Annotated in this window: 46 protein-coding genes, 2 tRNA genes and 2 pseudogenes; 20 read left to right on the top strand and 30 right to left on the bottom strand. The window is 70.7% G+C overall.

The features are described from left to right. From AB0M59_RS48060 to AB0M59_RS48040, 5 genes and pseudogenes are all read right to left on the bottom strand, one after another. Nucleotides 1–322 (bottom strand): annotated as a pseudogene (locus tag AB0M59_RS48060) (fasciclin domain-containing protein); the annotation flags it as partial. Nucleotides 323–435: 113 nt separating this feature from the next. Then, nucleotides 436–2019 (bottom strand): molybdopterin-dependent oxidoreductase, encoded by a 1584-nt coding sequence (locus AB0M59_RS48055; protein WP_364629259.1) that lies wholly within the window; start codon nt 2017–2019, stop codon nt 436–438. 506 nt (nt 2020–2525) lie between these two features. Further along, a complete protein-coding gene (locus AB0M59_RS48050) occupies nt 2526–2780 on the bottom strand; it encodes a hypothetical protein (protein WP_364629256.1) in 255 nt (84 codons plus the stop codon). Then, nucleotides 2777–3337, bottom strand: coding sequence for a Clp protease N-terminal domain-containing protein (locus tag AB0M59_RS48045; protein ID WP_364629253.1), 561 nt, complete (start codon nt 3335–3337; stop codon nt 2777–2779). The genes AB0M59_RS48050 and AB0M59_RS48045 overlap by 4 nt, the downstream gene beginning before the upstream one ends. Further along, on the bottom strand, nt 3334–3558 hold the full coding sequence (locus AB0M59_RS48040) for a helix-turn-helix domain-containing protein (RefSeq protein ID WP_364629250.1): 225 nt from the start codon (nt 3556–3558) through the stop codon (nt 3334–3336). Before AB0M59_RS48040 ends, AB0M59_RS48045 begins: the two co-directional genes overlap by 4 nt. Nucleotides 3559–3897: 339 nt before the next feature. Between AB0M59_RS48040 and AB0M59_RS48035 the strand changes: the two genes are divergently transcribed. Beyond that, nucleotides 3898–7032, top strand: coding sequence for a PA14 domain-containing protein (locus AB0M59_RS48035; protein ID WP_364629247.1), 3135 nt, complete (start codon nt 3898–3900; stop codon nt 7030–7032). A 388-nt stretch (nt 7033–7420) separates the two neighbouring features. Here the strand turns inward: AB0M59_RS48035 and AB0M59_RS48030 are convergent, their stop codons facing one another. Together AB0M59_RS48030 and AB0M59_RS48025 are read right to left on the bottom strand one after the other, a co-directional pair. Further along, the gene (locus AB0M59_RS48030) at nt 7421–8344 is read right to left on the bottom strand and encodes an NADP-dependent oxidoreductase (protein ID WP_364629244.1); all 924 of its coding nucleotides are present in this window, start codon (nt 8342–8344) and stop codon (nt 7421–7423) included. Nucleotides 8345–8450: 106 nt separating this feature from the next. Further along, nucleotides 8451–8828, bottom strand: a complete 378-nt coding sequence (locus AB0M59_RS48025) for a MerR family transcriptional regulator (protein WP_364629241.1) — start codon at nt 8826–8828, stop codon at nt 8451–8453. 117 nt (nt 8829–8945) lie between these two features. On the opposite strand from AB0M59_RS48025, the gene AB0M59_RS48020 reads away from it, so the two are divergent. From AB0M59_RS48020 to AB0M59_RS48010, 3 genes are all read left to right on the top strand, one after another. Continuing rightward, the gene (locus AB0M59_RS48020) at nt 8946–9767 is read left to right on the top strand and encodes a helix-turn-helix domain-containing protein (RefSeq protein WP_364629262.1); all 822 of its coding nucleotides are present in this window, start codon (nt 8946–8948) and stop codon (nt 9765–9767) included. A gap of 66 nt (nt 9768–9833) precedes the next feature. Beyond that, a complete protein-coding gene (locus tag AB0M59_RS48015; protein WP_364629238.1) occupies nt 9834–10424 on the top strand; it encodes a dihydrofolate reductase family protein in 591 nt (196 codons plus the stop codon). Between the two features lie 108 nt (nt 10425–10532). Continuing rightward, nucleotides 10533–11987 carry a M1 family metallopeptidase gene (locus AB0M59_RS48010; protein ID WP_364629235.1) on the top strand — a complete coding sequence of 485 codons (1455 nt, stop codon included), beginning with the start codon at nt 10533–10535 and terminating at the stop codon, nt 11985–11987. Nucleotides 11988–12021: 34 nt separating this feature from the next. Here the strand turns inward: AB0M59_RS48010 and AB0M59_RS48005 are convergent, their stop codons facing one another. Both AB0M59_RS48005 and AB0M59_RS48000 read right to left on the bottom strand, forming a co-directional pair. Continuing rightward, complete coding sequence (locus tag AB0M59_RS48005; protein WP_364629232.1) at nt 12022–13059, bottom strand: hypothetical protein; 1038 nt, start codon at nt 13057–13059, stop codon at nt 12022–12024. Between the two features lie 10 nt (nt 13060–13069). Continuing rightward, nucleotides 13070–13450 carry a hypothetical protein gene (locus tag AB0M59_RS48000; RefSeq protein WP_364629229.1) on the bottom strand — a complete coding sequence of 127 codons (381 nt, stop codon included), beginning with the start codon at nt 13448–13450 and terminating at the stop codon, nt 13070–13072. Between the two features lie 447 nt (nt 13451–13897). Here AB0M59_RS48000 and AB0M59_RS47995 point away from each other — a divergent pair, with 447 nt between their 5' ends. Further along, the gene (locus AB0M59_RS47995) at nt 13898–15139 is read left to right on the top strand and encodes a PHB depolymerase family esterase (protein WP_364629226.1); all 1242 of its coding nucleotides are present in this window, start codon (nt 13898–13900) and stop codon (nt 15137–15139) included. A 51-nt stretch (nt 15140–15190) separates the two neighbouring features. On the opposite strand, the gene AB0M59_RS47990 is transcribed toward AB0M59_RS47995, so the two are convergent. Further along, entirely contained in the window at nt 15191–15994 is an 804-nt protein-coding gene (locus tag AB0M59_RS47990; RefSeq protein WP_364629223.1) for an SDR family oxidoreductase, read from the bottom strand. Next, complete coding sequence (locus tag AB0M59_RS47985) at nt 15994–16734, bottom strand: SDR family NAD(P)-dependent oxidoreductase (RefSeq protein ID WP_364629221.1); 741 nt, start codon at nt 16732–16734, stop codon at nt 15994–15996. The genes AB0M59_RS47990 and AB0M59_RS47985 overlap by 1 nt, the downstream gene beginning before the upstream one ends. Before the next feature lie 147 nt (nt 16735–16881). Here AB0M59_RS47985 and AB0M59_RS47980 point away from each other — a divergent pair, with 147 nt between their 5' ends. Beyond that, on the top strand, nt 16882–17877 hold the full coding sequence (locus tag AB0M59_RS47980) for a sigma-70 family RNA polymerase sigma factor (protein ID WP_364629218.1): 996 nt from the start codon (nt 16882–16884) through the stop codon (nt 17875–17877). Here the strand turns inward: AB0M59_RS47980 and AB0M59_RS47975 are convergent. Next, nucleotides 17810–18472: a TetR/AcrR family transcriptional regulator gene (locus tag AB0M59_RS47975; protein WP_364629216.1), complete on the bottom strand. Its 663-nt coding sequence runs from the start codon at nt 18470–18472 to the stop codon at nt 17810–17812. The two genes, AB0M59_RS47980 and AB0M59_RS47975, sit on opposite strands and share 68 nt — an antisense overlap. A 111-nt stretch (nt 18473–18583) precedes the next feature. Here AB0M59_RS47975 and AB0M59_RS47970 point away from each other — a divergent pair, with 111 nt between their 5' ends. Together AB0M59_RS47970 and AB0M59_RS47965 are read left to right on the top strand one after the other, a co-directional pair. Then, complete coding sequence (locus tag AB0M59_RS47970) at nt 18584–19582, top strand: NADPH:quinone oxidoreductase family protein (RefSeq protein WP_364629213.1); 999 nt, start codon at nt 18584–18586, stop codon at nt 19580–19582. A gap of 146 nt (nt 19583–19728) precedes the next feature. Further along, nucleotides 19729–21336 carry a peptide chain release factor 3 gene (locus tag AB0M59_RS47965; protein ID WP_364629210.1) on the top strand — a complete coding sequence of 536 codons (1608 nt, stop codon included), beginning with the start codon at nt 19729–19731 and terminating at the stop codon, nt 21334–21336. A 140-nt stretch (nt 21337–21476) separates the two neighbouring features. On the opposite strand, the gene AB0M59_RS47960 is transcribed toward AB0M59_RS47965, so the two are convergent. Beyond that, nucleotides 21477–22670: an FAD-dependent oxidoreductase gene (locus tag AB0M59_RS47960; protein WP_364629207.1), complete on the bottom strand. Its 1194-nt coding sequence runs from the start codon at nt 22668–22670 to the stop codon at nt 21477–21479. Nucleotides 22671–22872: 202 nt separating this feature from the next. On the opposite strand from AB0M59_RS47960, the pseudogene AB0M59_RS47955 reads away from it, so the two are divergent. Together AB0M59_RS47955 and AB0M59_RS47950 are read left to right on the top strand one after the other, a co-directional pair. After that, nucleotides 22873–23229 (top strand): annotated as a pseudogene (locus AB0M59_RS47955) (DUF4142 domain-containing protein); the annotation flags it as partial. A gap of 77 nt (nt 23230–23306) precedes the next feature. Continuing rightward, nucleotides 23307–23801, top strand: coding sequence for a MarR family transcriptional regulator (locus AB0M59_RS47950; RefSeq protein ID WP_364629204.1), 495 nt, complete (start codon nt 23307–23309; stop codon nt 23799–23801). A 75-nt stretch (nt 23802–23876) separates the two neighbouring features. On the opposite strand, the gene AB0M59_RS47945 is transcribed toward AB0M59_RS47950, so the two are convergent. Beyond that, a complete protein-coding gene (locus AB0M59_RS47945) occupies nt 23877–25628 on the bottom strand; it encodes a chloride channel protein (RefSeq protein ID WP_364629201.1) in 1752 nt (583 codons plus the stop codon). 353 nt (nt 25629–25981) lie between these two features. After that, on the bottom strand, nt 25982–26341 hold the full coding sequence (locus AB0M59_RS47940) for a nuclear transport factor 2 family protein (RefSeq protein WP_364629198.1): 360 nt from the start codon (nt 26339–26341) through the stop codon (nt 25982–25984). Between the two features lie 281 nt (nt 26342–26622). On the opposite strand from AB0M59_RS47940, the gene AB0M59_RS47935 reads away from it, so the two are divergent. Then, nucleotides 26623–29667: a LamG-like jellyroll fold domain-containing protein gene (locus AB0M59_RS47935; RefSeq protein ID WP_364629195.1), complete on the top strand. Its 3045-nt coding sequence runs from the start codon at nt 26623–26625 to the stop codon at nt 29665–29667. Between the two features lie 124 nt (nt 29668–29791). On the opposite strand, the gene AB0M59_RS47930 is transcribed toward AB0M59_RS47935, so the two are convergent. Then, the gene (locus AB0M59_RS47930; RefSeq protein WP_364629193.1) at nt 29792–31657 is read right to left on the bottom strand and encodes a sialidase family protein; all 1866 of its coding nucleotides are present in this window, start codon (nt 31655–31657) and stop codon (nt 29792–29794) included. A gap of 443 nt (nt 31658–32100) precedes the next feature. Here AB0M59_RS47930 and AB0M59_RS47925 point away from each other — a divergent pair, with 443 nt between their 5' ends. Then, nucleotides 32101–33537, top strand: a complete 1437-nt coding sequence (locus AB0M59_RS47925; protein WP_364629190.1) for a sialidase family protein — start codon at nt 32101–32103, stop codon at nt 33535–33537. Nucleotides 33538–33826: 289 nt separating this feature from the next. On the opposite strand, the gene AB0M59_RS47920 is transcribed toward AB0M59_RS47925, so the two are convergent. From AB0M59_RS47920 to AB0M59_RS47890, 7 genes are all read right to left on the bottom strand, one after another. Next, complete coding sequence (locus AB0M59_RS47920) at nt 33827–33958, bottom strand: hypothetical protein (RefSeq protein WP_364629187.1); 132 nt, start codon at nt 33956–33958, stop codon at nt 33827–33829. A 182-nt stretch (nt 33959–34140) separates the two neighbouring features. Then, nucleotides 34141–36399, bottom strand: coding sequence for a protein kinase (locus tag AB0M59_RS47915; RefSeq protein WP_364629184.1), 2259 nt, complete (start codon nt 36397–36399; stop codon nt 34141–34143). 31 nt (nt 36400–36430) lie between these two features. Beyond that, the gene (locus AB0M59_RS47910; protein WP_364629181.1) at nt 36431–36796 is read right to left on the bottom strand and encodes a hypothetical protein; all 366 of its coding nucleotides are present in this window, start codon (nt 36794–36796) and stop codon (nt 36431–36433) included. 1 nt (nt 36797) lies between these two features. Beyond that, the gene (locus AB0M59_RS47905) at nt 36798–37925 is read right to left on the bottom strand and encodes a hypothetical protein (protein WP_364629178.1); all 1128 of its coding nucleotides are present in this window, start codon (nt 37923–37925) and stop codon (nt 36798–36800) included. Between the two features lie 106 nt (nt 37926–38031). After that, nucleotides 38032–38553, bottom strand: coding sequence for a hypothetical protein (locus AB0M59_RS47900; protein ID WP_364629175.1), 522 nt, complete (start codon nt 38551–38553; stop codon nt 38032–38034). 236 nt (nt 38554–38789) lie between these two features. Further along, the gene (locus AB0M59_RS47895) at nt 38790–39779 is read right to left on the bottom strand and encodes an LLM class flavin-dependent oxidoreductase (RefSeq protein WP_364629172.1); all 990 of its coding nucleotides are present in this window, start codon (nt 39777–39779) and stop codon (nt 38790–38792) included. A gap of 31 nt (nt 39780–39810) precedes the next feature. Then, nucleotides 39811–40704: an SMP-30/gluconolactonase/LRE family protein gene (locus tag AB0M59_RS47890; RefSeq protein ID WP_364629169.1), complete on the bottom strand. Its 894-nt coding sequence runs from the start codon at nt 40702–40704 to the stop codon at nt 39811–39813. A gap of 116 nt (nt 40705–40820) precedes the next feature. On the opposite strand from AB0M59_RS47890, the gene AB0M59_RS47885 reads away from it, so the two are divergent. After that, entirely contained in the window at nt 40821–41525 is a 705-nt protein-coding gene (locus AB0M59_RS47885) for a TetR/AcrR family transcriptional regulator (RefSeq protein WP_364629166.1), read from the top strand. Between the two features lie 154 nt (nt 41526–41679). Here the strand turns inward: AB0M59_RS47885 and AB0M59_RS47880 are convergent, their stop codons facing one another. Continuing rightward, the gene (locus AB0M59_RS47880; protein ID WP_364629163.1) at nt 41680–42675 is read right to left on the bottom strand and encodes a WYL domain-containing protein; all 996 of its coding nucleotides are present in this window, start codon (nt 42673–42675) and stop codon (nt 41680–41682) included. 112 nt (nt 42676–42787) lie between these two features. On the opposite strand from AB0M59_RS47880, the gene AB0M59_RS47875 reads away from it, so the two are divergent. Both AB0M59_RS47875 and AB0M59_RS47870 read left to right on the top strand, forming a co-directional pair. Further along, on the top strand, nt 42788–43255 hold the full coding sequence (locus AB0M59_RS47875) for a VOC family protein (protein ID WP_364629160.1): 468 nt from the start codon (nt 42788–42790) through the stop codon (nt 43253–43255). Between the two features lie 58 nt (nt 43256–43313). Further along, nucleotides 43314–44342, top strand: coding sequence for an aldo/keto reductase (locus AB0M59_RS47870; RefSeq protein ID WP_364629158.1), 1029 nt, complete (start codon nt 43314–43316; stop codon nt 44340–44342). 48 nt (nt 44343–44390) lie between these two features. Here AB0M59_RS47870 and AB0M59_RS47865 read toward each other — a convergent pair whose 3' ends face one another. After that, nucleotides 44391–44903 (bottom strand): lytic polysaccharide monooxygenase auxiliary activity family 9 protein, encoded by a 513-nt coding sequence (locus tag AB0M59_RS47865; protein WP_364629155.1) that lies wholly within the window; start codon nt 44901–44903, stop codon nt 44391–44393. Between the two features lie 263 nt (nt 44904–45166). Between AB0M59_RS47865 and lexA the strand changes: the two genes are divergently transcribed. Then, nucleotides 45167–45820 carry a transcriptional repressor LexA gene (lexA, locus tag AB0M59_RS47860; RefSeq protein ID WP_364629152.1) on the top strand — a complete coding sequence of 218 codons (654 nt, stop codon included), beginning with the start codon at nt 45167–45169 and terminating at the stop codon, nt 45818–45820. Nucleotides 45821–45826: 6 nt separating this feature from the next. Here lexA and AB0M59_RS47855 read toward each other — a convergent pair whose 3' ends face one another. Beyond that, the gene (locus AB0M59_RS47855) at nt 45827–47032 is read right to left on the bottom strand and encodes a cytochrome P450 (protein WP_364629149.1); all 1206 of its coding nucleotides are present in this window, start codon (nt 47030–47032) and stop codon (nt 45827–45829) included. Between the two features lie 99 nt (nt 47033–47131). Here AB0M59_RS47855 and AB0M59_RS47850 point away from each other — a divergent pair, with 99 nt between their 5' ends. Then, nucleotides 47132–48586: an MFS transporter gene (locus AB0M59_RS47850; RefSeq protein WP_364629146.1), complete on the top strand. Its 1455-nt coding sequence runs from the start codon at nt 47132–47134 to the stop codon at nt 48584–48586. 113 nt (nt 48587–48699) lie between these two features. Further along, the gene (locus tag AB0M59_RS47845; RefSeq protein ID WP_364629143.1) at nt 48700–49452 is read left to right on the top strand and encodes an SDR family oxidoreductase; all 753 of its coding nucleotides are present in this window, start codon (nt 48700–48702) and stop codon (nt 49450–49452) included. Between the two features lie 18 nt (nt 49453–49470). Here the strand turns inward: AB0M59_RS47845 and AB0M59_RS47840 are convergent, their stop codons facing one another. Both AB0M59_RS47840 and AB0M59_RS47835 read right to left on the bottom strand, forming a co-directional pair. After that, the gene (locus tag AB0M59_RS47840; RefSeq protein ID WP_364629140.1) at nt 49471–49722 is read right to left on the bottom strand and encodes a DUF4287 domain-containing protein; all 252 of its coding nucleotides are present in this window, start codon (nt 49720–49722) and stop codon (nt 49471–49473) included. A 76-nt stretch (nt 49723–49798) separates the two neighbouring features. Beyond that, nucleotides 49799–50581, bottom strand: coding sequence for a class I SAM-dependent methyltransferase (locus AB0M59_RS47835; RefSeq protein WP_364629137.1), 783 nt, complete (start codon nt 50579–50581; stop codon nt 49799–49801). Nucleotides 50582–50658: 77 nt separating this feature from the next. Between AB0M59_RS47835 and AB0M59_RS47830 the strand changes: the two genes are divergently transcribed. Continuing rightward, nucleotides 50659–51261 (top strand): TetR family transcriptional regulator, encoded by a 603-nt coding sequence (locus AB0M59_RS47830; RefSeq protein ID WP_364629134.1) that lies wholly within the window; start codon nt 50659–50661, stop codon nt 51259–51261. Between the two features lie 163 nt (nt 51262–51424). Here the strand turns inward: AB0M59_RS47830 and AB0M59_RS47825 are convergent. Beyond that, a tRNA-Val gene (locus tag AB0M59_RS47825) sits at nt 51425–51496 on the bottom strand. A 40-nt stretch (nt 51497–51536) separates the two neighbouring features. Further along, nucleotides 51537–51611 (bottom strand) — tRNA-Val (locus AB0M59_RS47820). Nucleotides 51612–51802: 191 nt separating this feature from the next. On the opposite strand from AB0M59_RS47820, the gene AB0M59_RS47815 reads away from it, so the two are divergent. Next, complete coding sequence (locus tag AB0M59_RS47815; RefSeq protein WP_364629131.1) at nt 51803–53251, top strand: DHA2 family efflux MFS transporter permease subunit; 1449 nt, start codon at nt 51803–51805, stop codon at nt 53249–53251. Nucleotides 53252–53357 lie beyond the last annotated feature (106 nt).

Genomic DNA, 53357 nt, shown 5'->3' with positions numbered 1-53357 from the left:
TGGCCTTGACGGCCGCCACCAGCTTGGTCAGCAGCGGGTTCGTCGACGCGGCCGACGCGACCGGCTGCGGGCCCATCGAGTCGAGCGAGCCGGGCGCGGACCCCTGCGGCAGCTGCGAACAGGCCGGGCCGAAGACGTCGGCGTTGGTGGTCATGCCGTTCGACGCACCCGAGTCGGCGCTGGACGACGGTGCGGCCATCGACGACGACGGCGCCGGGGCGCTGGAGCTGCCCGACGAAGCGGAGTCGCTGCTGCCGCAGGCGGTCAGGGTGAGCGTGGCGGCCGCGGTGAGACCGATTCCGGCAATACGAAGGTTACGCACGAAAATCACTCCATGAGGTGAATGAAAGCGGCTGATCCCTTGCGGGAAACTCTCTGACTGCTGGTGATTCGAGGCTTGTCCCGGAACGGATTGGTCGTTCGGGGAAAGTTTTCTCAGGCGGCCGTGAAAGTGACGTTGTGCCAGCCGGTCGCGCCATCGGGCACCGTGCCCGCGCGCATGTCGGTCTGGGTGTAGCCGGACTTGTCGGTGGCGCGGCAGAACACCTGGTGGACACCCGACGGGATGTCGATTTCGGTCCACCACATCCGCCAGGTGTCGAGGTTGACCTCTTGGGAAAGCACGGTCTCCTGCCACGGTCCCTGGTCCATGCGCACCTCGACCTTCTCGATCCCCGTGTGCTGCGCCCACGCGACACCGGCGACGCGCACCTTCCCCACGGGCACGTTGGCGAACCCGCGGTGCGAGTCGATCCGCGACTCGGTCTTGATCGGTGCCTCGCGAGCCCAGCTGCGCTTGAGCCAGTAGGCCTGGCGGGCGTCCCACGTCGTGACCTCGATGTCCACGACCCACTTCGTCGCCGACACGTACCCGTACAACCCGGGTGTGACGAGCCGGGCCGGGAACCCGTGCTCCAGCGGCAGCGGCTCGCCGTTCATCCCGATCGCCAGCATCGCGCCGCGGCCGCGGTCCTGCCCCGCGGCGACCGGCGTCCCGGACGTCCAGCCGTCGACGCTCGTGCAGAACAGCTGCTCCGCACCCGGTTTCACGCCGGCCTCGGCGAGCAGGTCGGCCAGGTCGACGCCGATGAAGTTCGACGTCGACACGTAGTCGCCACCGACCTCATTGGACACGCAGGTCATCGTCACCGTCCGCTCGACCAGCGGTCGGTCGCGGATGTCGCGGTAGCTGTGCCGGATTTCGCGGTCGACCATGCCGTGCAGCCGCAGGCTCCAGTCCTCGGTGCGCAACTGCGGCACCGACAACGCCGTGTCGACGCGGTAGAACTTGTCGTTCGGCGTCACGAACGGCGGGGTGCCGAGCTTGGCGAAGTCCGCGTCGGCCGGGATCATCGGGGCCGTCCGCGCCGGAACGAGCTTGCCGACCGCCTCCCGGGACGCCGTGGCGTCCCTCGACGAACCGATCAGCTGACCGCCGAGACCGGCCGCACCGGCGCCGACGACGACCCCGGCGCCGCCGAGCAGGAACGCCCGCCGCGACGTGCCGGTCTTCTCGCCGGAACCGGCTTCCCGCCGGATGCGGGGAGCGATCCGGTGCAGGAGAAGGAAAACGACGATGCCCACGACCAGGCTGGCGACCGGCGCGAGCAGCGCCACCGCGGTCAGGTCGGGGCGTTCGAACACGGCGAAGGCACCGACCAGGCCGAACAGGGCGATGAGCACGGTGCCCGGGACGGGTGACCGTCGCGACAGGACTCCCGCGAGCGCGGCGACGCCCAGCATCACCAGAGCCATGCTGCCCAGCAGCACCAGCTTGTCGTAGGTGCCGAAGGTGCGGACGGCGAAGTCCTTCAGCTCCACCGGCGTCAGGTCGATCGCGCCGTTGCCCACCGCGAGGTAGGGCGAAGCGTTGACGCTGATGAACCCCGCCACCAGGTGTCCGGCCGCCAGCGCGGCGGCCAGCGCCAGGATGCCGGTGAACGCGGCGGCGAAGAATCGCAGCCGGACGCGCGGCGGTGCTGACGGGGCTTCCGGGGGGTCGAGCTCGGTGGCGGTCATGACCGGAGTTCGACGCGACCCGGTCGAAGTATTGGTCCGGGGTGTTTCCTCACCCGTTCGCGGATCCCCGCATCCGACGTCCCGAGTCGGTCCTCGAGTTCGTCGTTCGTCACGGCGCCGCGACTTTGCGATCCACTGTGGACAGCGATGGTCTGCTCCTCCGTGCGGGTGACCGGCTGAGTTTCTCGTCACAGCACCAATCCGCGCGGCCCGGCCGGGACGAACTCCTGGTGATGCGCCGCCGACCGCGGCACGTGACTCGGCGCCCGCCGGGAAGGACAGGTGCCATGACCGCCGCCCGCGCAGTCGCGCTCCGCCCCGGCATCGGTTCGGCAGTCCGCGGTCGACCGGCAGGACCGAGCCGACCGGCTGGACCTGCGCCGTCCCTACGACACCAGGACGAGCCAACACCGACCACTACGCGGTAAGCCGATTGCACAACGAGGCCTCCTCGACAGAGCCCGGTCGGATTGTCCTGGTGCCGGCGGCGGATCACCTCGGCGCAGTCAGCGTCTGGCGGACCTGGCCGACGACCACAGCAACACGAGAGAAACCACAGGTGCCACGACGGCCGCGGCACGCGCCGCGCGCACCGGGCGCCCGGCTCGCGGGACCGGGAAGCCCGGCGGCACCTCGGGCGTGACGAACCTCAGCCGCGCGTCGAGGTGACGCCATCGCGTCACCTCCAGGTACATGATCCGCCAGCTGCCCGCCCAGACCACGAGCGAGACCACCGTCGCCCACCGGGCCACCACGGTCACCCCGCCCGCTCGAGAATCGCGGCACGCAACAGCGGCGCCGAGACCTCCAGCGCCGCGAGGATCGGCGGCACCAGGCCCCCGTCGGTGGTCACCACCACGGCGGCGAGCCGCGACGCGCCGACCTGGCCCACGCCGACACGGCCGGACTCGTGCACGGCCGCCGTCAGGCACGACCGCGCCCGGCCGGTGACCGGCAGGTGCCCGGACAACCGGGCCCTCCGCCGCCGGACCGCGACCGACGACACCGGCGCCGCTCCGAACGACGCTTCGACGGCCTTTCGCACCGCGTCCAAGTCGATCCCGATCGTGGCCAGCGCCTCGGCGTCCAGGGTGTCGAACACGCTGCGCGGCCGGGCCAGCAACCGGACGGTCTCCGCGGAGACCCCCTCGGGGGTCACGCCGTGGTCCCTGGCCACCACGCCTTCCCGCCCCGGAGAGGACGCGACCGCAAACAGCAGATGCTCGGTACCCAGGCCCGGGTGCCGCAGCACCCGGGCGCGGTCCTGCGCCCTGCGCACCAGCGCACGCGCATCCTCGTCGAAATGCGGGTTCCTCATCGCGACCCCCCTACCCGCCGGCCGTGCTTGCGGTGCACCGTCTGCTTGCTGACCCCCAGCCGCGCCGCGATGTCCTGCCAGGACCACCCCAGGCGGCGCGCCCGGTCCACCTGCAACTGCTCGAGTTCTTCGGTCAGCAGCCGCAGCGCCGCCACGGCTCGCAGACCGACATCCGGATCGACACTCGCCGCACTCTCGGCGATTTCCGCTCGCGTCTCCATGCCGTCAGCTTATGCTGACACGGCATGGTCGTCAACATAAGCTGACACCCCGCTTGTCCCGATTGCGCCGGAACAGCCGGCCGAACACGCAGACCAGGTCGGCCCGTCAAGCTCCAGCCGGCGAACAGCCGTGACCGCGACGAGGGCGAGCCCGACACCGGCCCGACCCACCGCGCGACACACCTGCGTGCGCGAGCTCGCAACCACCCACGGTGGCCCGAACCTCGGCAGTCGGCCCTCAAGATACCGACGTTTGGCGGTACTTAGGAGTCCAACTTGTCTGATTGGATCCCCAGCAGAGCGTTTTACAACGTTGTAAAAATGAAGGGGATCTCGCCGATGAGAAGAGCCGCTTCCGTCCTCCTCGCCCTCTTGGTGGCGCTGGGCGTGGCGTCGGGAACGCCGCCCGCCGGTGCCGCCGAGCCCGTGCACGGCTTGAAGGCCGAATACTTCACGATGTCGGCGCCGGGTGCGCACGACTTCGCGAACCTGGCCGGGACCGCGCTCGACGGGGAGGTCGACCACGCGGACCTGACCTCGGTCTTCGGGCTGGTCGCCGGGCGCACCGAGAACACGACCGCTCGGTGGACCGGGCAGCTCGCCGTGCCGCAGACCGGCGACTACACGTTCTACGCCATCGGCGACAACGGGTTCCGGCTGTTCATCGACGGCGCGCCGGTGATCGACCACTGGGTCGGCGACTGGGACAAGGAGCAGACCAGCGCCCCGGTCACGCTGACCGCCGGCCGGCAGTACGACTTCAAGCTGGAGATGTTCCAGGACACCGGCGGCGCGAACATGTTCCTGCGCTGGTCGAGCCCGGCCATCGCGAAGCAGATCGTGCCGCTGTCGGCGTTCACGCCTCCCGCCGACTTCGCGGTCGTGCCGCGCACGGCGGACATCTCCCGGGACGGTCGCACGCTCACGGCCGACTTCGGCGGCCGCGTCTCGGGTACGAACGACTTGAAGGACCACCTGCGGATCGAGGTCGACGCGACGCCGATGCCGATCTCGTCCATCTCGACGAGCCGCACCCGGGCCACGATCCGGCTGGCCGAAGCCGTGCTGAAGGGCCAGCGGGTCACGCTCTACTACGACGGCGCGGGTGCGCTCGCGGTGGACGGCACGAAGGTCGGCAAGTCCGGACGCCTCGTCGCGAACGCGTCGACGGAACGCCTCCGGACGCCGTGGGGCGAGAACGTCGACACGCGCCACCCGTTGCCGGAGTACCCGCGACCGCAGCTCGAGCGCGACAAGTGGGTCAACCTCAACGGCCCGTGGGAGTTCTCGGCCGCGAAGGAGGGCCAGCAGCCGACGTTCGGCAGGAAGCTTCCCGAGAAGGTGGTCGTGCCTTACCCGATCGAGTCGCAGCTCTCCGGGCTCGAGCGGCACGAGGACCACATGTTCTACCGCCGCACGGTCACCGTCCCGCGCGACTGGAAGATCGGCGGCGGGCAGCGCCTCAAGCTCAACTTCGGCGCGGTCGACTACCAGGCCAAGGTCTGGGTGAACGGCAAGCTCGTCGCCGAGCACACCGGCGGCTACACGGCGTTCAGCGCCGACATCACCGACGCGCTCAAGCGCGGCGACGAGCAGGAGATCGTCGTCGCCGTCACCGACACGACCGGCCCGTACCAGCCCAAGGGCAAGCAGTCCCCCAACCCCGGCGGGATCTTCTACACGCCGTCGTCGGGTATCTGGCAGACGGTGTGGCTGGAACCGGTGGCGGACAAGGGCATCGACGAGATCAAGACGACTCCCGACCTGACCACCAGCTCGCTGGCGCTCAACGTCAAGTCCGCCGGCAACGCCACCGTCACGGCGGTCGCCAAGGACTCGCGCGGCCGTCAGGTCGGCACGGTCACCGGACCGGCGAACGCGAACCTGAAGCTGGCGGTGCCGAACCCGCACCTGTGGACGCCGGACGACCCGTACCTGTACCAGCTGGAGATCAAGCTGGGCGGCGACAAGGTCAAGAGCTACTTCGGCATGCGGTCCACCGGCATCACGAACGTCAACGGGACACCCAAGCTGACGCTCAACGGCAAGCCGTTCTTCTCCCTGATGCAGCTGGACCAGGGCTTCTACCCGGACGGCCTGAACACCGCGCCGAGCGACGACGCCCTCGTCTTCGACCTGAAGGCGCAGAAGGACCTCGGCTTCAACGCGGTCCGCAAGCACATCAAGGTCGAGCCGGCCCGCTGGTACTACCACGCGGACCAGCTGGGACTGCTGGTGTGGCAGGACTTCGTGTCTCTCGACGACGGCAACAACGCCGCGGCGCAGCAGGCGTGGCTCAGCCAGGGCCTGGAAGAGATGCACCAGCTGCAGAACTACCCGTCGGTCTACGCCTGGATCGTGTTCAACGAGGGCTGGGGCGAGTGGGACAAGACCGCGACCGGCCGGATCACCGACCAGGTCAAGGCCGCTGACCCGAGCCGGATCGTCAACGCCCACAGCGGGGTGAACTGCTGCGCCTCCAAGGGTGACTCGGGCGCGGGTGACGTCATCGACCACCACGACTACAACAACACCGACCCGGCCCACTCCGACGGCAAGCGCGTCGCGATGGACGGCGAGCACGGCGGCTTCACGCTGCGCACGCCGGGTCACCAGTGGCCGGGTGCGCCGATCGCGATCTACAGCGGCGTGGCGGACAAGGCGGCGCTGACTGCGAAGTACGTCGACAACACCCGCACGTTCTACCTCGGACAGGCTCGGGCCGAGCTGTCGGCGTCGGTCTACACGCAGGTCACCGACCTGGAAGGCGAGCTCAACGGGCTCTGGACCTACGACCGCAAGCGCATCAAGGTCGATCCCGGTCCCGTCCGCGAAATCAACCGGCGCGTGATCGAGGCCGGTGCCAACGCGGGCAAGCCCTACCCGTACGCGGGAAAGGCCGAGTGGAACCTCGACGAGCGCCGGGGAACGACCGCGAAGGACTCGAGCGGCGGCAACAACCCGCTGACGCTCACCCCGACCGGGGCGACGTTCAAGGACGGCGCGCTGCAGTTCACCGGCGGCTCCGCCGACACCTACGGCCCGGTCGTCGACACGACCGGTGACTACACCGTGTCCGCGAAGGTGCGGCTCGACGAGCTGCCCGGCAACTACGCGACCGCGGTGAGCCAGGACGGCCGGGAGCGGGAGAGTCCGTTCTACCTGCAGTACGGGCAGGGCGCGTTCGCGTTCAGCACGCCCGGCGGCAACCGGGCCCGGTACGAGGTCGTGCCGGAGATCGGCCGCTGGTACGAGCTGACGGGTGTCCGGGCCGGCAACGAGATCCGGCTCTACGTGGACGGCGTGAAGGTCGCGACGGCACCGGCCGGACCGGCGCTCGTCAGCACGGGCGCGTTCACGGTCGGGCGAGCCAAGTACGACGGCCGCAACGTCGACTTCTGGAGCGGCGCGGTCGACGAGGTCGGCGTGGTCGGCAAGGCGTTGACGGACGCGGAGGTCGCCCAGCTCTCCTGATGTCCTTCGTGCCGGGGACCGGCACACCTGCGACGCGGGTGCCGTGCTGCACATCGCGGCACCCGCGCCGCACCGGACGTCTTCCCGAGCATCCTCACGCTCCGCGAGCGGCTGCAGCAGACCGCCGGGTTCGTGACGTCGGCGAGATGCGAAGTGCTCACATGAATGACTTCGCGGCCGAAGACGGCAGCTATCACACGCACGTCTCGCTGACCCGGACGGCGATGTGGGCCGTAACGCCGATGAAGCGTTCCCGAGCACTCGAGTCTCGCAAAACGTGAGGCCCGGCAGCAGGGCAGGCTCCGAAACTCAACCCCGCCACAGCTATTGCCCGATTCCACGCGGTCAGGCTTTCGCCCCACGCTCAGCGTCGGCCGGCCGGCCGAGCTCACGTCACCTTGATGATGACCTTGCCCGAAGCGTGGCCGTTCTCGACCGTGGCCAAGGCGGCCGGTGCGTCGGAGAGCGGGTGGACCGCGGTGATCACCGGCGCGAGGATCCCGTCGAGCGCCAGCCGGGCGGAGCGCGCCAGGTTCTCGCGGTCCAGACGGCGCTCGACGAAACGGCCACCCAGCTCGGACACGGACTGATCGCCCACCGCGATGACGGTGCGGGGATCGCGTGCCAGCGGGGCGACCGTCCGCAGCGAGGCGCCGCCGACCAGGTCGACGATCCCGTCGAAGCCCGCCGGAACCAGCTCGCCGGCCGCGGCGACGACGTCCTCGGCGGTGTAGTCGACGAACCGCACTCCGATCGCTTCGGCCTGCTCACGCTTGGCGGCGCTGCCGGTACCGATCACCCGCAGCTCGCGCGCCGCGGCCAGCCGGGCGACCGCGAGGCCGACCCCACCGCCCACCCCGTTGACCAGGATCGTGGCACCGGCCGGAAGGCCGAGCTGGTCCAGCGCGTCCACCGCGGTCGTCCCGGCCACCGGCAGCGTCGACGCCACGGTCGGGGACAACCCCACCGGGGTGCGCGCGGTGTTCGCCGCGGACAGCACCGTCGTCTCGGCGTAGGTGCCGCCACCGGTGAGCGCGAAGCCGAAGACCGCGTCCCCCACCTCGAGCCCGTCGACGTCTTCGCCGAGGGCGAGCACGGTCCCCGCCGCTTCCATGCCCAGCACGCGGGGGAACGGGCGCCCGCCGTCGAGCCCGGGGACCAGCCCCGCGCGCAGGAGGTGGTCAAGGGGGTTCACGCCGGCGACGTGAACCCGGATCAGCACCTCACCGCGACCGGGGACCGGATCGGGACGCTCGAAGAACTCCTGCACCTCGGGTCCGCCGAACCTGCTGAAACCCCACGCCTGCCCCATTTTCCGCCGCCTTCCGGATGACCGGCCCGGTGCTTCCGGGCGTTGCGGCCATCCTCACCGCTCACACCGGTGTCAGGGGCAACCGGCTGAGGCGCGGGTCACAGCGTCAGGCCGCCCGGGTCGTCAGATCCGCCTGGTGTCGCCGATTGGCTTCGAGCACCACGTCGAGCGCGTCACGGGCCTCGACCAGGCGCGCGATCTCAGCGTCGATCCGGTCGCGCTCGCTGGTCATCGTCACGAACGCCTGCTCGACGACGCCCGCGTCGCCGGGGGTCTCGACGCACGGCAGCACCGACGCGATCACCCGGCTGGACAAGCCCGCGTCGAACAACTGCCGGATGAGCGACACGCGCTCGACCACAGCGTCGGAATAGTGCCGCTGCCCGGCGTCGGAGCGTGAACTGGTCAGCAAACCCTGCTCTTCGTAGTACCGCAGTGAGCGCGAACTCACGCCCGTGCGCTTGGACAGTTCGCCGATCCGCATACCCGAAAGCCTACGCCGCACGCTGTGCCCGCTATCGCGTTTCCGATCCACTTGCGACTCGGCCGGGCGCCCGTCCGGGACGTCGGCGATGCTGTGCACGTGGAGTACGTGTCCAGAGTGCCGCGACCGCCGCTGGACGGGTTGATCGACGACATCTACTACCTGGCGGGTGCGCCGCCGTACGCCCGGCTGACGCTGCCGCCGATGCCGGCGGCGTTCCTCATCGTCAACCTCGGGGCGCCGTTCCGCATCCGCGCCGGCACCGACCTCGAGACGGCCGAGTACGCCGACGGCTGCGTGGTCACCACGCCCACCCACGCGTTGGAGTTCGGCTACCCACTCCCGACCCGGTCCGTCGGCGTGCACTTCAAGCCGTGGGGGCCGGCGCCGTTCCTGCCGATGCCCGCGGCCGAGCTGTGTGACCGGCCGGTGACGGTCGAGCAGGTCTGGGGCCGGCCCGCCGTTGCCGAGCTGCGAGACCGGCTGGCCACAGCGGACGGACCGCACGAGATGCTGACGCTGCTCGAAGAGGAGCTGATGCGACGGCTGTGCGAGACCGCCGGCCTCGGGCTGGTCCGCCATACGAGCAGCGTCATCGCGGCGACCGGCGGGGCGGTGGCGATCGGCGACCTCAGCGCGGCAGCCGGTGTCAGCAGCACTCATCTGGCACAGCGGTTCAAGGAGCTCATCGGCGTCACGCCGAAGCGGCTGGCCCGCACCCACCGCTTCGCCGCCACCGTGTTCGCGATCGACCCCGCCGGACCGATCGACTGGGGCGGCCTCGCCGGTGGCGCGGGCTACTTCGACCAGGCCCACTTCGGTCACGAGTTCCGGGCGTTCACCGGGCTCACGCCGACCCGGTACATCGAAGTCCGGCGGCGGTTCCTGCGGGAACATCCCGGCCACGCGATGGACGGCTGGCCGCTGCCGGCCGATTGATTTCTTACAAGAGCCACAGCTCACGACACGCTAATTTCGGGGCACCCCGAAGCAGAGGAGAGCCCCGTGGGCAAGGTGGTCATGTACAGCTCGGTGTCGGTGGACGGCTTCGTCGCGGACGAGAACGACCAGCCCGGACCGCTGTTCGACTGGCTGGCCGGCGGTGACGTCCCGTTGGACGAGAGCGGCGAGCTGAAGGTGTCGCAGACCTCCTACGACTACACCCGGCCGTACTGGGACCGGATCGGGGCGACAGTGGTCGGCCGTCACGTCTTCGACATGACGGACGGCTGGGACGGGAAGCCTCCGGGCGGGATCGACCACGTGGTCGTCGTGACGCACCGGCCGGAGCCCGAGGGCTGGGACCCCGAGGCGCCGTTCCACTTCGTCGACGGCGTCGAGGCAGCCGTGGCCAAGGCGCAGGAGCTCGCGGGTGACCGCCTGGTCGAGGTCGCCGCCGGCGACGTCGGTGGCCAGGTGCTGGCCGCGGGCCTGGTCGACGAGGTGCGCATGGACGTCGTACCCGTCGTGTTCGGGTCCGGCAAGCGCTACTTCGGGTCGGTCCACGCGCAGCACCTGTTGGAGGATCCTGACGTGGCGATTCAGGGCAACCGGGTGCTTCACCTGCGCTATCGGGTGCGCCGTCGACCGATCTGAGCGGGTACGCGAAGAGTCCACTGAGAACGACGAACGCGCCGCAGCAGGGTTGATCCGCGCGTCGGATCGGTCCTACTCTTCAGCGTCGATGCTGGCCGAGGAGGACCCATGCGAAGCGCCCACCGTAGCCGTGGCCACTTGGTGATCATCTCTTGCGCGCTGTCCGCCGGTCTGCTGGCCGCGACGAGCCCGGCAGCGGATGCGGCGCCGGCACGACCACCGCGGTACTCCCCCGGTGCGCCAGGCGCCGGGGATCCGTATTTCCCCGACATGGGCAACGGCGGCTACGACGTCAGCCACTACGACATCCGCCTGGCGTTCAGCCCCCAAACCAAAGCGATCAACGCGACCACGACGATTCTCGCCACGGCCACCCAGGATCTCTCCCGCTTCGACCTGGACTTCCAGGGACCGTTGACGATCAGCAGGCTCTCGGTGAACGGCCTGAACGCCGAATTCACCCGCAGCGGCGCCCAGGAGCTGGTGATCACCCCGCCGTACGGTCTGCGGAAGGGCAGCGCGTTCGTCGTCTCGGTGACCTACGCCGGCGTCCCGCAGAAGATCGACGACCCCGCGCTGGGCGTCTCCGGCTGGGTCACCACGAAAGACGGCGCGGTCGCACTCAACCAGCCGATCGGCGCGGCGACCTATTACCCGGTGAACGACACCACCAACGACAAAGCGACCTACACCCAGACCATCACCGTGCCGACCGGACTCACCGTGCTGGCCAACGGCGAACCCGGGCCCACCACCACGCACGATCACCAGACCACCTTCCGCTGGTCCATGAACCGGCCGATGGCCAGCGAGCTGAGCATGATCGCGATCGGCGACTACGACGTCACCCGCGGCGTGGCGGCCGGTGGCCTGCCGAACATCACCGCGATCGGCAAGTCGATCGACACCAAGCCCGGTCAGGGCAAGGTGTTCAACCAGACCACGGCACAGATCATCCAATGGGAATCCTCGATGTACGGGCAGTACCCGTTCGACTCGACCGGCGGCATCCTCGCCGACGTCGGCGTCGGCTACGCCCTCGAGACACAGAGCCGGCCGGTCTACGACCAGAGCACCAGCGACGTCGACGGCGACCTGCTCGCCCACGAACTCGGCCACCAGTGGTTCGGCGACAGCCTCACTCCGGTGCACTGGTCGGACATCTGGCTCAACGAAGGCTTCGCGACCTACTCGGAATGGCTCTACCAGGAGAAATTCAACAACGTCCCCGTGCAACAGACCTTCGCGAAGGCCTACGCCGACGAGAAGGACTGGAGCGGCGAAGTCGCCGACCCCGGACGTGATCGCATCTTCGACGATCTGGTCTACAACCGCGGCGCGATGACACTGCAGGCGCTGCGCACGAAGATCGGCGACCGCGCCTTCTTCGAGGTGCTCACGCTGTGGCCGACGGCTCACCGATACGGAAATGTCTCGACGCGGCAATTCATCCAGTTCGTCGAGCGACTGACCAACCGCGACCTCGACTCGTTCTTCCACACCTGGCTCTACCAGCCCGGCAAGCCGGCACTGCCTCCATCAGCCCGGTCAGCCGGGACGTGATCTGCCGTCGCCGCTCGCTTCTGAACCTGCCCGCTCAGGCGATCTCCGGCGCCGTCCCCGTCCAGGACGGCGCACCCAGGTCTTTGTCCGCGACGATGAACTTCTTCCGCATCTCGTCGATGAGCGCGTCGACCTCGTCGGTCGTGCGGTGCATCAACTCGTCGGCCTGCTGGAGAAAACTGTAGAGCGTGCCGTAGAACCCGCCGGGATCGAGATCCTTGTTGCCGTTGTCGCTGAGCACTTCGACCATCTTGTCGGCGATCACGAACGGGACCATCGGACCGGCGGTCACCAGGTCGACGATTCCGCGGTAGGTCTTCCACCCGGTGGACAGGCCGACAGCGCCGTCGCCTTCGGCGTCGAACTTTTCGAGCTGGTCCACGCACGCGCCCATCAGGCTGTTCAGGTTGAACCGGGCGCCGTGGATGATCGCGCCGAACCGGGTGAGCGACTCCGCCAGCACCGTGAGCGATGACGCACGGAAGTTCTCGTACCACTCGTTGATGGTCGAACACCGCGCCTGCGCTTCGTGGGGCACCGAACCGGGTGGCCCGCTCCAGTGCTGGGCCCACCACCCGTTGCCCACCTGCAGTGGTTCGAGGAGGCCGTACTCGGTCAACGCGCGTCCGGAGGCGCGGGTGTTCTCGAGCGCGTTTCCCGCTCGCTCGATCCAACCGCCGTCCTGGATGGCGAGCGCTTCGGGGTGGTCGCGGTCGGCGTAGCCCTTGACCGTGCCGACGTCCTGCCCGCTGAGGATTTCCGCGTGGCTGAAGAACTCGGCGACGCTGAGGTCCCGGCTGCCGTCGCCGTGGACGGACCCCTGCATGATCGGGTGGAGAGTGCAGTACGCAACCGAGACCGCGACGTCGTTGGTGGCCGAGCGCAGTTCCGTCGGGTCGTAGATCGGGTCCTCGTACTGTGCCCACCTCGGCCCCCACGGCGGCCCGTGCTGGTCGACGACGCTCAACGCCTTGAGCATGCCGTGCAGGGCCGGTGCGTAACCATGGCGAAAAACCGGATCGAGATCGGCGACCGGGCCGCCGTCGTCTTCCGTGTACCACCGTTGGGCCATGTCGGTTCCCCTACTCCGGGTTCAGCGTCTTGGCGATCGAATCGAAGGTCTGGACGTTCTGCGCCTCGGCTCCTTCGTACGCTTGGGCGGACTGGAGCATCCGATCGCGCAGCCCGCTGAGGAACTCGACGAATTCGCCCTCCTCGTTGACGAAGTCCGTCATCTTGAGCGCGAATTCGTGGGCGAACCGGAGCAAGCCCTCCTGGAACTGTCCGGTCTTGCCCCATCCGCCCTTCAACGCGCCCTGCTCCGATTCGACGGCGATGTCGCGGAGAAGACTGTGCTGCACCTGCAGGTAGTCGATCACCCCGCCCCCGTCACCGAGGCCGTCGCCGCCGAGCACGCCCGTGCCGAACCTGCGCAGCTCCGGCATGTCCACAACCAGGTCCACGATTTCCCCCTGAAGTTCGGTAGCACCCGAATCAGCCAGGCTAGCGGCCGGATGGGTGTTTTGCAGCGTTTTCGTACGATTGCCACTCGGGCTTCGGCTCCTCGGACGGCCTCGCGCTATCGCAGGCCATCCCGACGTGCCTGCACCGCTCAGCCCGGGCGACCGTCCTTTTTGGTCCGATCACCGCCGTCGTCCCGCGGGCTGCAGCAGCACGCAGCCCGGCGTTGGCGAGATCGCACCATCGCCCTGCCCCGGCGTCCAGCCGGCTAGGGGTGTCGGTGTCGACGCAGAGGCGTGGACAACGAGCCGGGGCATGATCGAAGATGGTTCACACCACCATCCCCTCACGCGCCGCTCGGATCGACGGCGGCGCGCTCGGTCGTCCGCATGACGCTCCACCGGCTCCACCTGACTGTTCCGAACGGAGACCCACCACAAGGAGTTCGCATGGACAAGGTGTTCAGTCGCCGCACCATTCTGGTCACCGGCGCGGGCCTCACCGCCGGCCTGACGTTGCCGGGCGTCGCCCACGCCGGCGGGGCCGGCAGCGTCGGCTTCGTCCTCGACGCCGAAACACTCGACGGCGGAGAACAAGTCACCTCGCTCACCCTCGACACCTCCCGGACCGGCCCGATCGACCCGGCGAGCCTGACCACCACCACCTTCAGCGTGCACGTCAAGGCCACCAGTCCGATCGACACCGGCGGCCAAGACATCGGCTACGACCTCGACCGGCCCGTCACGGCCGCGCGGCTCGACCGCCGCGGGAACATCGTGCTCGAGCTGAGCCACGGCGAAGGCCAGACCGGCGGCGGCACCCTCGGCTACATCAACAGCAAAGGCCGCAACGTCCGGCTCCACCTCGTCTACACCGTCACGCAGAACGCCCCCGTCCGGCAGCGGCACGGTCGCCCGGTCACCTTCACCCGGTTCGTGCAAGGCCGGCTGACCAACCCCGAAGTCGACGCCTTCAGCTACCACACCTCGCGCTCCGGAATGAAGTACCGGCTGTACTCCCCCGCGTCACGACACGGCCTGCGGCCCTTGATCGTCTGGCTCCACGGCGGCGGTGAAGGCGCTTCCCTGCCTGACGACTACTACGACAACGAGACCACCTTGCGCGCCAACCGCGGCGCGCTGGGCTTCGCCACCCGGGAAGCGCAAGCGATCTTCGACGACGCTTATGTGGTGGCCCCGCAAAGCACGTCCGCCTGGATGGACGACGGTCCCCGCTTCGCCCCGCTCATCCACGAAATCATCCGGGACCTGCTCCGCACGCGGCCCATCGATGCCCGACGCGTCTACGTCGTCGGCTGCAGCAACGGCGGCTACATGAGCCTCGAGATGACCACCGTCTACCCCACCACGTTCGCCGCGTCGGTCCCGATCTGCGGAGTCGTCACCGCCCGAGAGGAGGGCGACCCGCCGCTGATCCCCGACGCCGAGCTGACCGCGATCAGCACCCCGACCTGGCTGGTCGCCTCGCGCGACGACGACACGGTCGACCCGCAGGCCAACTCCGTCCACGCGCACGAACTCATCCCGCACTCCGAACTGACGCTCTACGACCACGTCATCCGGAACGGCCACCAGTTCCCCGGCCACTGGTCGTGGATCTACGTGGCCCGCAACGACCCGAGCGTCCACGGCACCCACGTCTGGCAGTGGATGGCACGGAAACACCGCTGAGGCGACCACCTACCCGGGGGAAGGCTGTCCGGACAGCCTTCCCCCGGGTGCTCAGTCGGCGATCAAGCCGCCGGTGAGGTTGGCGACCGCCCCGGTCATCGCGCCGGCGCGGTCCGACGCGACGAAGGCGGCCACGTCGGCGACCTCCGCGACCGTCGGCAGCCGCTTGCGCAACGTCAGACTCGCCATCCGGTCGTGGAACGCGTCCCGGCCGATGCCGTAGGCGGCGCCGTGCAGCCCGTACACCTCGGTCAGCTGCGGCGTTTCCGGCATGCCCGCCGCGTTCAGGCAGACGACCCGGACGCCCTGTGGTCCGAGTTCGGCGGCCAGGCCCCGCGACAGCGCTTCGATCGCGGCCCACGCCGGAGCCATGCCGCCCATCAACGGGACAGCCGTCCGGGACGGACTCGCGGTGATCGTCAGGATCACGCCCGCTCCCTGGCCGGACATGCGCCGTGCGGCGGCCCGGGCGGTCAGGAAGTTCGCCATGGGATAGGTGCCCATCGGCAACGCGAAGCCGTCCGGCGACAGGTCGACGAGCCTGGTGCCCTGGATGCCTTTCTGGGGAAGGCTGGTCGCGTTGATGGAGATGTCGAGCGAACCGGCCGTCTCGGCCACCGCATCGGCGTGGGCTTCGACGGCGTCCTCGTCCAGCACGTCCACCGTGGCGACCTCGGCGGAACCGCCCGCGGCCCGGATCTCGTCCGCCACCAGCCGCAGCGTGCCGGCGGTGCGCCCCGCGAGGAAGACCCGCGCGCCCTCGGCGGCGAACGTCCGGGCGATCGCGCTCCCGACAGCTCCGCCGGCGCCGTAGACGATCGCGTTCTTCTTCGGCAGCAACACGCTGGTGTCCATCACGCGACACCTCGTTCGCCATCGGCGGGCACCGTTTGCAGGAGTGCCGCGTTCTGGCGTTCGAGCGCCTTCACCGCTCCACCGCGCCAGCTCTCCGCGACCTGAGCCGACAGCGGATCGGGGAAGATCTCCTCCTCGCCTTGCTGCACCCCGTCGAGAATGGCTCGCGCGACGGACTCCGGAGCGGTCTTCGGGATGTCCCAGTCCCGGATCATGTCGGTGTCCACGGGCCCGGGCAGGGCGACGTGCACGGTCACGCCCCGGCCGGCCAGCAGGACCCGCAGGGACTGGGACAGCGAGAACGCCGCCGCCTTCGAGATCGCGTAGGACGGGGTGATCGGGACGGTGGCGAGCGCCGCGAGCGACAGCACGTTGACGATGGCTCCCCGGGAACGCGTCAGCGCGGGCAGGAACGCCCGGGTCACGCCGTAGGTGCCGAACAGGTTCACCGCGAGGTGCTGGTCGAGTGCGGCAGGGTCGGTGAGGTCGTCGGGCAGAGACACCCCGGCGTTGTTGATCAGGACGTCGAGAGGGCCGATGCTCTCGACCGCGGCCTGGATCTGCGCCGCGCTGGTCACGTCGAGCCTCACGGGCGTGACGCGCTCATCGGGGTGCGGCGACGGCGTGCGCATCCCGGCATACACCCGCTTCGCGCCGCGCTGCAAAGCTTCCTCGACCAGGGCACGACCGAGGCCGCGGTTGGCCCCGGTGACCAGAACCGCTCTGTCGGCGATTGTCATTCCGTTCTCCTGAACATCCGGCCGCCCTTCATGGGCGGTTCGGAAAGGGCAGACACTGGGCCGGTCCGGAACTGGGCGCGCCGCCAGCGCCCAGTTCGCGGCGCCGCCGGTGTCGATACCGGGAGAAGATCCGAACGGAGGTGCCTGATGTCGGCGGAACTGCTCCAGCGGGCGCGCGCCGGAGACCGGGACGCGTTCACCGCCCTGGTCGCGCCGCACCGCGCTGAACTGCACGTGCACTGCTATCGCATGCTGGGCTCGCTCCAGGACGCCGAAGACGCGCTCCAGGAGACGTTCCTGGCCGCGTGGCTCGGCCTGGCCGGCTTCGAGGGGCGCTCGTCCCTGCGGACCTGGCTGTACCGCATCGCCACCAACCGCTGCCTCAACCTGCTGCGGTCGTCCGGGCGGCAACCGGTGAACCGGACGGCGGCCGTGCCGCTGCCGGAGCCGACGCGCCTGGGCGAGGTGCTGTGGCTGCAGCCCTATCCCGACGCGCTGCTGGAGGACGTCTCCGATCAGGCGCCGGGGCCCGAGGCCCGCTACGAGTCCCGCGAAGCGATCTCGCTCGCTTTCGTCACCGCCGTCCAGCTGCTGCCGCCGAACCAGCGCGCGGTGCTCCTGCTGCGTGACGTGCTGGGCTACCGGGCCAAGGAGACCGCCGAACTGCTGGGCCTCACCGAGGACGCGGTCACCAGCGCCCTCAAGCGTGCCCGCGCGACGATGAACGCGTCACGGTCTCCGGAGCCGTCCCCGACCGGTGGGCCCGGGGAGCGAGCCCTGCTCGACCGCTTCGTCGCGGCGTTCACCGAGCTGGACATCGACGCACTCATCGCGCTCATGACCGACGACGTCTGGGTGCGGATGCCGCCGCTGCCGTTCGAGTACCGCGGGAGCGAGGCGGTGCACCGGTTCTTCAGCGCGATCAGCGTTCACCTGAGCCGGATCGACCGCATGGTGCCCGTCGGGGCGAACCGTCAGCCCGCCTGGGGCGAGTACGTCGGCGACCGCGTCACCGGCGGCTTGCACCTCGCGGGGGTCATCGTCGTCGGCTTGGCCGGCGACCGGATCAGCGAGTTCACCCGTTTCGACACCGCGACCGCGCCCCACTTCGGGCTGCCACGAACACTTCCGGCTCGGACGTGAGCGCTTCCCAGGCGGCCATCGCACAGGTGATGACCGTTTCCAGCTCGGCGCGGGTGGCGCCGTCGCGGGCTTGGATGGAAAGGCCCTGCACCACCGTGGCGTAGTAGCGCGAGATGGCCTCGAGGCCGGCTGGCGACGCGGCGAGGTCGCCGTCGGTCACGCCGCGGGCGAGCCGGTCCTCGATCGTGGTGCGCATGTCGCGCCGGAGGTCGGCCAGGAACTCGCGCACCTCGTGGTTTTCCACGGCGCCGGTGGGCGCGGCGAGGATGAGCATGCAGTAGTGCGGCGTGCCGGGGCCGGTGATCTGGTCGGCGGTGGCGCGCAGCATCGCGTGGATCGCGGCGCGAGCGGTCGGCTCCGCACGCAGCGCGCGCCTCGGCGGTTCGCCCGACGTTGTGCCGTAGAGCGCCATGACCTGGCGGAACAGGTCTTCCTTGCTGCCGAAGCAGGCGTAGATGCTGGCCGAGGCGATGCCCATGGCCTGGGCCAGGTCGTTGAGCGACGTCCCCTCGTAGCCGCGCTCCCAGAACAGGTCGAGCGCCTGACGCAGCGCGGTGTCCGGGTCGAAGGTGCGCGGCCTGCCGCGAGTGGCCATCCAGCATCCTCCCGGACTTGTTGGTCGTTCGACCAAGTTTACCTTGACCGGCGTCATCGCCCGTGACACGGTTTGTTGGTCGTTCGATAAACAACCTGGGAGCCGATCTTCATGAGCCTTCCCGCCACGATGCGTGCCCTGCGGCAGACGTCCCTCAACGGCCCGCGGGACCTGCGCCTGGTCACCGACGCGCCGGTCCCCCGGCCGGGCCCGGGCGAGGTCCTGGTCCGGGTCGCCGCCGCCGGCGTCAACTTCGTCGACCTCTCGCAGGCCCGTGGCACATTCGCCGGTGGGCCACAGCCGCCGTACATCGCCGGTATCGAAGGTGCCGGCGAGGTCGCCGCCCTCGGGGAGGGGGTGACCGGGCCGGAGCCCGGCTCCCACGTCATCGGCGTCGGCATCACCGGCGGGGCGTTCGCCGAGTACGTGGTGCTGCCCGCGGCCGCCGCGCTGCCGGTGCCGGCGGGCTGGGCCGACGAGCAGGCGCTGGGCCTGGTCGTCAACTGGCCGACCGCGCTGGCCGCGCTGAAGCCGCTGGGTGGCCTCACCGCGGGACAGACCGTGCTCGTCCACGCCGCGGCCGGCGCCACCGGCCAGGCCGCGGTCAAGATGGCGAAGCACTACGGCGCGACGGTGATCGCCACGGCCTCGCCCGGCAAACACGACGCCGTCCGGGCGCTGGGCGCCGACCACGTCCTCGACTCCCGCGGCACCGATCTCGCCGCCGAGGTGCGGCGGCTGACCGGCGGCGCGGGCGCCGACCTGGTGCTGGAGTCGGCCGGCGGCGCCACCCTTGACGCGAGCTTGGCCGCGGCCAAGCGGGTCACCGGCCGGGTGGTCGTCTACGGCCTGGCCGGCGGAGAGGCCCCGATCACGAACTGGGACCTGGTGTACCGGCACCAGGTCCACCTCATCGGCTTGAACATCGGCGTCCTGATCCAGGCCGCACCGCAGGTTTTCGGCGAGGTCATGGGTGAACTGTTCGGCCTCCTCGCCGCCGGAGTGCTCTCCCCCGGCCGGCCCAGCACCTACGACCTGGCCGACGGACCGAAAGCGCTGACGGAACTGGAAGCGCGATCCACCACGGGCAAGCTGGCCCTGCTGCCCTGAACCGCCGCGGTCAGGTGCATGTCCGCGAGCAGGAGCGTCATGACCCACGGTCGCCGGCCCCAGGCCGACGGGTGCCGTCGTCGCGAGCGATTCCGACCCTCGACTACTCTCGCGTAAGGATAGCTTTCTGATCGCTGCGAGGACGTGTGACTGCAGGACGAACGACGCACCACCGGACCGACGACGTCTCCGGGCAAGCGCGACGACGGCGGACCTTCGCGGTCATCAGCCACCCGGACGCGGGCAAGTCGACGCTGACCGAGGCGCTCGCGGTGCACGCGAAGGTGATCGCCGCGGCCGGCGCGGTGCACGGCAAGGCCGGCCGGCGCGGCGTGACCTCGGACTGGATGGAGATGGAACGCGCCCGCGGGATCTCCATCACCTCCGCCGCGCTGCAGTTCGCCTACGGCGACACGGTGATCAACCTGGTCGACACCCCCGGGCACGCCGACTTCTCCGAGGACACCTACCGGGTGCTCTCCGCGGTCGACTCCGCGGTCATGCTGCTCGACGCCGCCAAGGGCCTCGAACCGCAGACGCTCAAGCTGTTCGACGTCTGCCGCTACCGCGGGATCCCGGTGATCACGTTCGTCAACAAGTGGGACCGGCCCGGCCGCGACGCCCTCGCACTGTGCGACGAACTGGCCGACCGGATCGGCCTCGCGGCGATGCCGGTGACGTGGCCCGTCGGCCCCGCCGGGCACCTCCAAGGCGTGCTGGACGTCGACCGCGGCGACCTCATCCGATACGTGCCCGCGGCCGGTGACGCCGCGCCGGACGTCCGCCTGGACCGCGCGGAGGCGGAAACCGAGCTCGGCCGCGAGTGGACGCGAGCTCGCGAGGAGGTGGAGCTGCTGGAGGCCAGCGGCGGCGAGTTCGACGTCACCCGCTTCACCGCCGCCACCGCGACCCCGGTGCTCTTCGGCGCCGCGGTCCGCGGGTTCGGGGTCCGGCGGCTGCTGGACCTGCTCGTCGACGTCGCCCCGCAGCCCGCTCCCCGCCGGGACGTCGAGGACCGCGTCCGTCCGCTGGACGCCCCGTTCTCGGCGTTCGTGTTCAAGGTGCAGACCGGCATGGACCCGGCGCACCGCGACCAGGTGGCGTTCGCCCGGATCTGCTCCGGGGTCTTCGAACGCGGGATGGTCGTCACCAACGCCACCACCCGGCGGCCCTTCGCGACCAAGTACGCCCAGCAGATCTTCGGCCAGGAACGCTCCACAGTGGACACCGCATACCCCGGCGACGTCGTGGGCCTGGTCAACGCCACCGCGCTGCGCGTGGGCGACACCCTCTACACCGACAAGCCCCCGGTGCGGTTCCCGGGACTGCCCAGCTTCGCGCCGGCGCACTTCGCCGTCGCGCGCCCGGCCGATCTGGGCCGGGCGAAGCAGTTCCGCAAGGGCGTCGAGCAACTCGGCGCCGAAGGGGTCGTGCAGGTGCTGCGCTCGGACCGCCGCGGTGACGCCGCACCCGTCCTGGCGGCGGTCGGGCCGATGCAGTTCGAGGTGGCCGCGCACCGGATGGAGCACGAGTTCACCTCGCCGATCCGGCTGGAGCACCTGTCCTACCACGCCGTGCGGCGGCTCGCCGACCCGGCTCAGCGTCCGCTCGTCGACGCCGGCCGGCGCAGCGAGGTCCTCACCCGGCTCGACGGCGCCGACCTGGCCCTGTTCGGCGAAGAGATGGACGTCCGGCTACTGCAACGCGGAAACCCCGAACTGGTGCTGGAGTCCCTGGTCGCCGAAGGCGGCTGACGTCCGCCGGGCGTCAGCGTGCAGGACGTCCCTGCGACGCCGGCTCGCACGATCGTTCTGGGTCAAGACCCGGCGCTCGGCGCCGAGTGCTTCGAGAGCCGTCCGCTACGTGCGGGCGGAACCGACCCGCGTGATCCGGTTCATCGCGGGGCGCCGGCCGAGGCACGGTGGAGGTTCGTGATCACCGCGGTCGGCTTGCCCGCCAGCACGCCGGCGACGTAGCGGTCGAGCACCGGGACGCGCGCCAAGTGCAGGGCAGTGCGGCGGATCCGCAGCTGCGTCGGGTTCGCCGGCAGGAACCAGCGGGCGCTCCGCCGCGCGACCTGTTGCTTCTCGATCACGACCGGCCGGAGCAGGCGTTCGTATTCGGCGAACGCCTCGCCGATCGACCCCGAGCGGGCGAGTTGCTCGCCAAGGGCGTAGGCGCCGGCGATGCCGAGGGACGCGCCCTGCCCGGCGATCAACGAGACGGCGTAACCGGAATCGCCGACGAGTGCGACCCGGCCCCGGTGCCAGGCCGGCATCTCGATCTGGGCGACCTGGTCGTAGTACACGGCCTCGGCGGGCGGGCAGCGGCGGAGCGCGCGTGGCACCAGCCAGCCCAGCGAACCGTACTCGGCCCGCAGCGCCGCCCGGGCGTCGCCGGGCTGCGCCGGGTCGTCGGTCCGGTGGACCGCGAACGCGGCCACCTTGCCGTCGCGCAGCCCGTAGAAGCCCATCTGCCTGCCGATGGTGTCGGTCAGGCAGAACCGGTCCCCCACCGCCGCGTGGATCTCGGGATCGGCGAAGACGAAAGCCGCGGTGTGGAAGCCGAGGAAGCGCAGGAAGCGGCCGTCGTCCCCGAAGACCAGGCGGCGCACCGCCGAGTGGATTCCGTCGGCTCCCAAGAGGATGTCGGCCTCCACCGAGGTGTCCCCCGCGGTGGCCCGCACCCGGTCGCCGAGGTCCTCGACCGCGGTCACCGGGGCGCCGAACCTCAGGTCCACGGTGGACGGCAGTTGCTCGCGCAAGGCGCGTTCCAGGTCCGGGCGCATGATGCCGCACAACCGGTCCCGGAGGGTGCGGGCGAACGTCGTGTACCGGATCGCCGCGCGCCGGCGGCCGTGCTCGTCGAGAAGACTCGCCTCATCGACGCGATAGGCCAGCTCCCGGATGCGGGGCAGCAGGCCCATGGCCTCGGCCGCGTCGAACCCCGCGCCGAAGAAGTCGATCATGTACCCCTGTTCGCGCGGGGCGGGCGCGCGCTCCAGCACCACCACCTCGGCGCCGTCGCGGGCGAGCTTGTTCGCCAGCGCCAGGCCGGTGATGCCGGCCCCGCAGATCGCCACCTTCATCGGTGCGCCTCTTCTCATCCCGGCCGGCGCAGTGGAAGACCGTCAACGAGCAGGTTCCGGGCGTTCGACCTGTACGATCGCCCTGGCCGACAGCAGATATGCTAGCACAACTGTTTACTAATACAACAGTTAGCTTCCTGGTAAATTCGGGGACCTTGCGCCGGGAACTTGTTCGGCGAAAGGAGCGCTCCACCAACCCGCCGTCCAGGAGGCCGCCCGGACGATCATCACCCAGCACAAGGACCTCGAGAGCCGCGACACCGACATCAGCACCCGGATGGGCTTGGCCGTGCCGGGTGAACCCGCCCCCGACATGCAGGCCGGGATCGACCGCATGCGGGGCGAATTCGGGGAAACCTTCGAGCGGGACTACGTCAACACCTTGCGGAAGGGCCACGCCGAAGCGCTGATCCTCGTGTCCACGGTGCGCGCCGACACGCGCAACAGCCTGGTCCGGCCGTTCGCGGACCTCGCGGGCGGCTACATCAAGACCCACATCAACCTGCTGGAGAAGACCGGCGACGTCGACTACGCGCAGCTTCCGGTACCAGGACTGTGAAGGAGGCCGGCCACCCCGGACATCGGGTAGGACGGCTGATCTGCGCGGCCTTGCCCCCGTCGGGCACACTTGCAGGTATGCCTCGCAGCACTCCCGCCCTCGACGCGACGGACGTCGACGCTGTCACCGACGCCGTACTGACCGCTTCCCGCCTGCTGGTCGCGGTTTCGGCGCGGTCGATCGCGGCCGCCGGCGACACGATCACGCTGCCGCAGTTCCGGCTGCTGGTGGTCCTGCAGACCCGGGGCCCGCTCAAGCACGCCGATCTCGCGGAGCACCTGCAGGTCACGCCCTCCACCGCGAGCCGGATGGTCGACCGCCTCGTCACCGGAGGCATGATCGACCGGCAGCACAACCCGATGTCCCGTCGCGAAATCGTGCTCGCCCTCACCCGCGAGGGCGCGAAGGTGGTACGCCAGGTGACTGCCCGGCGGCGCAAGGAGATCGCGAAGATCGTCGCCCGGATGCCGGACGAGGCCCGGCACGGCCTGGTCGACGTCCTCACGGCGTTCGCCGAGGCCGGTGGCGAACCTCCCGCCTCGGCCGTCGCCCCCGAAGCGGTCTGGATCTGAACGGTCACCACCGCCGGGCCGCCTTCCAGCGGAGGGCGTAGCCGGCCGACCGAACGCTTCCGGGGTGGCTGATCATCACTCCCGTCGCGCGGCCGGTGTGATGGCGAAGAGCACCGACTGGTGGGTGAGCCAGCCCGCCAGCCGGTGGTCACCGGCCAGCACCGGCAAGCCGGTGCCCGGCGCGTTCGTGAGCGCGGTGAGCGCGTCGGCGAGCGTCGTTTCACCCGTCACCAGCGGCGGCAGCTCGGCCAGCTCGTCCACGGTGCCGTCGCGGTCGTCGCCCAGGGCCTCGGCGGCCGCGCGGGCGGTGACGCAGCCCTGGTAGCGGCCCTCGGCGTCGACGACGGGCAGAATTCCGTGCCCCGACACCGCGAGGGCGTGCGCGGCCCGGTCGATCGGCGTGTCGGCGGCCAGCGGTTCGGGCAGGGGCTCCATGACCGCCGCGACCGTCGTCGCGGCCAGTCTTCTTTCCTGGGGGTGGCGATCGAGATTGACGCCGCGGCGACGCAGCTTCAACGTGTAGATCGTGTCCCGGGACAAGGCCCGGCTGGTGGCGGTCGCAATCACGATCGCGGTGAGCATCGGCAGGATGATCGTGTACTGCCCGGTCAGCTCGAACAGCACGATGACCGCCGTGATCGGCGCCCGCGCCGACCCCGCGAACGCCGCGCCCATCCCGATCAGGCCGTACACGCCGGGCGAGGCGGTCAGCGATGGCAGCCACGCGTGCACGACGATCCCGAACGCCGTCCCGCCCATCGCCCCGATGAACAGCGACGGCGCGAAGACCCCGCCCGAGCCGCCGATGCCGATCGTCAGACTGGTCGCGACGATCTTCCCCACCAGCAACAGCAAGAGGAACCCGATCAGGTACTTGCCCTCGACGGCGTTCTGCAGCACCGGATAGCCCACGCCGTACATCTGGGGCAGCACCAGCAGGAGTGCGCCGAGGAACAACCCGCCGACGGCCGGGCGCAACCACTCCGGACCGCGCCACACCCAGTCGCAGAAGTCCTCGATCCGGTACAGCACCCTCGTGAACAGCACCCCGCACGCGCCTACGACCACCCCGAGCACGACGAAGAGCAGGTACTCGACCGGGTTGCGCAGGGTGAAGGGCGGGAGGTCGAGGAACGGCGTGTTCCCGAACGCCGCCCGGCCCACCACACTGGCGGTGACACTCGCCAGCACCACCGCGCCGAACGACTCCGCGGCGAAGTCCCGCAGGATCAGCTCCATCGCGAAGAACGGACCGGCCAGGGGTGCGTTGAAGGTCGCCGCGATGCCACCGGCCGCACCGCAGGCCACCAGCACGCGCAACCGGGACTCAGGGAGCCGCGTGACCCGCCCCAGGGTCGAGCCCAGCGCCGAGCCGATCTGCACGATCGGCCCCTCCCGGCCGACCGACCCACCGGAGCCGATGGTCAACGCCGACGCGAGCGCCTTGACGGCACTCACCTGCGCCGGGATCCGGCCGCCGCGCTCGGCGACCGCGTACATCACCTCAGGCACCCCGTGCCCGCGGGCCTCGGGCGCGAACTTGTACACCAGCGGCCCGTACACCAGGCCCGCCACGACCGGCGCGAGCAGCAGGAACCACGGCCCGAGCTCCGGGAACCACGGGTGCGCCGCCCTCCCCGCGTCGGCGTAGTCGGCCTGCCCGGAGAACAAGTGCGTGAACGTGGTGATCAGCCAGCGGAACACGACCGCACCGAGGCCGGCGCCCGCCCCGATGAGCACGGCGAGGCCGACCAGGCCACTCCGGCTCTCCCGCAGCCACCTCCCGACCGGCTGCCGAGCCGGAACCGGGACCCGTCGTTCCGACACCCTGTTACCTGAAGACACTATTGCAGTATGCAACACTTAGAATGAGTACACACCGGGGCTCCCCGATCACGTCTTCCCCCGCTGCCGACGAACGGCGACGAGGCACAGCATCGTGCCTCGCCGCCGCGTCATGACGCCGCTTCCGCCCGGGCCGGAGCCTTGCGGCACCCCGGGGCCCGCGCCCCCGAACCCATGACGCGTTCCTCTCTCACGACGGCCGCTCCGGACCCGCCGACGCCGGACTCCACTGTCCCGCACCGATCGTCGGCCGGACCTGACGATTGCCTTGCGATCCGCCACCGGCAGCAGCTCGGCTCGCCGGAACCGCCTCGCGCCGGTGGCGGCCGCACGTCTCAGCGGCGGGTCCGCTGGTGGAAGGTGAGCTTCCAGCCGTCGCGCCGGCGGGCGTAGACACTGCTCACCTGCGCCGAATACGGCAGCGCCGAGCGCGTCGCCGCGATGCTGTAGCGCACCACGCCGGTGCCCTCGCTGAGCTGGACGCAGCGCAGTCCGTGCAACCGGAACTCCTCCCAGGCCGTGCCGCACAACGCGTCGAGCGCCTCGCCCCGGGTCCGGATCGGCGGCACGTCGGAAAGCAGCACCACGATCCGCTCGTCGAAGACGCCGTCGTAGAACTTCCGGGCGGCCGCCGTCGTCGCCATGAGCGCCTGCCAGCCCCGCTGCTCCAGATCGATCAGCTCTTCGTGCCCCACCGGCCGCCCTCCACCACGGCCCGGCGGTCGCCGGTGCCACCGCCAGCCTTCCGCACCCGCACGCGGCCGAACCTGACGATCACCTTGCGATTTCGGCCCGCGTCCCGCGGCCCGCCGAAGCGCCGCGAACGAGGCATTGTCCTGCGAGTCGCCGCCCCCGGTCGGCGCCCTGTTGGCGGCGCGAGTACTCGGCAGCGATCAGAAGTGTTCCCTTTTGAGTGATTCTGAGCGATAGTGGTCGAGTCTGAGTTTTACAACGTTGTAAACCTGTGGAGGACCCGATGCGCGGGCGACTGTCCTGGGGAAGTATCTGGCTGGCCGCGGTGGGCCTGCTCGCGCAGGTCGCGCTCACCGGCGTCGCCGGCGCGGCCGAAGATACCGCCCGCCCGGCGACGGGAGCCGGGACGCACTTCCTCGACCACAGCTCCTACCTGGCCGGCTACAGCGAACCCGGCTGGTACGACGCGAACATCCCGTTCGTGGATCTGCCCGACGCCACGATGCAGAGCGTCTACTACTACCGCTGGCGCGTCTTCAAGGAGCACCTGCGGTACACGAACCCCGTCGACGGCTGGATCTCGACGGAGTTCCTCGACTGCTGCGGGTACGCCGCGCCCTACCAGGCGATCAACGCGGCCGCCGGGCACCAGCTGACCGAAGGCCGCTGGCTGCGCGATCCCGGCTACAGCCAGGACTACCTCAAGTTCTGGCTCACCGGTCCCGGCACGGGTGCCAAGCCGGCCACCGACGACGTCAACGCCGACACCACCGACTGGGCGCACGAGTACAGCGTCTGGCTGGCCACCTCGGCGTACGGCCAGGCTCAGGTCACCGGCGATTTCGCGCCGCTGCGCGAACTGCTTCCGGCCCTGGTGCGCCAGTACCGCGGCTGGGACAAGCAGTTCACCCCGGACCTGGGCTTGTACTGGTCGGTCCCGGTGTGGGACGCCATGGAGTTCTCCGCCTCGTCCTACGAGTCGCCCAACCCGTACCACGGCGGTGCCGGGTACCGGCCGACGCTCAACTCCTACCAGTACGGCGACGCCATCGCGATCAGCCGGATCGCGGACTCGGTCGGCGACCACCGGCTCGCCACCGAATACTCCCACCGCGCCGCCGCGTTGAAGACCTCGTTGCAGAAGTGGCTGTGGGACCCGAACCGCGGCTTCTACTACGCCATGGCCCGCGACGACAACCCGAGCCACCGGCTGTCCGGCAGCCGGGAGCAGATCGGCTACCTCCCGTGGATGTTCGGCGCCGCCCAGCCGGCCGACAGCACGGCGTGGTCCCAGCTGCTCGACCCCAGCGGGTTCGCGAGCGCCTACGGACCGACCACCGCCGAGCGCCGCAGCCCGTTCTTCATGAAGGACGCCGGCTCCTGCTGCCGCTGGGACGGGCCGAGCTGGCCCTTCGCCACTTCGCAGACGCTGACCGGCCTGGCGAACCTGCTCGACGACTACCCCGGCCAGCGCACGGTGTCCAAAGAGGACTACGCCACCGCGTTGGCCACCTACGCCCGGACTCAGACCAAGGACGGCAAGCCCTACGTCGCCGAAGCCCACGATCCGGACCGGGACGCGTGGATCTACGACGGCCCCGGCCACAGCGAAGACTACAACCACTCCACCTACACCGACCTGGTCCTGTCCGGCCTGATCGGGCTGCGTCCGCAAACCGGGAACACCCTCGAGGTCCGGCCGCTCACACCGTCCACATGGGAGCATTTCGCCGCCGAAAACGTGCCTTACCACGGGCACAACGTCACCGTGCTGTGGGACCGCGACGGCAAGCACTACGGGCAGGGCGCCGGGATGCGGCTCTACGTCGACGGACGGCTCGTCCAGAAGTCGGCGACCCTGCGGAACACGACCATCGACGTCGGCCGCGCCGTCCTCCCCCCGTCCGACGACCTCGTCAACGACGCCGCCAACCCCCTTCGCACCGGCTACCCCAAACCGATCACCTCGTACACCTGGCCCCACGACAACCCGTGGAACGCGCTCGACGGCAAGGTCTGGTACAGCGAGGTCCCGGAGAACACCCGCTGGACCAACTACGGTTCGCCGAACCCGAGCGACTTCTACGGCGTCGACTTCGGTGCGCCCACCCCGGTCGGCGACATCCGCTGGCACGGCTACGACGACGGCGGCGGAGTCAAGCCGGCCACCGCCTATCGCCTGGAGTACTGGGCCGGCTCGGCCTGGCAGGAGATCCCCGGCCAGGTCCGGGCCCAGGCGAGCCCGGTGGGCAACGGGGTCAACCGCGTCACCTTCCCGACCCTCACCACCAGCAAGATCCGGCTGGTGTTCACCAACCCGCCCGGCGCGTTCGTCGGCGTCACCGAGTTGCAGTCCTGGACGCCGTCGAGCCCGGACGCCCGGATCGCCGTCGGGCCCGTCAACGCCAACGGCGTCGTCACGGTCGACCACAGCACCCCGCTGACCGTCACGGTCCGCAACACGACGTCGAGCCCGCTCGTCTCCCCGCGGGTGAGCCTCGCCGTGCCGGACGGTTGGTCGGCGGCTCCCACCGGACGGCCCGCCGCCACGATCCCGCCCGGCCAGTCCCGGACGTGGACCTACACGCTGACAGCACCGGCGGGCGCCGAGCCTGGCAGTGCCGCCGCCGTGAACGCGACAGCGTCCTACCGCGGCCCTGGCGGCCGCACGGAAAGCACGCACCAGCGCCAGAACCTCCAGATCGCCCACCCGGCGGGCCAGCAGGACCCGGTGGGCGCCTGGAACCTCGACGAAGGCACCGGCACCGTCGCCCACGACACCGCGGGCGCCCACGACGCCACCCTGGCCGGCGCACCCGGGTGGGTCCCCGGCGTGACCGGCACCGCCCTGCAGCTCGACGGCTCGAGCCAGTACGCGGAAACGAGCGGCCCCGTCTTGGACACGACCGGGAACTTCTCGGTCGGCGCCTGGGTCCGGTTGGACCGGACGGGCTCCTGGGCGACGGCGGTCAGCCAGGACGGCGACCCGAGCAGCGGGTTCTACCTCCAGTACTCGGCGGCCGACGACCGGCTGGCGTTCTCGACCAGTTCAGGCCGCGCCCTGTCGGACGTCGCGCCGCAACCGGGTCGCTGGTACCGGCTGGTCGGGGTGCACGACGCCGACGCCGGCACGTATGTCCTCTACGTGGACGGCGTGGCGCAGGCGAAGACGTGGAGCCAGCCCACCGGGGACGCCGCCCCCGGCCCGCTGGCGATCGGCCGCGCGGTCTCCGGCGGGCACCACAGCGACCTGTGGCCGGGCAGCGTCGACGACGTCCAGGTGTGGAACCGGGTCCTGACCGCGGGTGAGCTCGCCCGGACACGGTGACCGCTACACGACGACGTCGCTTGCCGCGCTGCCCCGGACCGGCGGCGGCCAGGGCCTCGAAGCCGTGCACCGCAACCCGATGGAAGCTCCACGCCCAGATCACGTCAACGCCCGGTGGGCCTTGTCAGCGGATGCCGACGCTGGTCGTGTAGGTGTCCTGGTCGTTGGCGATCGACGCGTTCGGCGCGCCGGCCTGACAAGTACCCGGCGGAGCGCCGGGCGCGCCCGTACCCGGGCACAGGAACAGGTCCGGCGGGCGGGTGTCCGACCAGACCGGGTACGCGGTGCGGGCGGTGACCGCGATTCCGGCGTAGTCGCCGTAGAAAGTGCCGGTGAACTGCGTCGGCGGCGGCATGCTGCCCGACGTCGCACGGGTGTGGGCGAAGCCCGCACCCGCCGTGGTGGACACGGTGATGTCGGAGAACCCGGTCGTCTCGTCGGCGCCGTACTGGCGGTCGTAGTAGCTGACCGCGAAGGTGCCGTCGGGGGTGAACGCGGCGCCCTGCCAGAACTGGTCGGACCGGGCCTGGCCGGCGGCGGTGGTCACCACCGGCAACTGCCGCACACCGGTGGTACCGCCGGTGAACGACGCACCGGCGTTCGCCGACGTCGACAGGACGATGTCGTTGTTGCACCCGCCGTTCTTCACCCCGGTGTAGGTGTTGATCCCGGTCGCGGGGTTGAACCCGGTCGGCGTGCAGCCGGTGTTCTCGTTGGAGTTCCGGTTGAGGTAGGACCCGTAGGTCACCAGGATCCGGTTGGCGTGGCGCGGGTCGACTCCGCCGATCGGGTAGTTGCTCGCGCGGAACACCGAGTTGGTCGACGGGCCCTTCTCCGGGACGCAGGCGCGGCCGGGGTCCTGGCCGTTCTGGTAGGTCGCGCAGTCCGGCAGCTCGTTGTAGTTCCCGACCAGGACCGGGGCGGAGAAGCTCTGCCCGCCGTCGGTCGAGCGGGCCAGCAGGACCTGGTTGTGGTTGTCGGCCGCGTTCGTGGTGGCGTTGTTGAAGTTGTTGAACACCACATACAGCGCGCCGTCCGGACCGACGAACGGCTGCGAGTCCTGGTTCTGGTTGCACCGGCCCCGCGGCGTCGGGAACCCGAGCGCGTTGGCGCACAACGCGGTGTCAGCACTGACCAGCACCGGCGCGGAGAACGTCTCGCCGTAGTCCGCGGAATAGCTCTCGTAGATGTAGCCCGTGCCGTCATCGGCGAAAGTCGTCCACGACACGTACACCCGGTCGCGGAACGGGCTGCGCGGATTGGCGTCCACGGTGAGCAGTTGCTTGTCGAGCAGGAAGTTGGCGGCGCCGGCGGTGTCGTCGTGGGTGGCGACGGGACGTCCCGTGAAATTCCAGGAAGCGCCGTTGGTTCCGGTCGAGCGGAACACCAGGAACGCGCTGGACTGGTCCGGGTTCGGCGATACGGCATTGCCGCGGTTGAACACCTGGCACGAGAGGTAGACGTTGCCACGGGAGTCCCACGCCACCGAGGTGTCGCCACCGGACTGCCAGTATTCCCTTGCTGCGCCACCGAAGTCGTCGCCTCGGCTGAAGCCGTTCGGTGTCGTCGCGTCGGCCCACGACCGGGCGCCGTCGAGGGAATAGCTGACGCCGCAGGTGCCGTCGCCGCGGCGGTAGTCGTTGTAGCTGGCCACGATGTGGCCCGGGTTGTTCGGGTCGGCGGCCGCCCAGGTCTCGTTCTGTGCCTGCGCCCGGCCCTGCAGGTCCGGGTCGGTCAGGTTCAGGCAGTTCTGGTTGACCTTGACGTCTCCGCCGAGCCGGTTCGCGCACGGCGACGCGGCTGAGGGCGTGGCCCGGTTCGGGGCCAGCGCGCGGGCGGCGTTGGCCGGGTCTTCGCCGTTGAGGACGGTGGACAGCAGGCCCGAGACGTGGCGCTGCTGCACCGGGTTGAGCTGGTGGTAGCCGAACGGCTGAGCGGTGGCCGGGGACACGGCGAACAGGCCGAGCGCGGCGACGCTGAGGGTCGTCATACTGATCAGGGAAATAGTGCGGGGACGCGACACGGGCGTGCTCCCTTTGTTTGACCGGGTATCCGGTACGCGGCCAGCCACACGGGATCAGCCCTGCCTTGGCCGCCGCTGGCATCGTCGCCCCGAAACGCCGAACCGTTACCGATCCCTCGACTGTCCATTGCGGAAAAGGTAAGCGCAGGGCCAACTCGTAACCCGTTCAGCTGCCACCGAATGTTCTGGATCGGTCGAGCACCTGGCACCGTCGAAATGTTTGCCGAGCGTCAACAATTACAAGAAATCGCCCATAACAGTCCAAGCGAGACAGTTGATCAACCGGATCCTCCACATGGCGGATTTACCGCGATGAATCCGAGTGGCTGGATCGACAGTCGTCATCGCCCGCAGCGGCGACACCGCTGCCCGCCTCGCTGCCTCACCTCGACGGAGAAGGTGAACGCGCCATGCCGCTTTCCCGAAAACTCCTCACTGCCGCCGTCCTGCCGGCCGTCGTGGTCGGCGGGCTCCTGGTCGGCGCGACGTCCGCGTCCGCGAACGTCACCGTGACCCAGGTCAGCTCCGACCCGTTCACCGACACCCAGGCCCAGCACAGAACCGAGGTCGAACCCGACACCTTCGCGTTCGGCACCACCATCGTCTCCGCGTTCCAGGTCGGGCGGGTCTCCGGCGGCGGCTCCTCCGACATCGGCTTCGCCACCTCCACTGACGGCGGCGCCACCTGGACCCAGGGCTTCCTGCCCGGCACCACCGCCGACACCGGCGGCCCGTGCGGCCAGATCAGCGACGCCGCTGTCGCCTTCGACGCCAAGCACAACGTCTGGCTGATCTCCTCCCTCGGCGTGAACTGCCCGACCGGCGAGCCGGTGCTCACCAGCCGCTCCACCGACGGCGGCAAGACCTTCGGCAACCCCATCACGACCGCGACGGGTTCGCTGGACAAGAACTGGATCGTCTGCGACAACACCGCGACCAGCCCGTTCTTCGGCAACTGCTACACCCAGTACGACATCACCAGCTCCGGCGACTCGATCCGGATGCGGACCTCCACCGACGGCGGCCTCACCTGGGGACCCGCCCGCGCCCCCGCCGGCACGCACACCGGGCTCGGCGGCCAGCCGGTCGTGCAGGCAGGCGGCACCGTCGTCGTCCCGTACCTGTCGCTCAACGACCAGATCCGCAGCTTCCGCTCCACCAACGGCGGCGCCGGCTGGAGCTCCACCGTCGGAATCGCCACGATCAGCCACCACGACGCGGCCGGCGGCCTGCGTGAAGAAGCCCTGCCCACCGCCGAAACCGACGCCACCGGCACCGTCTACCTCGCCTGGTCCGACTGCCGGTTCCGCTCCGGCTGCCCCAGCAACGACATCGTGCTCAGCAAGTCCGCCAACGGCACGACCTGGACCACCCCGGCGCGGGTCCCGATCGACGCCACCACCAGCACCGTCGACCACTTCGTCCCCGGCATCGGCGTCGACGCCTCGAGCTCCGGCACCAGCGCCCGGATCGGCCTGACGTACTACTTCTACCCCAACGCCAACTGCACCGCCGCCACCTGCCGGCTCGACGTCGGATTCATTTCCTCGATCAACGGCGGCACCAGCTGGAGCACCGCCACTCAGGTGGCCGGGCCGATGAACCTGTCGTGGATCCCGAACACGAGCCAGGGCCGGATGTTCGGCGACTACATCTCGACGTCGGTGCGGGCCGGCGGAAATGCTTTCCCGATCGTGCCCATCGCCTCCGTGCCAACGGGTTCGACGTTCACCATGGGTATGTTCGCCCCGACCGGCGGCCTGCCCCTCACCGGCGGCGCCCGCCGCACGACAGACACCCCGGCGCCGCGGGTGCCCTCGGCACAGTCCACCGTGACAGCTTTCTGACACCGGCCGGCTGACCCTGCGCCCACGTCGCCGAAACGACGTGGGCGCAAGGCTCCGGATCCTGTGCACCGGGGACGCCGACACACTGCTTTGACCGCTGGTGTCGCGCGCGGCAAGTTCGTTGACGTTCGGGCCGCTGGAGTGAGGGCGCTCGCCGAGCCCGAACCCGGCTCGGTAGCCCGGACCAAAGGTCTTGAATGAGTCATTCAGGACCTCCGAAGACCTGAATGACTCATTCAAGACGTTCGCACTCGCCGCCGAGCCGTCAACGCACCTCGGACGCGCGACACTAGGCGCGGCGACGAGCGCGCCACAGACTCCACGGCAACACCACGACCACCACCGCCGGCAGCACCCACCAGGCGGAAACCGCGGCCCGCTCGAGCCCGAAGATCGCTGCCAGGCCGACGACCACAGCCACGCGATCCGCCAGTCGTCTCCGACGACGAAGTCGTACCGGAACCGGCCGAACCGGTGCACCCGGGCAATCCGACTGTCCGACCTCCGCATCCGACGCCACGTCAGCGGTGAACCGCCCGCTCGGCCGGGGAACCGCGACGACGATGGCGGCACCGCCTCGATCCTGACCTGCCGTGCTTCAAGTCAGTGCGGCCGGGAAAGATCGCCGGGCTTGAAGGCCTCCACCGTGTCGGTGACGGGCTTGTCGAGGTCCGCCTTGTGCGCGGCCGGGTAGACCCAGCGCAGGCCGGCTGTCGAACCGGCTCCGATGGACTCGTGCTCGTAGAAGATCTTGCCGTCGCCTTGGTAGCCGGAGACCGTGTAACCATCGCCGTCGGCGGAGCGGAAGGTCACCCGGCCGCCGTTTCCTTCCACCGAGGCGACCAGCTGGGCCAGCTCGTCCGCCGGCAGGCGACCTCCCGAATTGGTTCCCCACACCGTCAGCGTCGCGCCGAGACCGGCGTCGGTGAACCGCATCCCCTCGCCATTCTCCGGGACCCACGACGACGCGGTGTAGCCCGGTGGCACCTGCGTGGTGAAGCCGAAGCGGGAGTTCGTGTACGTGGTCCCGGCACCGGGCTGCCCCGACGTCGACGGTGGTGTCGAAGAAGCGGGCGGCGCCGTCCTGCCCACCATTGTCAGGAACTTCGGCTGCAGCAGGTCGTCGAGCTGGTCGTACGGAAGCACCACCGGCTCGTTCCCGGCCGCCGAGGCGCAGCCGAGCTCGTACCACAGGATCTCGAACTCGGCCCCGGTCCGGGTGAACCCGAACGTCGCGGCCGGCACGTGGTCGCCGCCGCCGGGCCGCTCCGCCGCGTCCATGCCGACCTGCCGTTCCGGATAGCCGACGACCGTGGGCACGGTGCAGAAACCGTTCTTCGTGTGCGGTGCCAGCCGCTGGGTCAGCGTCCGCATGCCGGCGGCCGTCAGGATCTCGGGCCGGAACACGTCCTGGGGGCCCAGCACCTGCCCCGTGGCGAGGTCGACGGAGAACGCTTCGGGGAACCGCCAGGTGGTGTGCCCCAGGGTGTCCGAGTCGAGATCGTGGTCGTACCGCACGGAAAGCAGGCCCGGTGTCTGCAGCAGGATCCGCGCGGACGAGTGCAGCGCGGCCGTCTCGCCCGCCTCCCGGAACCGCTCGACCAGATCCGGCTGGGCGACCGCGTCCCGCACCGACTTCAGCCGCTTGTCGATCGGCGCCCGCAACGCGTCGTTGATCCGTTGCCGGACCGCGGCGTCCGCACCGCCGGACACCTGCGGGTACTGGAGCTCGTAGCTGATCGGCAACGTCTGGTCCCGCCCCGACATGGTCTGCACGGCGACCGACAGCGCCGCGGGTGGGGCGGGCGGGTCGTCGCCGGGCGAGAAGATCACCAGTCCGCCGGCGACCAGCCCGCCGACGATCGCGACCGCGGCGGCTATCTTGCCCACCATCGCCGCGGTCACGCCCGTTCCGGTGCCCGCAGCCGTCACGCCGGCCCCGGCGCCGGCCGCCGCGACCGGTGCGGCGGCCGTCCCGGCGGCCGTCAGCAGCGCCAACGGCGTCAGCGCCGTCAGCGCCGCGGCCGAGGTGGCCAGCCGCTTCCAGCCGCGCTTCTCCCAGTTCTTCCCGTATGCCTTGCGGGCGACGGCTTCCAGCTCGGTCACGAAGCCGTCCGCCGTCGCCGGTCGCCACGCCGGGTCCTTCGCCATGCCCCGCGCGATCAGCGGGCGCAGCGCCTCGGGCACCGCCTCCAGCGGCACCGGCGCCGCTCCGTGCAGGGCGCGCAGCTGCTCGCTGGTGTCCGCCTCGAACGGCCGGTTCCCGGTGACGCACTGGTAGAACACGCACGTGGCCGCGTACACGTCGGTGGCGGGCAGGCCGGGTTGGCCGGCCCACTGCTCCGGGGCCATGTAGGCCGGGGAACCGGCGGTCAGTCCGTTGTGGCCGTCCAAAGTGGCCAGTCCGAAGTCGACCAGCTTCGACTCGCCCTCCCGCGACACCAGCACGTTCCCCGGCTTGTAGTCCCGGTGGACCACGCCGGCCGCGTGCGCGTCGGCCAGGCCGAGCAGCGAGCCCTTCAGGATCGCCAGCGCCGCCTCGGGCGCCAGGACGTTCTCCGCCACCAGCAGCGCGCGCAGCGACACGCCGGGCACCGCCTCCATGACCAGCGCGGCGCCCTGCGGCGTCTCGACGAAGTCGAAGAGCCGGACCACGTGCGGGCTCCGCACGCCGGACAGCAGCCACGCCTCCCGCCGGAACCCGTCCACGATCCGCGCGTCGGCGAGGAAGTCCGCGTGCAGGTACTTGATCGCCGCCATCTTCCCCGAGGCCTCGTGCTTGGCCAGCACGACCCGCCCGAAACCGCCGGTGCCGAGCACGTCCACTTCGGCGTACCCGGGCACGTGCCAGGTGTCGTTCATCCCCGCCGTTTCCCCTCACTGTGTCCTCGCGTCACCACGACGACTTCATGACCCCGCCGCCGAAGTCGTGATCGTCGTCTTCCACGACGGGATCCGGTTCCGCCAGGTCGAGGGCCGCGAGCGCGGCGATCTCCGCCTTGGTCCCGGCTTCCGCGCCGGCGATGGCGGCCTGCTGTTCGTCTTCCGGCAGGGCGTGCCACTCGTCGACTTCCGCGTGCGCCGCCTCCAGCGTCTTTTCGCTCAGGTACGAGCGGTAGAGCAGGTCTTCCGGCTTCGCCCGGCCCGCCAGCACGTCGCGGGCGAAGTCGGCCAGGTCGCCCTCGCCGCGGGCGAGGAGCACCATCTGGTTGTGCCGGGCGAGCCGGCCTTGCCCGGCGCGCCACGGTGAGCTGTCCATGTCAGGTCCCCGGATGCTTGTAGGGCTCGCCCGGCCAGGTCCGGGCGGCGATTTCGCCGTTGCCCGCCACCAGTTCGGACACCGACGCGACCGTGTGCGCCAGCGCGGTGAGCGTGTCGATGGCGGTGCGCAGCGGGCTGACCTCGGCCAGGATGCCGGCGATCGCCTGACGCACGGACTCGCCGTCGCTGAGACCGACGATGCCGAGCAGGGCCAGTTCGAGGGCTTTCCCGAGTTTCAGCACCTTGCCGAGTACGGCGTCCAGCAGGGACTCGAGCGCGATGTCGAGGGCCTGCATGGCGTCGTAGGCCGCGCGGGCGAAGTTCTTGATCTTCCAGCCGGCCTCGGTGCAGAACTTGGCGTGGGCGGCGCAGGCGTACGAGTAGTCGGTGAGCCAGGCCCGCGCGGCTTCCCCGGCGTGCCCGGTCCAGCGTTCCTGGATGCCGAGGCGACCGCGATCGATGTTCTGCTTGATCTTGCCGAACGCGAGCCCGGTGTCTTCGAACAGCATGCCCTGCCCCAGCAGCAGGTCCCAGTCGCCGGTCACCAGCTTCTCGACGAGCGTCAGCAGGTCGGTCCCGATGATCTTGGTCAGCAGCCCGCGCACCGGCCCGGAGATCGCGGCCCCGCCCGCGATCTTGTCCGCGATGCGCTGGAGTTCGATGTTCCAGCCGCCGAACGCGTCCTCGCTCGGGGTGAACGACCACGGATACGGTTCGAGGGTCCGGGGGTTGAGGGACGCGTTGTCGAAGTCGGTGAAGGCCGCGGCGGTTTCCGGGGAGACGACGTCATCGGCGTCGACCCGTTCGGAGTGCGCGTCCGGATAGGACCGATCCGCCTTCTCCGCGGCCTCGTGATCGGTCGTGCGGTACAGCTTGGCCACGGCGACCAGCGCGATGTCGTAGGCGTCGGCGAGCGATGCGGCCTTGCGGTCGTTGGCGAGGCAGAGCGCCTGCCACTGGTCGAGCGGCTGGGCGAGGAGGTTGATCAGCACCCCCTCGCCGCCGGCGTTGGGGCCCTGGCCGGCGGCCGCCGACCAGAGCCCGGCCGCGGAACCGGCCCGGCCGGCGAGCGCGGCGAGCTTCCGGATCGCGTCCGGGTCCGCCGTGAAGTCGGTGCTGATGGTCATCCCCCTACGTTCGGCCATCCGGAGCATACGGGGGATTCGTCCGGATTCCCACGCTAAACCGTTCGGCCCACTCGCGCGTGTAAGGACGGCACCGCCACAGGCGCACTCAGTCCGTGACGTACCACTTTCCGTTGCGCAGCTCCAGAACGGCGTCACCCAGGTCGCCGGAGGTGAACTTGGCGCCCGACTTGATCGCCTTGGCCGGGATCTCGACCTTCGTCGCGGACTCGGTGATCCGGGACCGGTCCACTGTGGCGTCCAGCAGTGCTTTCCGCTGTGCAGCGGAGAACATCCCGAAGCTGATCGGAAGCGTCTGTTCGCACGGCCCGAAACCCTCGTCCTCCGCCTTCTTGGCGGCGGGCGCGGCGATTTCACAGGCCGTGGTGACGTCTTTGCCGCCCACCGCGTGCAGATAGGTTTCGTACCGCCCGACCGCGTCGTCGGCCGCCTTCCGCGTCGACGGGGCAGCCTGCGTGGTCGTGACCGGCGCCGCCGAGGCCGACGTCGTGGCCGGCGCCGGGGCGGTGCTCGAGGACGCCTGCGCCGCCGACGTGTCGCCCCCACCCGAACAGCCGGCGATCAGCAGGGCGACGCCGGCGGCGAGCAGGGGAAGTGCGCGAGCGGACATGGAGCACCTTTCGGGTCGGTGAGAACGGCCGGAGCTTAGGGGCCGGCGGCCGCGCACCGCGGCGAAATCGGCAAAACACAGGCCGAGAGCAACGCCACAACCAGGCACGAGTGACACTTTCGTGTGAATTGCCACGAAGATGGGTCACGGTCCGCTACTGTGCTGCGATCCTTTGACGCGCACGTGAATGTGCGACTTCCGCATGCGGCGGCGTCGCGGTGTCCCAGCCGCCGCGGCTACCTCGTCGCGGCGTCGAGGAACTTCTCGAGCTCGGCCCGGACGTCGGGCCCGCAGGGCTGGAACACGATCTCGGTGACGCCCCGGGCGGCGACCTCGTCCAGCCGCTCTCGGATCTGTTCGCGCGTACCGCTCATCGTCACGTCCCGCAGCATCGAGTGGCCGCCCGCCTTCCACGCCGCCTGGTCGGCCTCCCCCAGCTCCACGCAGTGACCACTGTGGACCGCGAGGTGCCGCCGCTCGGGCGGCGTCCGCTCCACCACCTCCAGCCACTCCGTGCCGCCCGGCAAGGCGCGCACGGCGGAGGAGCCGCCGAACTCGTAGGCGCCGTGGTAGGCCAGCGCCCAGCCGGGTCCGGCGGCCTGGCGTGCGTGCTCGGTGTCGGTGCGCTCGCTTTGGCCGAGCACTGTGCCCCACACGAGATAGGGCACCCACGAGTACTCACTCATGAACTCGGGCAGCTGCAGCGTGACGTACAGCCCGTCGCCGAGCTCTTTGGCCACCCGGTGCCCCTTCGGCCCCAGGGCGCCGATCAGGACGGGGACGTCGACGGGCCGGGCGGGGGCGTGCCCGGCCGGGTGCAGCATCTGCATCCGCGCCCCTTCCCACTCGACGACGTCGCCCCGCAGGAGACCGCGGAAGGCCCGGATGTAGGAGTCCATGTAGGACCAGGTGATCGCGCGGTATCCCATGGCGCGACGGCCGGTGAACCCGGTGCCGAAGGAGACCGCGACGCGGCCGGGCGCCAGCGCGGCGAGGGTGGCGGTCGCCGCGGCGTTGACCATCGGGTGCCGCAGGCTGGGCACCAGCACGCCGGGGGCGAGCCCGATCCGCTCGGTCCGTTCGGCGGCCAGCGCGAGGGTCATCCACACGTCCGAGCTCTGCTGGGGGGTGTCGTAGACCCACGCCCGGGTATAGCCCAGCTCTTCGGCCACGACGATATCGGCCGGCGAATCCAATGCGGTCGGGAAAGCGCAGGAGACCTCCATGAGGGCCCTCCATTTCACTCGACGGTCCGGGTCAGGGCAGGCCCGCGTGCGGAACCTCGACACCGACCGCGAGAAGCTGGGCCTCGCGGACCGGACGGCGTTCGTGCTCGGCGAAGGACGGCGCCGCGCAGAGGAACAGCGTTCGCCCGTCGTCGCCGCCGAGCATGCAGGCGAAGACCCCGGTGCCGGCGTCGATCTCGTCGAGGATCCGGCCGCCCTCCTGAACCCGGATGACGCGGTTGTGGACGGCGTCGGCCACCCAGATCGCGCCCTCGGCGTCGGCGCAGATGCCGTCGGGGGCCACCTCGAGGCGCTGGACCGCCTCTCCGACGTCCTCGGTCCGCGGCGTCTCCCCGAACTGCGCCCACACGCGCCGCCCGCTCAGCTCGCCGTCCTCGCCGATGTCGAAGGCGGTCAACCGGCCGGCGAAGGTCTCGGCGACCACCAGCACACCGCCGGGCAGGATCACCATGCCGTTGGGGAACCCGAGGTCCTCGGCGGCGACGGAAACGCTCCCGTCCGCATCGACGCGGGTAAGCGTCGTGTAGCGCAGTGGCGCGCCGCCCATGAGGTCGAAGCCGAAGTTGCCCACCCAAGCGCGGCCGCGGTCGTCGACGACCATGTCGTTGAGCACCCCGGACACCACTCCGGACAGGTCGGCGTACTCCGCCAGCCGCCCCGACCCGTCGCGCACGAAGACGCGATGGTCGCGCATCGACACGACGAGCAGGCGACCGTCGGGCAGGAACCCGAGGCCCGACGGCTGTCCGGGGACCTCGGCGACGACCTCGGCGCCGCCGCGGCCGTCGATCGCCACGACCTTCTCGGTGTAGAAGTCCGACACCCACAGCCGGCCGTCGTGCCACCTCGGGCACTCGAGGTAGGAGAAGCCCTCGAGCACGACAGCCGGTTGTCCTCGTCCCATCGTGACCTCTCCTCACGTCGTCGTCGACGGTTCCGCAGGTCTTCGCGCCAACTAACTGAGCGCCCAGTTACCATGACCTCGGGACCGGGACGTGTCAAGTCGAGAGGAGATCGGCGGTGGCAGGGAAAGAGCGCCGCGGCGGCGGGAGACACCCGGCGACGGCCGCGATGGAGCTCACGACCCACCTCGGGCCGGAATCGGTCCCTGGCGAGTTCTGGGGCGAGGGCACCTCCCCGGTGGCTCGCGCACTGCTGTCCTCGGCGGTGCAGTGCTTCGCCCGCAAGGGTTTTCACGCCACCACCACCCGCGACATCACCGCCGTCGTCGGCCTCAGTCCCGGCTCGCTGTACGTGCACTTCTCCTCGAAAGAGGCCGTTCTGTTCCAGATCGCCCGGACCGGTCACGAGCGCGCCCTCGCGACGCTGAAGGCCCAGCACGACGACGGCGACACCCGGCGCCACGTCAGGCAGCTGGTGGCCGGACACGTGTCGTGGCACGCTCGCCACCACACCGTGGCGAGGGTGTGCCAGTACGAACTGGCGGCGCTCGAGGCGGCGCACCTCGGCGAGATCCTCGAGCTCCGGCAGCAGTTCTCCGCGATGGTGCACACCGCGGTGGAACGCGGAGTCCGGGAAGGCGTCTTCGACGTGCCCGACATCGGCCGGGCGGTGCGCGCGATCTTGTCGCTCGGCATCGACCTCGTGCGCTGGTACCGCCTCGACGGCGCGGACTCGCCCGAGACCCTCGGCGAGTCCTACGCCGAGCTCGCCGCCCGGATGCTCCGTTCCCCCTCCCCCACCGGCGGCGCACGCGGCGCTTGATCATGTGCGGCGGTCTCACCGAGAGCCCGGACAGCGCTGCCCTTCACACCGGCTCCGCGGCTAGGTCGGCGGCCGTCCAGGCCAGTGCGATCGCCGTCCGGCGCCGCCCGGGCGGCGCGGCGCTGAGCACACCGGGCGAGCCCTCCGGACCGTGTCACGCCGGTGGAGGCACGCCGGCGGTGCGGCCGGCCCGGCGCGACAGCTCGGCGAAGGCCTCCCGGAGTGCCGGGGGCCCGATCACCTCGACCTCGGTGTCGAACCGCGCCAGCGCCGCGGCGAGCGCCGCCCACGACCACGACCCGGACACCACCCTGGTTCTCGCGGGGCCGAGCTCCTCGACGACCCCGTCCCCGGCGAAGGGCGCGACCTCCGGCGCCGGGAGATCGAGGATCACCTCGCCGCGGCACGGCCACGCGTCGGTGGCCTCCGAACCCTTGAACCGGGCGGAAAGGAACGCGGCGACGTCACCACCCGGCACCTCCCGGGGCGCGAACCGCGGGCCGGTCGGCGTGCGCGGGGTCATCCGGTCGGCGCGGTAGATCCGCCAGTCCTCGCGCTCGGGACTCCACCCGACCACGTACCAGCGACCGGCCCGGACCACGAGGTGGTGGGGCTGCACGCGGCGGGGCGGCCGGGTGTCCTCCGGCCGCCCCGGCGACCGGTAGTCGAACCGCACCTCCTCCCCCGCCCGGACCGCGGCGCTCAGCGCGAGCAGGACGTCGGTGTCGGCCTGGGCGTCACGGCCTCGCGACTCGACCGCGGAGACCGCGAGGGCGTCGACGCGGTGCCGCAGCCTCGCCGGCAGCACCTGGCGCACCGTGGTCAGCGCACGCGCGGCAGCTTCCTCGATGCCTGCTCCCGTCCCGACCGCGAGCCGCAACGCGACGGCCAGGGCGATCGCCTGCTCTTCGTCGAACAACAGCGGCGGAACCTGGCTGCCCGCTTCGAGGCGGTAGCCACCGTCCGGTCCTTTGACCGCGTGGACGGGATAACCGAGCTCGCGCAGCCGGTCGACGTCCCGGCGGACCGTGCGCTCGCTGACGCCCAGCCGCCGGGCGAGCTGTTCCCCCGGCCAGTCCCGGCGAACCTGCAGCAGGGAAAGGAGCGACAGCAGGCGACCGGACGTCGCCGTCGAAGAGGCGATCGGCATGAGTCCCACCTTGTCACGAGTAGCGGACATTCCCTGACCGGTACTGCTGCCAAAGTCGGCCGCATCGCCGGAGACCTCCGGCGGCCGACCGCTCGTGAAGGACCCGCACACCATGTCGCTCAACGCTGTCGCCCACCTGAACTTCCACGGCCAGGCCCGCGCGGCCCTGGACTTCTACCAGTCGGTCTTCGGCGGGCAGGCCACCGTCGTCACCTACGGGGACTTCGGGATGCCCGCCGAAGCGCCCGACGCCGGCAAGGTGGTGTTCGGCCAGGTCGTCGCCGACAACGGCTTCCGGGTCATGGCCTACGACGTGCCCGGCGCCGGCGCACCGGCCGCGCCCGAAGCGCCCACCACCCGCCGCGAGAACGGCACGACGATCACCACCGAGCCGTTCTTCCTTTCCGTCCGCGGCGCGACCGTCGACGAGGTCGCCGCGGTGTGGGACCGGCTCGCCGAGGGCGCCACCGTCGTCGAAGCGTTCGGTCCCGCCCAGTGGGCGCCCGCTTTCGGGATGCTGACCGACCGCTTCGGCGTCACCTGGATCGTCGACGTCGCCGCCGAGTACGCCCAGGCCTGACGCCGTCCGTCGCGGGGGTGCGGCCCGGCCGCGCCCCCGCCCGTCCCAGGAGACACCCGTGCACTTGCGCCCCCTCGGCCGCACCGGCATCCAGGTCAGCACCTTCACCCTCGGCACGATGATGTTCGGCCCGTACGGGAACCCCGACCCCGGCGAGTGCGTCCGCATCGTCCACCGCGCGCTCGACGGCGGCATCAACGTCATCGACACCGCCGACGTCTACGGCGGTGACGGCGAATCCGAGCGGATCGTCGGCAAGGCGCTGCGCGGCCGCCGCAACGACGTCGTCCTCGCCACCAAGGGCAACGGCCCGATGGGGACGGACCCCAACCGGCGCGGCAGTTCCCGTCGCTGGCTGGTCACCGCGGTCGAAGGCTCACTGCGCCGCCTCGGTGTCGACCACATCGACCTCTACCAGGTCCACCACCCCGACCCCGGCACCGACGTCGAAGAAACCCTCGGCGCCCTGACCGACCTGCTCCGCGCGGGCAAGGTCCGCGCCATCGGCCACTCCAACCTGCCGGCGTCGGAGATCGTCGAAGCCCAGTGGGCGGCCGAGCGGCGGGGGCTGGCCCGGTTCCGCACCGAACAGCCGCACTACTCGATCCTCAACCGCGGCATCGAGCGCGAGATCCTGCCGGTCTGCGAGCGCTACGGCCTCGGCGTCCTGGTGTGGAGCCCGCTGGCCATGGGGTTGCTTTCCGGGCGCCTGCGCAAGGGCGGCGAGGAGAAGGCCTCGGCGGGCCGGCTGCACTGGGCGCCGCGGCACATGACCGACGAACGCAAGCTCGACGCCGTCGAAGCGCTCATCCCGGTGGCCGAGCGAGCCGGACTTTCCCTGCCGCACCTCGCGCTCGCGTTCGTCACCGCGCACCCCGCGGTCACGTCGGCCGTCATCGGGCCCCGCACCGAGCGGCAGCTGGACGACCTGCTCGCCGGCGCGGACACCGCACTCGACGAGGAATTCCTGGACCGCATCGACGAGATCGTCCCGCCGGGAACCGACCTCGGCGCGATCGACGTGGAGTACGTACCCCCGCCGCTGAAACAGCCGGACCTCCGTCGCCGTCCCGCTCGTTCCGGCTGAGGGGCGGCGGCCGCCCGGGAGCCGCGCGCTCCCGGGCGGCCCGGAACCTCAGCCCACCTGCAGGTCGATGCAGGAGTAGAACGCGTTCGTCGTGTCCGCGATGTTCCACACCGCCAGCACCGTCTGGCGTCCCGGGTGGCCACTCAGGTCCACCTGGTGCGAAACGGTTTCCGGCGGCTGCTCGTTGTTGCCGCTGACGTCGGCGACCTTCTCGTTGCCGATCCAGTACTCGTAGTTCGTCGTGCGGTGGCGGGCCGTGAAGGTCCACGTGAACGTCGCCGTCGTGCCGACCGGGGACGCCTGCCAGCCCTTGCCGTTGTCGTTCAGCTCGGCGAACTGCTCGTTGCCGCCGTTGCAGGACTTCAGGCCCTTCGGCCCCTCGACGCTCTGGGGTTCGTACGTGATGTCGCCGCACGACACCGTGCCCTGCGCGCACTGCGCCTGGCGGCTCGCCGGGGAGTTGACGTAGCCGTGGGCGCTCGCGATCCCGGCGGGGCTCACCACCACCAGGACCGGGGCCAGGAGAGCACCCGCCGCGGCCGCGACCAGTTTGCGGTTCATACCGACTCCTTCGGGGACAGGCTCGCTTCCCGCCGCCGGGTACGACGAAGTCGCGGCGGGCACGCCCACCGCGTCGGGAAGGGGTTCGAGCGAAGGAAAATTGTGGTCTAGACCATACGTCGGAGTGGACGGTTGGTCAACAGATGGCAAAGTCCGAGTTCATGTTGGTAAGACGCCAACCGTCACCCGGTGTTCCGTTCAGCGGGACTCGCCGGGGCGACCGGGACGCACCACGCGACGCGCCTGCCTCTAGGATTCCGCCGGTGACCACCTACGACGACACGTTCGAGCACCTCGACGCCTCCGCCCTGCCCGAGCGGCAGCAGAAGATCCTGGTGGCCATCCGGGACTGGGTGGTCGGCCACGGCTACTCCCCCAGCACCCGCGAGATCGGCGAGGCCGTCGGCCTGCAGTCGACGTCGTCGGTGTCGAAGCACCTGGCGAGCCTGGAGGACAAGGGGTTCCTGCGCCGCGGTGCGGGCGTGTCCCGCCCGATGGACGTGCGCGCGTTCCTGCACGGCAGCGAGGCGCGCGAGGACGGCGACTCCGTCCCGGTGCCGGTCGTCGGCGACATCGCCGCCGGCACGCCGATCTCGGCCGTCGAGCACGTCGACGACGTCCTCAAGCTGCCCCGCGACCTCACCGGCCGAGGCACCGTCTTCGGCCTGCGCGTGCGCGGCGACTCGATGATCGACGCCGCGATCTGCGACGGCGACATCGTCGTGGTCAAGCAGCAGACCGAGGCCCACTCGGGCCAGATCGTCGCGGCGATGATCGACGAGGAGGCGACGGTCAAGGTGTACCGGCGCCGCAACGGCCACGTCTACCTCGAGCCCCGCAACCCCGCCTACGACGTCATCGACGGCGACCAGGCGGCGATCCTGGGCGTGGTCGTGTCGGTGCTGCGGAGCGTCTGACCCGCTTCACCAGGTGACCAGCAGCTCGTACACGCCGTACACCGACCCGTCGTGCTTGAACGGGACCCGGTCGAGGTCGGTCGCGAGGGCGAGTGTCGGGATCCGCCGGTACAGCGTGCTGTAGACGACCTGCAGCTCGAGCCGGGCCAGCGGCTGGCCGAGGCACTGGTGGACACCGAAGCCGAAGGCGACGTGGCGGTGCGCGTCGCGGGTGAGGTCGAGCCGGTCGCCGTCCGGGAAGACCGCCGGGTCGCGGTTGGCGACGTCGTTGGCCATGATCAGGCCCTCCCCCGCGCGGATCGTCACGCCGCCGATCTCGATGTCCTCCAGCGCGAGGCGGCGGCGGCCGTTGTGCGTGATGTTGAGGTAGCGCAACAGTTCTTCGACCGCCGAGGCCACCAGGGCCGGATCGTCGCCCTCCCGCAGCAGCGCCAGCTGGTCCGGGTGCTCCAGCAGGGCCAGGGTGCCGAGCGCGATCATGTTCGCCGTCGTCTCGTGGCCGGCGATGAGCAGCAGCACGCCCATCTGCGCCGCCTCCGTGCGCGACAGCTCCCCCGCGTTCACCCGGGTGGCGAGCCCGGAGAGCAGGTCGTCGGCGGGCGCCTCGAGCTTCTCCCCCATCAGGCGGTCGAGGTAGCCGACGAGCGCCTGGTGCCCGGCCGCCCGCTCCTCGGGCTTCGCGTCCCGCCGGATGATCAGCTTGCTGTTCTCCTGGAAGAAGTCGTGGTCGGCGTACGGGACGCCGAGCAGCTCGCAGATCACCAGGGACGGCACCGGCAGCGCGAACGCCTCGACGAGGTCGACCGGCTTCGGTCCGGCCAGCAGCCGGTCGATCTGCTCGTCGACGATCTTCTGCACCGCCGGGCGCATCGCGGCCGTGCGGCGGATCGTGAACGGCGCGGTCACCATTTTCCGCAGCCGCGCGTGCTCCGGGTTGTCCATCAGGATGAAGCTGATCCCGGTGCCACCCTTGGGCAGCGGCGCCGGGCTCGGGTAGCCGGGGCGGGTGATGTCGGCGCTGACGCGCGGATCGGCCAGCAGCGTCCGCTGCTCGGCGTAGCGGGTGACGAGCCACGGCGTGCTGCCGTCCCACAACCGCACGCGCGCGAGCGGCGCCTCCCCCTGCAGCGCGCGGGCCGCGGGCGGCGGGTCGAACGGACAGCCCGCGGCGCGCGTCATCGGGAACTCGGGGATCTCGGCGGTGCTCGTCATCGTTCCTCCGTGGTGGCCGTCAGTTCGTGATCAGTCAACCGAAGACTGCTAAGCTAAGTCAAGCGACTGATTTAATTCGGACATCCGGAGGACCGCCCCGTGCTCGACCCATCCACGCCCGCCGGAGAGGCGTCGCCCCGCGCGAACCTCGTCGTCGCGGTCCTCGCCCTCGCGGGCATCACCGTCTCGCTGATGCAGACGCTGGTCATCCCGCTGATCCCCGCGCTGCCCGGGCTGCTGCACGCCTCCGCGGCCGACGCCACCTGGGCCATCACGGCCACCCTGCTCGCGGGCGCGGTGGCGACGCCGACCATGGGGCGGCTCGGCGACATGTACGGCAAGCGGCGGATGCTGCTCGTCAGCCTCGGCGCGCTGGTCGTGGGGTCGGCGATCGGCGCGCTCTCCGACACCCTCGTGCCGATGGTCGCCGGCCGGACACTGCAGGGCCTGGCCGCCGGCGTCATCCCGCTCGGGATCAGCATCATGCGGGACGAGCTGCCCGCCGAACGGCTCGGCTCGGCCACGGCGCTGATGAGCGCGTCCCTCGGCGTCGGCGGCGCGCTGGGGCTGCCCGCGGCGGCGCTGCTGGCCGAAAATGCCGACTGGCACGTGCTTTTCTGGACCGCGGCCGGCCTGGGCCTGGTGGTCACCGCGCTCGTCGTCGCGCTCGTGCCGGAGTCGCCGGTGCGCACCGGCGGCCGGTTCGACGTCCTCGGCGCGGCTGGGCTTTCGATCGCCCTCGTGTGCCTGCTGCTGGCGATCTCGAAGGGCGCCGACTGGGGCTGGGGCAGCGCGGCGACGCTCGGCCTGGTCGCCGCGGCCGTGCTGGTGCTGGCGCTGTGGGGCCGGTGGGAGCTGCGCACCCCGCGGCCGTTGGTCGACCTGCGGACGAGCGCGCGGCGCCAGGTGCTGCTGACGAACATCGCGTCGGCGGTCTTCGGGTTCGCGATGTTCGCGATGTCGCTGGTGCTGCCCCAGCTCCTGCAGCTGCCGGCCGCCACCGGGTACGGCCTCGGCCGGTCGATGCTGGTCGTGGGCCTGGTGATGGCGCCGTCGGGGCTGGTCATGATGGCGCTGGCGCCGGTGTCCGCGCGCATCACGGCCACGCGCGGCCCGAAGACGACGCTGATGCTCGGCGCGGTCGTCGTCGCCGCCGGGTACGCGCTCGGCATCTTCCTGATGAGCGCGACCTGGCACCTGGTGCTGGTTTCGAGCGTCATCGGCGCCGGCATCGGGCTCGCGTACGGCGCGATGCCCTCGCTCGTGATGGGCGCTGTCCCGGTCTCGGAAACCGCGGCCGCGAACAGCCTCAACACGCTGATGCGCTCGATCGGGACGTCGGTCTCGAGCGCCACCGCCGGTCTGATCCTCGCGCGGCTGACCGTCCGGTTCGGACCGGTGGAACTGCCTTCGCAGAACGGTTTCCGGCTCGTGCTGGGCATGGGGGCGGCCGCGGCGCTGATCGCGCTGGCCGTCGCCGCCTTCCTGCCTCGGCACACTCCGGCGGCCCCGGCGCCCGCGAGCCCGGAGCCCGCGGCGGCGCTGCGCCGCTGACCGCCGGCTCCCCGGGCGGTTCGCGCGCGGTGCGCGTCCGGTCAGCGCCGGGCGCGAGCCTCGGAGTCGTCGCCGGGCCACCACGGCCCGGCACCGACCCGGAGGAGCCGGACATGACGAAAAACGCCTTGGTGACCGGAGCTTCGCGAGGGATCGGCCGCGCGATCGCTGTGCGACTCGCCGCCGACGGAGCCGTCGTCGCCGTGCACCACGGCGGCAACGAGATCGCCGCCAAGGAGACCGTCGCGCTGATCGAGGACGCCGGCGGGCGCGCCTTCCCGGTGTCCGCCCGGTTCGGCGAAGCCGGCGCTGTCGACCGGCTGGCCGACGCGGTCACCGGGGCGTTCGGCGACGCCGGGCTGGACATCCTCGTGAACAACGCGGGCATCGGCTCGCACAGCGGTACCGGCCAGGTGACCGAGGAGGAGCTGGACCGGCTGCTGGCCGTCAACGTCAAGACGCCGATGCTGCTGGTCCAGCGGTTGATGCCGGTGCTCAACGACGGCGGCCGGGTCGTGACGGTCGGCTCGATGGCCTCGCGGATCGCGGTGCAGAGCCAGATCGCCTACACCGTCAGCAAAGCCGCCGTCGAGGCGCTCGCGCCGACGCTGGCCAACGAGCTCGGCCGTCGTGGGATCACCGTCAACACGGTCGCGCCCGGGCCGATCCGGACCGACCTGACCGAGCCGCTGCTGGCGATCCCCGAGGCGGCGGCCGGCCTCACGGCGATAACCGCGCTGGGCCGGATCGGCGAGCCCGAAGACGTCGCCGACGTCGTCGGGTTCCTGGCCGGGCCGGGCGGCCGCTGGATCACCGGCCGCACCCTCGACGTCTCCGGCGGCACGTACCTCGGGCCGATCGCCTGAGCGGGCCCGGCCGCCCGGTCACGCCCGGGCGGCCACGCCGTCGAGGTGGAGCACGCCGTCGGTGTGGTGCGCGGCGACGAACTCGGGACCCTTGGTGACGAGCCGCGCGATCGCCGTCGCGTGGCCGTGGCCGAGGCCGTGCTCGGTCTTCAGCCACGTGATGATCTCGCCGTGCTTCGTGAGCTTCTTCTCCGCCGCGAGGTCGAGAAAGGCGCGCGGGGTGATGCCGGTCTGCTTCTCCGCGTTGTCGAGGTAAGCCTGAAAAGACATGGCGACTCCCAGTTCGGGCCGAAGGTTCTTCGGTCTGTCTTGCTTGTCACCAAGGTCTCACCGACAACTTTTTTTGTCAAGGCTTGGTCGCGACAACCGCCAGCGTCGTGTACGACAGGGTGAAGCCACCGCCGAGCGCGTCGATCGCCGCGCCGACACCGGCAAGGACGTCGGCCAGCGCGTCGGGCTCGAGCCGCGTCAGGCCGCCGGTCGTCGGCAGGAGATCCAGCCATTCGTCGCGCGTGTAGGCGTGCTCCCAGGTGAACCGCCACTGTTCGGGTTCGCCGAAGCGGCCCGACTCCCGGATGCCGTCGGCGAACTTGGCGAACATGACTTCGTAGAGTTCGGCGGCACTTCTCGACTCCTGCGCGAACGGCGAGCCGGGCAGCACCCGCCGGATACCCTCCGCGAGGGCGTCCGCGACCGGGTCCGGCGGCTGGAACACGTGCGCGAACAGGCCGAGCAGGCCACCGGGACGCAGGACGTCGGCCGCCTTCGCCGGGCCGGCGACGGGGTCGACCCAGTGCCACGCCTGCCCGGCGACGACCGCGCCGAAGGTCCGGCCTTTCCCGTCCCAGTCCTCGAACTTCGCGACTTCGACGTCGATGCCGGTGTTCCGCGCGAAGGCGGCCATCCGCGGATCGGGGTCGACGCCGAGCACCCGGCGGCCCGCAGCACGGAACTGCCGCGCCTCGATGCCGGTGCCGCAGCCGACGTCGAGGAAGTCGGGGCCGGGACTCGCGGCGACGAGACGAGCGACGAGTTCGGCGGGATACTCCGGCCGGGCGCGGTCGTAGCGTTCGGTGTCGATCCCGAAGGATTCGGCGAAGGCACGGGCTTCATGAGGCTGAGTGGGCATGCGCCCACATTAATGGGCACTTGCCCACTAGGGCAACCGCGTGGCCGTTCGCGCCGGGCGTAACGGAGAATGGGGCCATGCCGACCGGTGTCCACCTGCGCGACGTGCGCCAGCAGTTGTTCCACGCCGCCGAGCGGGTCCTGCTCCGCGAAGGCCCGAACGCACTGACGAGCCGAGCGGTGACCGCCGAAGCCGACGTCGCGAAGGGCGTACTCCACCGCCACTTCGCCGACTTCGACGCGTTCCTGGCGGAGCTGGTCCTGGACCGCATCGCCCGCCTGACGGACCAGGCAGCGATCCTCCAAGCGTCGGCGGGAACCCGCACGGTGACGGCGAACCTGGTGGACGCGCTGACGGAGCTGTTCGACCCGGTCTCGGTGGCGTTGACGAGCTTGGTGTTCTTCCGCGACGAACTCCGCACCCGCCTACGCCGCCCAGGCACCGACGGCCTGCCCTTCCTGGCGGAAGCGCGAGAGATGCTGTCGGCCTACCTGACAGCCGAGCGAGCCCAGGGCCGCATAGCGGCGGACGCAGACGCGAATTCCCTGGCCCTGTCCTTGATCGGAGCAAGCCACCTGCTCTTCGCAGGCCGCCAACGCCACACCCTCCCAGACCCAGCAGAGCTGGAAAAACTCATCCAGACAGTCATCGCGGACGTAGTCCAACGACGCTTGCTGTAAAAAGTCCGAAGTGGACGAAAGTCTGGCCCGCCACGACACGCAACCACACGCGGGGGGTCCGGGGGCGTGCCCCCGGCGGGGGTGTGGGGGTTCGACCCCCACAAGACACAGAACGAGAGGGCCATGTTCGCGCATTCCGCGAACACAACCCTCCCGATTCGAGTGGGCGATACTGGGATCGAACCAGTGACCTCTTCGGTGTGAACGAAGCGCTCTCCCCCTGAGCTAATCGCCCGTCGTACGAACTTCCACGAGTTCCCCGGGGGCCGGGCTCGTGGTGCGCGATACTGGGATTGAACCAGTGACCTCTTCCGTGTCAGGGAAGCGCTCTCCCGCTGAGCTAATCGCGCGCTGCGGAACTCCGTACTCGCTGAAGCATATCGGACGGTTCCGGAGGGTCATCAGGGGGTCGGGTGTGACCGCGCGCACGGCGTAAACCGCCGTGACACGAAGGCGCCGAAACGGGCACACTGCAAGGGCAGCACGCTCCCGCCCCGGCCGTCGCCGGGCCCGTGCGCCTGACCAGGAGAACTTTCACCCCGTGACCGACACCGTGTCCACCCCGCCCGCCGACCTGGATCGCGCTCCGGTGCGCCCGGGGCTCCTCATCGGGGTCCTCGTGCTGTCCGCGTTCGTGATGATCCTCAACGAGACGATCCTGAGCGTCGCACTGCGTGACCTGACCGTCGACTTGCGGGTGCCGACCACGACCGTGCAGTGGCTGACCAGCGGGTTCCTGCTGACCATGGCCGTCGTCATCCCGACGACCGGGTTCCTGCTCGACCGGTTCTCGCCGCGCCAGGTCTTCCTCTTCTCGTTGTCGGCGTTCAGCCTCGGCACGTTGCTGTGCGCGCTCGCGCCCGGGTTCGGGATGCTGATGGCCGGGCGCGTGGTGCAGGCGTGCGGCACGGCGGTGATGCTGCCGTTGCTGATGACGACGGTGATGCGGCTGGTGCCGCCGGAGCGGCGCGGCGCGACGATGGGCACGATCACGATCGTCATCGCGGTGGCGCCCGCGATCGGGCCGACGATCGGTGGCGCGGTGCTCTCGTCGCTGGGCTGGCGCTGGATGTTCTGGATCGTGCTGCCGCTGTCGATCGCGGCGCTGGTGACCGGTGCGCTGCAGCTGCGCCTGGACAGTGAGACCCGGCGGGTGCCGCTGGACGTGCCGTCGGTGCTGCTGTCGGCGATCGGGTTCGGCGGGGTGCTGTACGGGTTGTCGTCGACCGGCGAGCAGGGCGGCGCGGAGCCGCTGGTGCCGGCGTGGGTGCCGATCGTCGTCGGTGTCGTCGCGCTGGTGGTGTTCACCTGGCGGCAGCTGCGGCTGCAGCGCCGCGACCGGGCGCTGCTGGACTTGCGGCCGTTCACGCACCGGAGTTTCGTGGTGGCGCTGGTGCTGACGTCGCTGCTGTTCGTGTGCCTGATCGGCGCGGCGGCGATCCTGCTGCCGCTGTACCTGCAGACGGTGCTGCACACGAGCACGTTCGTCAGCGGCTTGGCGGTCCTGCCCGGCGGCCTGGTGCTCGGCCTGCTGGGGCGCCCGGTGGGTGCGCTGTTCGACAAGGTGGGAGCACGCCCGCTGGTGATCCCGGGCGCGGCGGCGATGGCGGTGTCGCTGTGGCTGTTCACGACACTGGGGGCGGGCTCGCCGCTGATCGCGGTGATCGGGATCCACGTGCTGCTGATGACCGGGCTCGGGCTGATGATGACACCGCTGTTCACCGAGTCACTGGGCGCGCTGCCGGAACACCTGTACTCCCACGGGAGCGCGATCCTGTCGACGCTGCAGCAGGTGGCGGGAGCGCTGGGGACCGCGGTGTTCGTGAGCGTGGCAACGCTGTGGAGCGCGTCCGGCGCCGCCGCGGGGCCGGACGCTTCCGGGCTGCGGGCCGCGTTCGTGGTCGCCGGGGTGGTCGGGTTGCTGGCCTTCGCGGGGACCTGGTTCATCCGCAAGTCGACGCCCGGGACCACGGCGGCTCCGAAGCACTGACGGTCGTGAGTGAGAAACAGTGTTCTACTCGTTCGCCGTCGTGGACGAAGCGCGCGCTGACGCAGACGCGCGAAGTGGTCGTCGGCGGCTGGCGGACCGGTGCCGG

The organism is Amycolatopsis sp. NPDC051371 (genome assembly GCF_040682155.1).
Lineage (GTDB): Bacteria > Actinomycetota > Actinomycetes > Mycobacteriales > Pseudonocardiaceae > Amycolatopsis.
The sequence above is the reverse complement of the archived record's forward strand: the minus strand, read 5'-3'. Positions and strand labels throughout refer to the sequence as shown.

Excerpts from the sequence above, each read along its gene's own strand:
- AB0M59_RS47970 (WP_364629213.1), top strand. The coding sequence starts at position 18,584 with ATGAGCCTTCCCGCCACGATGCGTGCCCTGCGGCAGACGTCCCTCAAC.
- AB0M59_RS48055 (WP_364629259.1), bottom strand. The coding sequence starts at position 2,019 with ATGACCGCCACCGAGCTCGACCCCCCGGAAGCCCCGTCAGCACCGCCG.
- AB0M59_RS47835 (WP_364629137.1), bottom strand. The coding sequence starts at position 50,581 with ATGCCCACTCAGCCTCATGAAGCCCGTGCCTTCGCCGAATCCTTCGGG.
- AB0M59_RS47995 (WP_364629226.1), top strand. The coding sequence starts at position 13,898 with ATGGACAAGGTGTTCAGTCGCCGCACCATTCTGGTCACCGGCGCGGGC.
- AB0M59_RS47980 (WP_364629218.1), top strand. The coding sequence starts at position 16,882 with ATGTCGGCGGAACTGCTCCAGCGGGCGCGCGCCGGAGACCGGGACGCG.
- AB0M59_RS47840 (WP_364629140.1), bottom strand. The coding sequence starts at position 49,722 with ATGTCTTTTCAGGCTTACCTCGACAACGCGGAGAAGCAGACCGGCATC.
- AB0M59_RS47935 (WP_364629195.1), top strand. The coding sequence starts at position 26,623 with ATGCGCGGGCGACTGTCCTGGGGAAGTATCTGGCTGGCCGCGGTGGGC.
- AB0M59_RS48045 (WP_364629253.1), bottom strand. The coding sequence starts at position 3,337 with ATGAGGAACCCGCATTTCGACGAGGATGCGCGTGCGCTGGTGCGCAGG.
- AB0M59_RS47990 (WP_364629223.1), bottom strand. The coding sequence starts at position 15,994 with ATGGACACCAGCGTGTTGCTGCCGAAGAAGAACGCGATCGTCTACGGC.
- AB0M59_RS47985 (WP_364629221.1), bottom strand. The coding sequence starts at position 16,734 with ATGACAATCGCCGACAGAGCGGTTCTGGTCACCGGGGCCAACCGCGGC.
- AB0M59_RS47900 (WP_364629175.1), bottom strand. The coding sequence starts at position 38,553 with ATGTCCGCTCGCGCACTTCCCCTGCTCGCCGCCGGCGTCGCCCTGCTG.
- AB0M59_RS47925 (WP_364629190.1), top strand. The coding sequence starts at position 32,101 with ATGCCGCTTTCCCGAAAACTCCTCACTGCCGCCGTCCTGCCGGCCGTC.
- AB0M59_RS47905 (WP_364629178.1), bottom strand. The coding sequence starts at position 37,925 with ATGACCATCAGCACCGACTTCACGGCGGACCCGGACGCGATCCGGAAG.
- AB0M59_RS47910 (WP_364629181.1), bottom strand. The coding sequence starts at position 36,796 with ATGGACAGCTCACCGTGGCGCGCCGGGCAAGGCCGGCTCGCCCGGCAC.
- AB0M59_RS47845 (WP_364629143.1), top strand. The coding sequence starts at position 48,700 with ATGACGAAAAACGCCTTGGTGACCGGAGCTTCGCGAGGGATCGGCCGC.
- AB0M59_RS48005 (WP_364629232.1), bottom strand. The coding sequence starts at position 13,059 with ATGGCCCAACGGTGGTACACGGAAGACGACGGCGGCCCGGTCGCCGAT.
- AB0M59_RS48025 (WP_364629241.1), bottom strand. The coding sequence starts at position 8,828 with ATGCGGATCGGCGAACTGTCCAAGCGCACGGGCGTGAGTTCGCGCTCA.
- AB0M59_RS47880 (WP_364629163.1), bottom strand. The coding sequence starts at position 42,675 with ATGCCGATCGCCTCTTCGACGGCGACGTCCGGTCGCCTGCTGTCGCTC.
- AB0M59_RS47855 (WP_364629149.1), bottom strand. The coding sequence starts at position 47,032 with ATGACGAGCACCGCCGAGATCCCCGAGTTCCCGATGACGCGCGCCGCG.
- AB0M59_RS48010 (WP_364629235.1), top strand. The coding sequence starts at position 10,533 with ATGCGAAGCGCCCACCGTAGCCGTGGCCACTTGGTGATCATCTCTTGC.
- AB0M59_RS48040 (WP_364629250.1), bottom strand. The coding sequence starts at position 3,558 with ATGGAGACGCGAGCGGAAATCGCCGAGAGTGCGGCGAGTGTCGATCCG.
- AB0M59_RS47830 (WP_364629134.1), top strand. The coding sequence starts at position 50,659 with ATGCCGACCGGTGTCCACCTGCGCGACGTGCGCCAGCAGTTGTTCCAC.
- AB0M59_RS47865 (WP_364629155.1), bottom strand. The coding sequence starts at position 44,903 with ATGAACCGCAAACTGGTCGCGGCCGCGGCGGGTGCTCTCCTGGCCCCG.
- AB0M59_RS47960 (WP_364629207.1), bottom strand. The coding sequence starts at position 22,670 with ATGAAGGTGGCGATCTGCGGGGCCGGCATCACCGGCCTGGCGCTGGCG.
- AB0M59_RS48035 (WP_364629247.1), top strand. The coding sequence starts at position 3,898 with ATGAGAAGAGCCGCTTCCGTCCTCCTCGCCCTCTTGGTGGCGCTGGGC.
- AB0M59_RS48030 (WP_364629244.1), bottom strand. The coding sequence starts at position 8,344 with ATGGGGCAGGCGTGGGGTTTCAGCAGGTTCGGCGGACCCGAGGTGCAG.
- AB0M59_RS47950 (WP_364629204.1), top strand. The coding sequence starts at position 23,307 with ATGCCTCGCAGCACTCCCGCCCTCGACGCGACGGACGTCGACGCTGTC.
- AB0M59_RS47875 (WP_364629160.1), top strand. The coding sequence starts at position 42,788 with ATGTCGCTCAACGCTGTCGCCCACCTGAACTTCCACGGCCAGGCCCGC.
- AB0M59_RS47895 (WP_364629172.1), bottom strand. The coding sequence starts at position 39,779 with ATGGAGGTCTCCTGCGCTTTCCCGACCGCATTGGATTCGCCGGCCGAT.
- AB0M59_RS47890 (WP_364629169.1), bottom strand. The coding sequence starts at position 40,704 with ATGGGACGAGGACAACCGGCTGTCGTGCTCGAGGGCTTCTCCTACCTC.
- AB0M59_RS47930 (WP_364629193.1), bottom strand. The coding sequence starts at position 31,657 with ATGACGACCCTCAGCGTCGCCGCGCTCGGCCTGTTCGCCGTGTCCCCG.
- AB0M59_RS47975 (WP_364629216.1), bottom strand. The coding sequence starts at position 18,472 with ATGGCCACTCGCGGCAGGCCGCGCACCTTCGACCCGGACACCGCGCTG.
- AB0M59_RS47915 (WP_364629184.1), bottom strand. The coding sequence starts at position 36,399 with ATGAACGACACCTGGCACGTGCCCGGGTACGCCGAAGTGGACGTGCTC.